The sequence below is a fragment of the Candidatus Thermoplasmatota archaeon genome, from assembly GCA_035540375.1.
Lineage (GTDB): Archaea > Thermoplasmatota > SW-10-69-26 > JACQPN01 > JAJPHT01 > DATLGO01.
Window position 1 is genome coordinate 1 of sequence record DATLGO010000075.1, and the last position, 56519, is coordinate 56519.

General features: G+C 70.1%; 58 protein-coding genes and 1 CRISPR repeat array (1 of these 59 running past the window's edge). Of the genes, 21 read left to right on the plus strand and 37 right to left on the minus strand.

The features are described from left to right. Position 1 precedes the first annotated feature (1 nt). Both VM889_08960 and VM889_08965 read right to left on the minus strand, forming a co-directional pair. Complete coding sequence (locus VM889_08960; protein HVL48672.1) at positions 2-514, minus strand: hypothetical protein; 513 nt, start codon at positions 512-514, stop codon at positions 2-4. Positions 515-651: 137 nt separating this feature from the next. After that, positions 652-2058: a V-type ATP synthase subunit B gene (locus tag VM889_08965; protein HVL48673.1), complete on the minus strand. Its 1407-nt coding sequence runs from the start codon at positions 2056-2058 to the stop codon at positions 652-654. Positions 2059-2159: 101 nt separating this feature from the next. Between VM889_08965 and VM889_08970 the strand changes: the two genes are divergently transcribed. Both VM889_08970 and VM889_08975 read left to right on the plus strand, forming a co-directional pair. Beyond that, positions 2160-2381: an antitoxin VapB family protein gene (locus VM889_08970; GenBank protein ID HVL48674.1), complete on the plus strand. Its 222-nt coding sequence runs from the start codon at positions 2160-2162 to the stop codon at positions 2379-2381. Continuing rightward, positions 2378-2767, plus strand: a complete 390-nt coding sequence (locus VM889_08975; GenBank protein ID HVL48675.1) for a PIN domain-containing protein — start codon at positions 2378-2380, stop codon at positions 2765-2767. The genes VM889_08970 and VM889_08975 overlap by 4 nt, the downstream gene beginning before the upstream one ends. Here VM889_08975 and VM889_08980 read toward each other — a convergent pair whose 3' ends face one another. Then, positions 2768-3118 (minus strand): type II toxin-antitoxin system PemK/MazF family toxin, encoded by a 351-nt coding sequence (locus VM889_08980; protein HVL48676.1) that lies wholly within the window; start codon positions 3116-3118, stop codon positions 2768-2770. Next, positions 3102-3362, minus strand: coding sequence for an AbrB/MazE/SpoVT family DNA-binding domain-containing protein (locus VM889_08985; protein HVL48677.1), 261 nt, complete (start codon positions 3360-3362; stop codon positions 3102-3104). The genes VM889_08980 and VM889_08985 overlap by 17 nt, the downstream gene beginning before the upstream one ends. A 113-nt stretch (positions 3363-3475) precedes the next feature. On the opposite strand from VM889_08985, the gene VM889_08990 reads away from it, so the two are divergent. Continuing rightward, on the plus strand, positions 3476-4489 hold the full coding sequence (locus VM889_08990) for an alpha/beta fold hydrolase (protein HVL48678.1): 1014 nt from the start codon (positions 3476-3478) through the stop codon (positions 4487-4489). 152 nt (positions 4490-4641) lie between these two features. Beyond that, a CRISPR array of direct repeats spans positions 4642-6744; the repeat unit is 29 nt; unit sequence CGGATCATCCCCGCGCAAGCGGGGAACGC. 27 nt (positions 6745-6771) lie between these two features. Here the strand turns inward: VM889_08990 and cas2e are convergent. From cas2e to VM889_09065, 15 genes are all read right to left on the minus strand, one after another. Beyond that, positions 6772-7122, minus strand: a complete 351-nt coding sequence (gene cas2e, locus VM889_08995; protein HVL48679.1) for a type I-E CRISPR-associated endoribonuclease Cas2e — start codon at positions 7120-7122, stop codon at positions 6772-6774. Beyond that, positions 7103-8017: a type I-E CRISPR-associated endonuclease Cas1e gene (gene cas1e, locus VM889_09000; protein ID HVL48680.1), complete on the minus strand. Its 915-nt coding sequence runs from the start codon at positions 8015-8017 to the stop codon at positions 7103-7105. The genes cas2e and cas1e overlap by 20 nt, the downstream gene beginning before the upstream one ends. After that, positions 8014-8679 carry a type I-E CRISPR-associated protein Cas6/Cse3/CasE gene (cas6e, locus tag VM889_09005; GenBank protein ID HVL48681.1) on the minus strand — a complete coding sequence of 222 codons (666 nt, stop codon included), beginning with the start codon at positions 8677-8679 and terminating at the stop codon, positions 8014-8016. Before cas6e ends, cas1e begins: the two co-directional genes overlap by 4 nt. Then, positions 8679-9416: a type I-E CRISPR-associated protein Cas5/CasD gene (cas5e, locus tag VM889_09010; GenBank protein ID HVL48682.1), complete on the minus strand. Its 738-nt coding sequence runs from the start codon at positions 9414-9416 to the stop codon at positions 8679-8681. Before cas5e ends, cas6e begins: the two co-directional genes overlap by 1 nt. A gap of 6 nt (positions 9417-9422) precedes the next feature. Continuing rightward, positions 9423-10457, minus strand: coding sequence for a type I-E CRISPR-associated protein Cas7/Cse4/CasC (cas7e, locus tag VM889_09015; GenBank protein HVL48683.1), 1035 nt, complete (start codon positions 10455-10457; stop codon positions 9423-9425). Between the two features lie 7 nt (positions 10458-10464). After that, positions 10465-11001: a type I-E CRISPR-associated protein Cse2/CasB gene (gene casB, locus VM889_09020; protein HVL48684.1), complete on the minus strand. Its 537-nt coding sequence runs from the start codon at positions 10999-11001 to the stop codon at positions 10465-10467. Continuing rightward, complete coding sequence (casA, locus tag VM889_09025) at positions 10998-12533, minus strand: type I-E CRISPR-associated protein Cse1/CasA (GenBank protein HVL48685.1); 1536 nt, start codon at positions 12531-12533, stop codon at positions 10998-11000. The genes casB and casA overlap by 4 nt, the downstream gene beginning before the upstream one ends. After that, positions 12530-15208, minus strand: a complete 2679-nt coding sequence (cas3, locus tag VM889_09030) for a CRISPR-associated helicase Cas3' (protein HVL48686.1) — start codon at positions 15206-15208, stop codon at positions 12530-12532. Before cas3 ends, casA begins: the two co-directional genes overlap by 4 nt. Positions 15209-15451: 243 nt before the next feature. Beyond that, positions 15452-17221 carry a V-type ATP synthase subunit A gene (locus tag VM889_09035; protein HVL48687.1) on the minus strand — a complete coding sequence of 590 codons (1770 nt, stop codon included), beginning with the start codon at positions 17219-17221 and terminating at the stop codon, positions 15452-15454. Positions 17222-17240: 19 nt separating this feature from the next. Further along, the gene (locus VM889_09040) at positions 17241-17552 is read right to left on the minus strand and encodes a V-type ATP synthase subunit F (protein HVL48688.1); all 312 of its coding nucleotides are present in this window, start codon (positions 17550-17552) and stop codon (positions 17241-17243) included. Beyond that, positions 17549-18610 (minus strand): ATP synthase A1 subunit C, encoded by a 1062-nt coding sequence (ahaC, locus tag VM889_09045; protein HVL48689.1) that lies wholly within the window; start codon positions 18608-18610, stop codon positions 17549-17551. The genes VM889_09040 and ahaC overlap by 4 nt, the downstream gene beginning before the upstream one ends. Positions 18611-18614: 4 nt before the next feature. After that, positions 18615-19163, minus strand: a complete 549-nt coding sequence (locus tag VM889_09050; protein HVL48690.1) for a V-type ATP synthase subunit E family protein — start codon at positions 19161-19163, stop codon at positions 18615-18617. A gap of 26 nt (positions 19164-19189) precedes the next feature. Then, on the minus strand, positions 19190-19399 hold the full coding sequence (locus VM889_09055; protein ID HVL48691.1) for an ATPase: 210 nt from the start codon (positions 19397-19399) through the stop codon (positions 19190-19192). Between the two features lie 143 nt (positions 19400-19542). After that, the gene (locus VM889_09060; protein ID HVL48692.1) at positions 19543-21639 is read right to left on the minus strand and encodes a V-type ATP synthase subunit I; all 2097 of its coding nucleotides are present in this window, start codon (positions 21637-21639) and stop codon (positions 19543-19545) included. A gap of 6 nt (positions 21640-21645) precedes the next feature. Further along, the gene (locus VM889_09065) at positions 21646-22002 is read right to left on the minus strand and encodes a hypothetical protein (protein HVL48693.1); all 357 of its coding nucleotides are present in this window, start codon (positions 22000-22002) and stop codon (positions 21646-21648) included. Between the two features lie 115 nt (positions 22003-22117). Between VM889_09065 and VM889_09070 the strand changes: the two genes are divergently transcribed. Beyond that, complete coding sequence (locus VM889_09070) at positions 22118-22549, plus strand: RNA-binding domain-containing protein (GenBank protein ID HVL48694.1); 432 nt, start codon at positions 22118-22120, stop codon at positions 22547-22549. Positions 22550-22668: 119 nt separating this feature from the next. Continuing rightward, positions 22669-26358 carry a hypothetical protein gene (locus VM889_09075; protein ID HVL48695.1) on the plus strand — a complete coding sequence of 1230 codons (3690 nt, stop codon included), beginning with the start codon at positions 22669-22671 and terminating at the stop codon, positions 26356-26358. Here the strand turns inward: VM889_09075 and VM889_09080 are convergent, their stop codons facing one another. After that, positions 26359-27249, minus strand: coding sequence for a PfkB family carbohydrate kinase (locus tag VM889_09080; GenBank protein HVL48696.1), 891 nt, complete (start codon positions 27247-27249; stop codon positions 26359-26361). It abuts the gene before it with no gap. Between the two features lie 120 nt (positions 27250-27369). Between VM889_09080 and VM889_09085 the strand changes: the two genes are divergently transcribed. Together VM889_09085 and VM889_09090 are read left to right on the plus strand one after the other, a co-directional pair. Further along, positions 27370-27750, plus strand: a complete 381-nt coding sequence (locus VM889_09085; protein ID HVL48697.1) for an Hsp20/alpha crystallin family protein — start codon at positions 27370-27372, stop codon at positions 27748-27750. Positions 27751-27792: 42 nt separating this feature from the next. Further along, the gene (locus tag VM889_09090; GenBank protein HVL48698.1) at positions 27793-29613 is read left to right on the plus strand and encodes a hypothetical protein; all 1821 of its coding nucleotides are present in this window, start codon (positions 27793-27795) and stop codon (positions 29611-29613) included. Here VM889_09090 and VM889_09095 read toward each other — a convergent pair. After that, positions 29595-30134 (minus strand): methanogen output domain 1-containing protein, encoded by a 540-nt coding sequence (locus VM889_09095; GenBank protein HVL48699.1) that lies wholly within the window; start codon positions 30132-30134, stop codon positions 29595-29597. The genes VM889_09090 and VM889_09095 overlap by 19 nt on opposite strands. Before the next feature lie 83 nt (positions 30135-30217). Then, complete coding sequence (locus VM889_09100) at positions 30218-30400, minus strand: hypothetical protein (GenBank protein HVL48700.1); 183 nt, start codon at positions 30398-30400, stop codon at positions 30218-30220. A 124-nt stretch (positions 30401-30524) separates the two neighbouring features. Here VM889_09100 and VM889_09105 point away from each other — a divergent pair, with 124 nt between their 5' ends. After that, positions 30525-31550, plus strand: a complete 1026-nt coding sequence (locus VM889_09105; protein ID HVL48701.1) for a GNAT family N-acetyltransferase — start codon at positions 30525-30527, stop codon at positions 31548-31550. Between the two features lie 69 nt (positions 31551-31619). Continuing rightward, the gene (locus tag VM889_09110; GenBank protein ID HVL48702.1) at positions 31620-32405 is read left to right on the plus strand and encodes a lysyl oxidase family protein; all 786 of its coding nucleotides are present in this window, start codon (positions 31620-31622) and stop codon (positions 32403-32405) included. Here the strand turns inward: VM889_09110 and VM889_09115 are convergent, their stop codons facing one another. From VM889_09115 to VM889_09165, 11 genes are read right to left on the minus strand one after another with little or no spacing between them, the layout of a single operon-like run. Next, positions 32406-33476 carry an archaeosine biosynthesis radical SAM protein RaSEA gene (locus VM889_09115; GenBank protein ID HVL48703.1) on the minus strand — a complete coding sequence of 357 codons (1071 nt, stop codon included), beginning with the start codon at positions 33474-33476 and terminating at the stop codon, positions 32406-32408. Next, positions 33473-35317: an archaeosine synthase subunit alpha gene (gene arcS, locus VM889_09120; protein ID HVL48704.1), complete on the minus strand. Its 1845-nt coding sequence runs from the start codon at positions 35315-35317 to the stop codon at positions 33473-33475. Before arcS ends, VM889_09115 begins: the two co-directional genes overlap by 4 nt. A 47-nt stretch (positions 35318-35364) precedes the next feature. Beyond that, positions 35365-36279, minus strand: a complete 915-nt coding sequence (locus VM889_09125; protein HVL48705.1) for a hypothetical protein — start codon at positions 36277-36279, stop codon at positions 35365-35367. Next, positions 36276-37223, minus strand: a complete 948-nt coding sequence (locus VM889_09130; protein HVL48706.1) for a vWA domain-containing protein — start codon at positions 37221-37223, stop codon at positions 36276-36278. The genes VM889_09125 and VM889_09130 overlap by 4 nt, the downstream gene beginning before the upstream one ends. Before the next feature lie 32 nt (positions 37224-37255). Next, positions 37256-37873: a HemK2/MTQ2 family protein methyltransferase gene (locus tag VM889_09135; GenBank protein ID HVL48707.1), complete on the minus strand. Its 618-nt coding sequence runs from the start codon at positions 37871-37873 to the stop codon at positions 37256-37258. Continuing rightward, a complete protein-coding gene (gene rsmA / locus VM889_09140) occupies positions 37870-38667 on the minus strand; it encodes a 16S rRNA (adenine(1518)-N(6)/adenine(1519)-N(6))-dimethyltransferase RsmA (protein HVL48708.1) in 798 nt (265 codons plus the stop codon). The genes VM889_09135 and rsmA overlap by 4 nt, the downstream gene beginning before the upstream one ends. Next, positions 38664-38855 carry a hypothetical protein gene (locus VM889_09145; protein ID HVL48709.1) on the minus strand — a complete coding sequence of 64 codons (192 nt, stop codon included), beginning with the start codon at positions 38853-38855 and terminating at the stop codon, positions 38664-38666. Before VM889_09145 ends, rsmA begins: the two co-directional genes overlap by 4 nt. A gap of 8 nt (positions 38856-38863) precedes the next feature. Then, positions 38864-39487 carry a DUF655 domain-containing protein gene (locus VM889_09150; GenBank protein ID HVL48710.1) on the minus strand — a complete coding sequence of 208 codons (624 nt, stop codon included), beginning with the start codon at positions 39485-39487 and terminating at the stop codon, positions 38864-38866. 19 nt (positions 39488-39506) lie between these two features. Next, the gene (locus VM889_09155) at positions 39507-39878 is read right to left on the minus strand and encodes an RNA polymerase Rpb4 family protein (protein HVL48711.1); all 372 of its coding nucleotides are present in this window, start codon (positions 39876-39878) and stop codon (positions 39507-39509) included. A 5-nt stretch (positions 39879-39883) separates the two neighbouring features. Further along, positions 39884-40201: a 50S ribosomal protein L21e gene (locus VM889_09160; GenBank protein ID HVL48712.1), complete on the minus strand. Its 318-nt coding sequence runs from the start codon at positions 40199-40201 to the stop codon at positions 39884-39886. A 17-nt stretch (positions 40202-40218) separates the two neighbouring features. After that, positions 40219-41490 carry a tRNA pseudouridine(54/55) synthase Pus10 gene (locus VM889_09165; protein ID HVL48713.1) on the minus strand — a complete coding sequence of 424 codons (1272 nt, stop codon included), beginning with the start codon at positions 41488-41490 and terminating at the stop codon, positions 40219-40221. A gap of 57 nt (positions 41491-41547) precedes the next feature. Between VM889_09165 and VM889_09170 the strand changes: the two genes are divergently transcribed. Next, positions 41548-42261 carry a sugar phosphate isomerase/epimerase gene (locus VM889_09170; protein HVL48714.1) on the plus strand — a complete coding sequence of 238 codons (714 nt, stop codon included), beginning with the start codon at positions 41548-41550 and terminating at the stop codon, positions 42259-42261. A 107-nt stretch (positions 42262-42368) separates the two neighbouring features. Next, on the plus strand, positions 42369-43244 hold the full coding sequence (locus tag VM889_09175; protein HVL48715.1) for a GNAT family N-acetyltransferase: 876 nt from the start codon (positions 42369-42371) through the stop codon (positions 43242-43244). Here VM889_09175 and VM889_09180 read toward each other — a convergent pair. Continuing rightward, positions 43241-44758: an amidohydrolase gene (locus VM889_09180; protein HVL48716.1), complete on the minus strand. Its 1518-nt coding sequence runs from the start codon at positions 44756-44758 to the stop codon at positions 43241-43243. The two genes, VM889_09175 and VM889_09180, sit on opposite strands and share 4 nt — an antisense overlap. A 38-nt stretch (positions 44759-44796) precedes the next feature. Further along, positions 44797-45012 (minus strand): hypothetical protein, encoded by a 216-nt coding sequence (locus tag VM889_09185; GenBank protein ID HVL48717.1) that lies wholly within the window; start codon positions 45010-45012, stop codon positions 44797-44799. Positions 45013-45104: 92 nt separating this feature from the next. Here VM889_09185 and VM889_09190 point away from each other — a divergent pair, with 92 nt between their 5' ends. The 7 genes from VM889_09190 to VM889_09220 all read left to right on the plus strand — a co-directional run bounded on the left by VM889_09190 (position 45105) and on the right by VM889_09220 (position 52169). Next, positions 45105-45971, plus strand: coding sequence for a hypothetical protein (locus VM889_09190; protein ID HVL48718.1), 867 nt, complete (start codon positions 45105-45107; stop codon positions 45969-45971). Positions 45972-46037: 66 nt separating this feature from the next. Next, on the plus strand, positions 46038-46967 hold the full coding sequence (locus VM889_09195) for a hypothetical protein (protein HVL48719.1): 930 nt from the start codon (positions 46038-46040) through the stop codon (positions 46965-46967). Positions 46968-47040: 73 nt separating this feature from the next. Then, positions 47041-47925, plus strand: a complete 885-nt coding sequence (locus tag VM889_09200) for a hypothetical protein (GenBank protein ID HVL48720.1) — start codon at positions 47041-47043, stop codon at positions 47923-47925. A 32-nt stretch (positions 47926-47957) separates the two neighbouring features. After that, positions 47958-48872 carry a hypothetical protein gene (locus tag VM889_09205; protein ID HVL48721.1) on the plus strand — a complete coding sequence of 305 codons (915 nt, stop codon included), beginning with the start codon at positions 47958-47960 and terminating at the stop codon, positions 48870-48872. Between the two features lie 45 nt (positions 48873-48917). Next, positions 48918-50267, plus strand: coding sequence for an MFS transporter (locus tag VM889_09210; protein HVL48722.1), 1350 nt, complete (start codon positions 48918-48920; stop codon positions 50265-50267). Between the two features lie 40 nt (positions 50268-50307). Next, positions 50308-51318 (plus strand): ATP-binding cassette domain-containing protein, encoded by a 1011-nt coding sequence (locus tag VM889_09215; protein HVL48723.1) that lies wholly within the window; start codon positions 50308-50310, stop codon positions 51316-51318. Then, a complete protein-coding gene (locus VM889_09220; GenBank protein HVL48724.1) occupies positions 51315-52169 on the plus strand; it encodes an ABC transporter permease in 855 nt (284 codons plus the stop codon). Before VM889_09215 ends, VM889_09220 begins: the two co-directional genes overlap by 4 nt. Here the strand turns inward: VM889_09220 and VM889_09225 are convergent. Then, complete coding sequence (locus tag VM889_09225; protein HVL48725.1) at positions 52153-53310, minus strand: SRPBCC family protein; 1158 nt, start codon at positions 53308-53310, stop codon at positions 52153-52155. The genes VM889_09220 and VM889_09225 overlap by 17 nt on opposite strands. 93 nt (positions 53311-53403) lie before the next feature. Between VM889_09225 and VM889_09230 the strand changes: the two genes are divergently transcribed. Continuing rightward, positions 53404-54183, plus strand: coding sequence for a hypothetical protein (locus VM889_09230; protein ID HVL48726.1), 780 nt, complete (start codon positions 53404-53406; stop codon positions 54181-54183). 60 nt (positions 54184-54243) lie between these two features. Next, the gene (locus VM889_09235) at positions 54244-54432 is read left to right on the plus strand and encodes a hypothetical protein (GenBank protein HVL48727.1); all 189 of its coding nucleotides are present in this window, start codon (positions 54244-54246) and stop codon (positions 54430-54432) included. 2 nt (positions 54433-54434) lie between these two features. On the opposite strand, the gene VM889_09240 is transcribed toward VM889_09235, so the two are convergent. Next, positions 54435-56024 (minus strand): plastocyanin/azurin family copper-binding protein, encoded by a 1590-nt coding sequence (locus VM889_09240; GenBank protein ID HVL48728.1) that lies wholly within the window; start codon positions 56022-56024, stop codon positions 54435-54437. Positions 56025-56138: 114 nt separating this feature from the next. Between VM889_09240 and VM889_09245 the strand changes: the two genes are divergently transcribed. Next, the coding region annotated (locus tag VM889_09245; GenBank protein HVL48729.1) for a hypothetical protein crosses the window boundary (this coding region is incomplete at its 3' end): on the plus strand, positions 56139-56519 show 381 of its 1499 nt. Its footprint extends 1118 nt past the window's final position.

The following is a 56519-nucleotide window of genomic DNA, read 5'->3' on the forward strand; positions in this document are numbered from 1 at the left end:
TCTACGGCCTCCATTTTCTGTGAGCGATGTGCGCGCCCGCCAGCTTGCCCTTCGCCGGGCTCTCGGCCAGCCGCTCGGCAAGCCACTGGAACCATTCACCGGCATTCGGGGACCCGCTCGTCTGCCGGACGTGTTCGGTCCAGGGACGCAGCCTCCTCCAGCACACGCGCACCGCGCCGCCGGCGAGCTCGTCGAAGCTCGACAGCGGCACGAGCCGCGCGTAGACCATGTATCCCATCGTCTCGTACGCGATCGAGACGGTGCTCGCTGCGCGCGCGACCTCGGGCTGCCCGTCGATCCGCTCGGGCGGGGCGTCGTCCGGCAGCGCCCACACGAGTTGGATCGCGTGCCACAGCTCCGTCGTCTGGAACGGCCGCACCAGCTCGATCGCTGCGCGCTCGCGCCGGTCCCGCCGGATGGTCGCGAGCTGCACCACGGCGAACGCGACGCCGCCGACGACGGCGGCGCCGCCGAGGATCTCGGCGAACGCCGCGAGCGTCTGCAGGTCGGCCACGATGGCGCAGGACGGATGGCCTTCAAGAACGCCGCGGTCCGTTCCCGGTTTCCTGGAACGGAGCAGCGCCACGCGTGGGGGAGCATGGACCGGGTGCGCCGGTGCGCCGACCGCCGGCGCCGGGGCGTCGCGCGGACCTAGGCCGGCGTCGTCGCGGCCGCGGCCTGCTTCGCGGCGTACTTGGGGTGGAACTTCTCGATGAACTTCCGGTCCAGGCGGGTGAGCGCCTCCTCCGGGAGCTGACCGACGAGATCCCACGCCACGCGCAGCGTGTCCTCGATGGAGCGGTCCTCGTCGCGGCGCTGCCGGACGAACCGGTCCTCGAAGACGTCCGCGAACTCCAGGAAGGCCTTGTCGCGCGCCGAGAGCGCCTCCTTGCCGACGATGGCCACGAGGCCGCGAAGGTCCTTGCCCTCCGCGTACCCGGCGTAGCACTGGTCGGAGACCGCCTTGTGGTCCTCGCGCGTCTTGCCCTTCCCGATGCCCTGGTTCATGAGGCGCGAGAGCGACGGCAGCACGTTGATCGGCGGGTACACACCCTTGCGGTGCAGCTCGCGCGAGATGACGATCTGCCCCTCGGTGATGTAGCCCGTCAGGTCGGGGATCGGGTGCGTGATGTCGTCGCCCGGCATCGTGAGGATCGGCACCTGCGTGATGCTGCCCTTGCGGTCCTTGATGCGCCCGGCGCGCTCGTACAGCATCGCCAGGTCCGTGTACATGTAGCCGGGGTAGCCGCGGCGGCCGGGAACCTCTTCGCGGGCCGCGCCGATCTGGCGGAGGGCCTCGCAGTAGTTCGTCATGTCCGTGAGGACGACGAGCACGTGGTAATCGTGCTCGTACGCGAGGTACTCGGCGGCCGTGAGCGCCAGACGGGGCGTGATGAGGCGCTCGATGGCCGGGTCGTCGGCGAGGTTCACGAACAGCACCGCGCGCTCGAGAGCGCCCGTGCGCTCGAAGTCGCGGCGGAAGAACTCGTACTCCTCGTTCGTGATGCCCATCGCGGCGAAGACGACGGCGAACTCCTCGCCGGAGCCGCGCACTTTCGCCTGGCGGGCGATCTGGAGAGCGATCTCGTTGTGCGGGAGACCCGAGGACGAGAAGATCGGGAGCTTCTGGCCGCGCACGAGCGTGTTCATGCCGTCGATCGTGGAGATGCCGGTCTGGATGAACTCCTTCGGCGACTCGCGCGAGTACGGGTTGATGGCCGCGCCGATGATGTCGACACGCTTCTCGGGGATGATCTCGGGGCCGCCGTCGCGGGGCTGGCCGCCGCCCGAGAGGATGCGCCCGAGCATGTCCTTCGACACGGGGAGCTTGATGGTCTCGCCGAGGAACTTGACCGACGCGTCGCGGTTGATGCCGGACGTGCCCTCGAAGACCTGCACGGCGACGAGCGTGTCCGACGTGTCGAGGACCTGGCCGCGCTTGAGCGAGCCGTCGGCGAGGCGCAGCGAAACGAGCTCGCCGTAGCCCACGGGCTCCGTCTTCTCGAGGAAGACGAGGGGGCCGGCGATCTCCGTGATCGTCTTGTATTCCTTCGTCATGGGAACCGCGCGGCGATGCGGGACGGCCCATATGAACGTACCGGCGGGCTCGACGAGTACCCACAGGCGGGGATAAGTGTGTTGAGTGTGTTGACGCTCCGATGCCCGTCCGGACCCTCACCGTGACCGATGCCGCCTACCAGCGCCTCGCGCGCCTCAAGCGCCCGGGCGAGAGCTTCACGGACGTCGTGCTGCGCCTCACGGGGGAGCGCTCGCTTGCCGACCTCCCCGCGCTCGTCACGCCCTCCGAGGCGCGCGCGCTCGCCGAGGCGATGCTCGCGGCGCGCGACGAGCGGCGCGACCCGCGGAGGCGCGGCCGATGATCCTCGACGCCTCCTTCCTCGTCGACCTCCTGCGCGGCGACCCCGGCGCCCGCGCCGCGCTCGCGGAGCTGGAGAAGGGGAGCGAGGCCGTGCGCATCCCCGCGCCCGCGCTCGCGAAGCTCGCGGAGGCGATGGCGCGGTCGAGGAACCCGCCACGCGAGGCCGCGCGGCTCGAGGCCCTCCTCCTCGCGGCGGGCGGCGTCGCGCTCACGGGCGCGCACGCGCTGCGCGCGGGCCGCCTCGTCGGCGAGGCCGCGCGCGACGGGCTCGCGATGGACCCGCTCGACGCGATGACGGCGGCCATCGCCCTCGAGGAGGGCGAAACGCTCGTCACCCGCGCGCGCGAGTACGAGCGTGTCGAGGGACTCAGGGTGCGGGGGTATTGATCAGGGAAACAGCGTCTCGAACTCCCGCATCACCTGACGGAACACCTCGGGGCGGACCTGCCCCACCTTCGCGAGGACGAGGTCTTTCTTGAGGAGCGCGAGCTTCCCGACCTTCACACGGCTCGGCGAGGGCAGGCGTCCCGTCTGCATCCCGTCCTGCGTGACGACGAGGCTCGAGGGCGCCTGCTGAAGCCGGGACGTCATCGCGCAGATGATGACGTCGGGCCCCGCGCCGTTGAACTCGGCCGACGACAGCACAAGGGCTGGGCGCCGCTTCGCGGTCGAGGGGTCCGTGAACGGGAAGGGGACCACGACGACGTCGCCGGGTTTCAGATCATCGTCCGTAGTCATTCCAGACCTCGTCATCGACCGGATTGTCCCACGTCTCCGCGAGGGCGGGGAGCGAGAGCGCTTCCCATCCCTCGAGGTCGTCGATCACGGCCTGCCCGATGTCCGTGGCCTTGCGAAGCACCACCCGTTCGCCGTCCTGGACGAGGAGGAGCTCCGACCCCTTTCGCAGATTGACGGCTCGAAGGACGTCCGCAGGAAGCGTGATCTGGCCCTTGTCGGTCACGCGCACGGTCCTTACGATCACATCCGAACGTAAGGAATGCCTTACACCTATAGCTTTCTCCTGGAAATCGCCTCGATGGAACCGAGCGCGGTTCCACGCAACGTTTTATCGCCCGCCCGCCCCGTCCGAGCCGCATGAAGGGAGGCTACACAGCGGTCGCCCTCGCGCTCGCGCTCCTCGCGCCCGCGCTTGCGACCGCCCACGGGAACCACGGCGCCGCGCCCATCGCGATCGAGGACTTCGAGGTCGTCACCGCGGACGGATCGACCGTGAAGGGCAAGCTCGCGTACCCGACCGACCGCGCGCCGACGCAGCTCGTCGTCTTCGCGCACGGCCGCGGACAGACCGTCGTCGGAGCGTGGATGGGCCACATCGCGGAGACCGCGCGCGAAGGCGTCGCGGTCGTCGCGGTGGACTTCCGCGACAACCTCGGCTTCCCCACGATGTGGGGCGCCGAGGACACGAACGCGGCCGCCCTCAAGGCCTTCGGCCTCTTCCCGTCCGTGACGCGCGTGCACCTCGTCGGCGTCAGCATGGGCGGCGCGATCTCGGGCGTCGCCGCGGCCGAGAAGCCCCTGCGCCCCGACGGGTCGCCGCTCTACGACACCTGGATCACGATCGAGGGCGTCTCGAACGTTTTCGAGACGTACTACGCCGCGCGCGCGATCGGCGACCCCGCCGCCGCCGGCATGGAGCGCGACGCGGGCGGCAAGGCCGAGGAGGTCCCGCTCGAATACGCGCGCCGCTCCCCCGCGATGCGCGCCCACGACCTCGCCTACCTCGAAGGCGTCTTCCTCGTGCACGCGCTCAACGACGGCACGGTCCCCTACGACCAGAGCGTCGAGCTCGCCGCGGCGCTGCGCGGCGTCGGCCTCCCCGTCGAATTCGCGACGGTGCTCCGCGAGAAGCCCGGCCAGGACGAAGGCACCACCGGCACGTGGCGGATCTCCAATGCTGCCGGGCAGGCCGACCCCAGCGAGACGTCCGGGCTGCACCTCGCCGGGCACGCGTGGGAAGGGGACCGCGGGTCCACCGTGATGACGGTCGGGCTCGAGCGGTTGTTTGCGCTGCTGGAGGGGGATGCGATCCGGACGGGGGCGAGCGTGCACGATGCGAGCGCATCGTTCGGGGCGCGGGCGAGGGTGTAATCGGCCCGGAAAGGCTCAAGCCGTTCGCCGCTGAATGACTTGCCGATGTGGCGGAAGCGATTCGCTCTCTTCGGGACGCTCACGAGGACGGCCTCGAAGATCTGAGGGATCACGAGGACCGGCTCTGAGGGGGCGGGCGAGGAGACCGATCGCAGATCATCCCCGCGCAAGCGGGGAACGCCCGGCAGTTGAGGTTGCCGGGACGCTCGCCTACGGATCATCCCCGCGCAAGCGGGGAACGCGCCTGGAGCGTGATCACGTTGCCCGGCACGATCGGATCATCCCCGCGCAAGCGGGGAACGCCTGAGACCCCAGCCGAGACTCCACCCGGGCGCCGGATCATCCCCGCGCAAGCGGGGAACGCGGCGCGGCCGTGTGGGATGCGCTGCGCGCGTGCGGATCATCCCCGCGCAAGCGGGGAACGCCGACGCAGCCGCGCGCTCTACGTAGCCGCGGCCGGATCATCCCCGCGCAAGCGGGGAACGCTGGTAGAGGTACAGCGCGCCCGTGTAGGGGCTCGGATCATCCCCGCGCAAGCGGGGAACGCGCGGGGGTGTTGCGGGTGCGCCTGGCGGGGGCCGGATCATCCCCGCGCAAGCGGGGAACGCTGGCCGAGGCTTGGGTGTGTGGCGCGTGCGGCCGGATCATCCCCGCGCAAGCGGGGAACGCCCGCGAGCGATCGAATACCAGCGAAGTGGATCCGGATCATCCCCGCGCAAGCGGGGAACGCCCGACCACGAGCGCCACGACGTGCCGCAGATCCGGATCATCCCCGCGCAAGCGGGGAACGCCAGAAGCCGCTGGGGGCTGACTTGGCGACGGCCGGATCATCCCCGCGCAAGCGGGGAACGCCTCGACTTCTTCTTCGCCACGTTGGACACCTTCGGATCATCCCCGCGCAAGCGGGGAACGCGCAAGCCGAGTCAAGCAGAGCACCATCAAGACCGGATCATCCCCGCGCAAGCGGGGAACGCACCATCACGTCCGGGGCGCCATCGACCTGGGTCGGATCATCCCCGCGCAAGCGGGGAACGCAGGATTTCGCGCTCGGCGCTGTCACCATCAACCGGATCATCCCCGCGCAAGCGGGGAACGCATCGCTGAAGAAGTACGCGCTGCGCGCGGTTTCGGATCATCCCCGCGCAAGCGGGGAACGCGGGGAGCCGTCCGCTGTGACGAGGAGGACGCGCGGATCATCCCCGCGCAAGCGGGGAACGCGCGGCCTTCTCGACCATGCTCGTGAGGCGCGTCGGATCATCCCCGCGCAAGCGGGGAACGCACCCCGAAGCCGTCCTCGACGCGGAACTCGCGCGGATCATCCCCGCGCAAGCGGGGAACGCTTCACGCCGGGCGCGTATCGCGCGGTGATCGGCGGATCATCCCCGCGCAAGCGGGGAACGCGAAAGTCGGCGACGTGACGCTCACGTCAGCGTCGGATCATCCCCGCGCAAGCGGGGAACGCGTCGTACGTGACCGTGACGGCGTTGTTCCCGGCGGATCATCCCCGCGCAAGCGGGGAACGCAGTCACCACGAGACGAGACCCCCTTACGCGACCGGATCATCCCCGCGCAAGCGGGGAACGCGTCGCGACTGGAATCCTCCTCGGCCTCGTCCACGGATCATCCCCGCGCAAGCGGGGAACGCTCGAACCCCGAGAAGGTCGCGTTATGGGCCGCCGGATCATCCCCGCGCAAGCGGGGAACGCTTTTCACCTCGTGCATCGCGGGCCTGTTCTCGCGGATCATCCCCGCGCAAGCGGGGAACGCGGCGACATATCCGCCCGCGACCGCCTCCCAGGCGGATCATCCCCGCGCAAGCGGGGAACGCAAGTGAACGTGCGACGGCGTCGCAGAACCCCGCGGATCATCCCCGCGCAAGCGGGGAACGCCGCGAGGACCGGAACCGGCCTCGCGCGTCGCGCGGATCATCCCCGCGCAAGCGGGGAACGCCCCCGTTCCGGGTCGGACCCAGGGGGGGGCGCCGGATCATCCCCGCGCAAGCGGGGAACGCACGGACAAGAGCGGCAACACCGCGACCGCGGACGGATCATCCCCGCGCAAGCGGGGAACGCATGGGGGGCGGTCCGGGTCCGGGGCTCGAAGCCGGATCATCCCCGCGCAAGCGGGGAACGCTCCTGGGTGGCACCGAGGGTGAGGAGGCGGCGCGGATCATCCCCGCGCAAGCGGGGAACGCTCGGAGAGCGCTCTCGGTGTCGCGTGCGTACTCGGATCATCCCCGCGCAAGCGGGGAACGCACTAAACAAGGCAACCTGCCATTGAATTTATTCGAGTTCGTCGTCAGTCTGGGGTTGAGCGTGCTGGCGCGCGATCTCCATTTGTTCGGAAAGCTCCGCAGCAAGCCCATGGAAGCTGACGAGCTTGAGCCCATCGAAGTCGACGACGCGGCGTCGGTTGTCGCCAGTGACTCGCAGATCGAATCCGGAGTCCGTGGCGGCTGACCATGCCATCACGGCGCTTCCTTCTTCAATGCCTTGGACGATATTGGCCCAGATCATCTCGCGTACGCGCTCGCCGTAGTCCCCCACGTAAACGCCGGCACGCGCCTCTACGAGCCAGAGCGACAAGCGGCCGCGGAGCCGAGGTGGAGCGTTTTCAGTCACGATCACGAGCATCGTTGACACCGTCGTCTTCAGGCAAATATGGGCCGATTGCGCCTTCAAAGGGTCCCAGGTCGGGCAACTTCGCGGCCGCAAGAAGGTCTTGGATGTCCGGGATGATCCGGTCGAGAATCTTCGTCTGCCGAAACGCATCGCGGCAGGCGTGACGTGTGGCCCGTTCAGGATCAGATGGCCGGGTCGAGGCCACCCGGAACGCGACAGGGACCACGGTTTCGAACTTGTAGATATCTGCGATGTCGTAGACGAAGGACAGTGGTTTACCTGTATGGATGAATCCGAGTGCGGGCGAAAACCCGGCTGCGAGAACGGCGGCTTCCGTCACGCCATAGAGGCAGGCCGTGGCGGCGCTGAGGCACCGGTTCGCGAGGTCGCCGCTGCCCCATGTTGAGGGATCGTATTTTCGACCCTGCCAGGGAACGCCGAATTGCTGGGCAAGACGTCCATAGAGGGCGCGGACACGAGCTCCTTCGACGCCGCGCAATTGATCGACGTTGAGATGGTCCGGAACGCGCTCGCCGAAGCGCTGATCGTACATTTTCCTCACGACGCGGAGGCGACCTTCAGGATGCAGGGCTGCCCTCGCTTGAAGCAGGAGATTATCGCTGCGAGCAGAAAGGGGTTGGCCGGCGGCATAGACGCGCACGGCAGCCTCGCCGACCCAAACGAGGAGGCACCCGACGCGCGCCGCCATCGCGATGGCCGCGTGCGAAACGCGGGTCCCGGGCTCGAGCATCACGCAGGTGATTCCCGCGATGGGCAGTTGGGTCCTGACGCCGGTGGCATCGATCACGACGAAGGCACCGTCGACGACATCGAGTTGGCCGCGTTCAACGAAGATGATCGAGGCCCGTTCCCGCATGGGGATCGGGCGCGGCTTGGGCAACTTCATGCTCGCTTGACCATCAGGAGCCCGAATCCGAACCCCTTGGCAGGGCCGATCCCTTTGCAAAGGGCCTCGGTGAAAGCCTCGGAATCTGTGACCTTCAAGCGGCCTTCGTAGTCGATCCCCGTCACGCTCATCTCGCGTCCGTCACGGGGACGGCGGAAACGATGGGGTCGGTAATCATCGACCCGCACGTTGCCTCGTTCAACGGAGAATCCATGGCGCTCTCCTTGGCGTTCAAGCCACCGGATGCCCTCGTCCTGCACGAGAGCCTGAAGGTCGAATGCCTCACCTTTGGCCTTCAACTGGTGCTTGGCGGCCATCACGACGTCGTGACGTTTGCCATCCGACCGTTCTCCAGGTGAAGCGACGCGTTTTGTAGGGTTTGCTCGAAGCGAGAAGCGAAGCACGGCCCCCATCTCCAGCCGGGGAGTGTAGGCGCGCGATTCGACCCTCCAGCCCGGGAGCGCATGGGTCGGTTCGCGGTCAGAAACGACATGGAACGTGGGTTGACGCTCCGCGTCGTAACGGTAGACGAAACCGCGTTCGCCATCCGGGTCGCCGGCGAAGAATGACCAGATCTGCTGATGGTGGCCGTAGGCTGTGGCGTTCGCGATGTTGCTGAGGGCGCTCTCTGGATCGACGAGCGTGATGCGTGTGAACTGCATCAGGATTCCTCCTTGGACGCTACGGTCGAGTGAACGACGCGTTCGATGAAGGTTCTCCGGACACGGCTCAGCGGCTGGTCGCGTTGCCGATGGGTCCGGACGTCCTCGAACCCGGGATTTGCATGAACGTCGAATTCCACGCGCAGATGCTCCTGACCCGCTTCGGAGTTCCGAAGCTTTCGGATGACTTCCCCGTCAATCTCTGGAAATCGGGCCGCTCGAAAAGCGTCTCTCAGCGTTGGCGCATCGACAATGTGCGGCGCGAATGGCAGGGCTGGCGGGCATGAGCGACGCCCGAGGTATGGGGGATAACGGGGTCGGTCGAGCGCCTTCGCGAGATCGTCGAGCCGATCGGTGCGGCCGTCTTTCTCCCAGACGGCGATGGTGAACGCGATGTCCTGCACGTAATCACGGCTCGTCAGAATCGTGTTCAGCTTCCGACCCTGGAGTTCCTCGCGGCGCGTCGGCCACACTGCGCGCCGTTCGCGTGAAGGAGATTGGATAGTGTGGTAATCCATGAGTAAGGCTCCCTCGGCTTCCGTGCGGATTCCGATGCCGATGCTTCTCGACAGGCCGTCATGACCTGACTCATCTGTCCGCTCGAGGCCCAGTGCGCCCCCGAGGATGCCCAGGATGGCACTGCGGGTCGGGAGGGCAAGCGAAGGCCGGTGCGTTCCCGGTGCGATGTCGCCCCAACTCGAGATGGGGCCGTAGACGCGAAAGAGTAGGTGGCGCATGGGCCATCAGCTTTGGATGAACTTCTTCAGTTCCTCGAACGAGCCCTCGCCGCTTTCGACGTTCAGCTTCTTTCGCTCGTCCGCGAGTGGGCCGTAGCTCTTGTCGAAGGCAGAAACGCGAGCTTCCAATTCCGCGATGGCCTTGGGCAGCACGTTTCCGTCACGGATCCCGCTCAGGAAGGCGACGCTCAGGCTTCGGGGTTGGCGGTTGCCCTTCTCGACAAGGATGTAGTTCGCATACGCTCGACTCGCGAAGCTGTTTTGCTTCCCGGAAGGGGCAACCGTGGCCATGGCTTCGAGGAGGGCCCCGAGTGCGTTGCTCGCGAGTTCCGCATCGCCATCGAGATTGTCGACGAGGGATTCGGTGTCGATGCAGACGTAGGAGTAGAAGACCCCCGACCCGAATTCGTGAACGCCGACGTGACCCGCTCCGGCGTCTTCTTCGCGCGGCTTGAGGTCATCGACGGCCGTGAAATAGTCATCCTCGACAGTCACCGCGTGGACGGTGATGGCGTGGGCCACCTGAACTGCGGCATCGACGTTGTGCTGGGTCGAATCGGCGAGCATGCGGCCGAACATCGCGATGTCCGCGGCGCGCGGCTTCTTGCGAAGGAGCAGCAGCTCCTCCTCATTGGGTCCGCGCTTGGCCTTGATCAAGACCTCCACGAGGCGGTCCACGGCCACCTGCTCCTCCGGAGCAATGTGGGCCAGTTGGCCCGTTCGGAGTCCGTCGTCACTGGGTTTTCCGAACACGCTCGTGATTGCCTTCACCCACTCTGTCGCGGTCTCCGGCTTGATGCCGGCCTTGACGAACTTCTCATACGAGGCTTCAGCCACGCGCTTCGTTCGCGTGCCGATGGCGCCGGCGAGAGCGTGCTGGAAGGTTTCACTCGTCCTCCAGGCTCGCTTCAGGCTTTGACTGCTGATGCGCAGCCGGGTCGTCCCGCCGACGATGGCGGTCTTCGGTCTTCCGCTGTCATCGCGATTGAGATTCGACGGCGGGTAGGTCGTTAGCATGTGGATTTGTCGGAACCGGGTCATGATCTGGTCACTCCTTGCTCTTCGTCAGGATTTCTCGTGGAAGCTTCGAGTAGTATGAGCGCGCCCAGCGTCGCTGAACGTCCTCCTGTGTGTCCCACCAATAGAGAGACGAGGCGAGGTCGAGGACGTTGATCCTGCCTTGGAGTTGGCGAACGAGTCTGGTACCGGCGGCGATCCGCTCGGTCGCCCCCTCGACCTGCAGGAAACGTCGGAATCTCAGAGGGCTCATAGCCGGCACCGATCCCGCTCCAGTCTGGGCGAGTTGCTCTGCAACGCGCGCACCGCCGTCGTGCTCACGAACGTGACTGACGACTGCGGCGGCCACTGCGAGGCTCTCGAGGTGGGCATTCGGCATCGCCCGGACGAGCGCTTCGAAGGCTGGAACCATCTGGACTTCGAGCGCGGTCGAGCAGCGCCTCAGTTCGGCGAGCGCTCCGGGATCGCCTGGCCTCTTTCTCTCAGAATCTCCGCGAAGTCCCGCCCACCACTGGTGGACGCGCGTCGCCTCGAAGCTCTTCGATTCGCTGGACGTGGTTTCGGTCAAGACATTCTCCCCTGAGTATGCTCGGCGCTCAAGTCGAGGACTTTGGGCAGTTCCTTGCTCAACTTGGCTTCGAGTCGGGCCTCTGCTTGGACAACCTGTTTGGGATCGATGTCCCCGAGGCGCGTGTACTGCACTCTCTCGCGGAAGGCGCGTCGAGTCTCTGCAACCACTCGGTGGAACCACGCCGCGCGTTCAATCATCGAAACGTGAGATTGTGAGGCAACTTTTCGGAGGCTCGAGTAAAATGCGCCCTCCGTTCTCGTCCAGAGCGCTTGGCTCAAGAACGAAAGGTCCCCTTTCACGTCGAGTTGACCGTACCACGCGCCCTTGTAGGCGTCCTTCAATGATCGCGCCGCGACGTCGGTCGCGGCGATGAGATGCTGCGCGTGGTGGTCGACGCGCGCGCGAGTCCCATCATCACCAGGGATCACGTCGCCAACGGTACCTTCGTACCACCCTTCGACTTTTGCGTTGTCCATGGCATAGCCGGCGGCGCGAAGGCGCGCGTGGGGCGCCGCGAATCTTCTGGCGGGGGAACTCCGGTAGTGGTGCACGGAGAGCGCCGGCCGCCGGGAGCCGTCGTCGGAATTGCCGACGAGGCCGATCCAATGTCGATAAGCGCCAAGGTCGGAACGCCCTTTTCTCGCTGAGATCGTCCCTTTCACTTCTTGTGTCGGGGAGAGCGGGTGGATCCACGATCCATGGTAATCGAAGCCATAGGGCCTCGAAATGAATTCCGTGAATCCCCAATTTAACTCGCCACACAGCACGCACTGCCTCGCACCTCGAGGGGACCCAAGCAGGATGCGCCGAGGCATTCCCCAGAAGACATGGCCCGGAGCGACTTCGGTGGACGTGAGTTTGGATCGCTTACCCTTCGATGGATCCGGCGTATTCATCCACGGAAAGAGGGCTGGCTCCGGTTTTCCCGGACCTACCGTCCACGCTTCCGCGGGGAGGACGTTGAGCCAAACGGTCTCCCAGAGGTCGTCGCCGAGAATCAACGTAGAAATCGGCCCTCCTCCCCGGATCGATGTCATGTTGCCGCGACCGCCTGCAGGAGAGAACGATTGGAGCGTGAAGAGTGCGAGGGCCGTGCAAGGTCCGCAAATGAAGGCCTCGGGCCGTCTCCGGATAAACAAATCCTTGTTGTCGTCGATGGTCGCATCGCCCGGGGTGTCGATGAGAAGGCCCGAAATGGGTTCGGCCGCGCCCTCAAGGCCCGTTTCTTGCAAGAACGGTTGTCGGCTGGACGTCAGCTCGAATGCGTTGCTGAACGGGGCGAATTTGGAGGCTAGTTCGGCCTCGGAAGGAGGCTTATCGAACATCCCTTCCCATGATATCTCGCTCTTGGGTGCGAGGACGGTCTGATAGAGCCCGATGATGATCTCGTAGAGCGCCGCGTCGAAATCCGGCCTGGGGCTGGCGGGGCCCTTCGCGGCGCTGCTGATGATTTCCGTGGGTCGAATCCTGCGGTAACCTCCTGGCGTGGCGACCGGGATCCATGGATCCGAGATCAGGTTCAGCTTCATTTTTCCTCCTTGACTTCGAAGCCTCGAGTCATCGAGTAGGACAATTTCCAGCGGCGGCCTTCTGTGCTCCTCGCCTGACTCCAGGATTGATTGCCGGTGCGCTCCAGGACGACGACGTTCGCAGGTGTCAACGGATCCGCGCTCGGCGCGTCCTCGATCAACCCTGCAGCCAAGGCCACTGAACGGGAGATGCGGAGTCGCGATCCATCCCAGCCTTCCTCGTCCAATGGCTTAATCCCGTCAGGGTCCCGAGTCGCGAGGTGGAGGTCGACGCTCTCGAGACCCGCGCGGGTCTTTGCCCGATCCGGGTCCTCCCACCGGCCGTCGCGAGTCGAGTAGCCCGCGTCGAGTTTGAGGGCCTTGAGGTGCGCGTGGCTTTGTTGCGCCATGGCTTCGGCTTCAGCACGCTGGGTGATCTCAAGAAGCTCCGGGGGCAGGCGAGAGTAGACCGTTGGCCCATAGACTGCTTCGATGAGGTTTCTCGCGTCCTCTGGAATCCGGATGCGGCTGAAGGACCTCAATGTGGCGCATGTGAGCCATAGCCGCCCGTGGTCGGGGTACACAGCGGCTGTTCCTTTTGACCACCCTTGGACCCAATTCGCCGGCGGCTGATCGTCCCACGCGGGTGCATGCACGAGGAGGACCGGGGCCCCGCCGATCGGGCGTTGGCGGCCGGGGTGACGTTGGAGGCGGCCGGCGCGTTGCAGAAGGAGTTCGATCGGTGCCAGATCTGTGATCACCAGATCGAAATCGAGGTCGAGCGATTGTTCGACGACCTGGGTCGCGATGAGGACGCGTCCCCGTCTGTCGTGAGCCTGCCCGTTCGGGCCCGCCCAGGCGAGGAGTTCGTTCTCGTGTCGGCGGCGATCCGCTTCTGTGAATCGGGCGTGGATCAGTGAGGGGCTGAGGTCAGATAGTTTGTCCCAGGCCTCGACGGCTTCTCGAACGGTGTTCCGGATCCAGCAGACCGATTGCCCATTTTGCTGCGCGGCCTGGATGGCCTGAAACACGTCGTCCTGCGCGTGGAGGAACTGCAGGTCGAAAGACCGGGCTGATCCCTCCCGCGGCGCGATGGCTGTTTCCTTGCAGCTGCCCGAACCGTCGATTTGGGTCAAGAGAGGATAGGCACGGTTCTGGGAATTCGCGTGATCCACTCCGCATTCCTCGGCGAACGCACGCGAAAATCGGTCGCGGAGATGCAAAGGGAGGGTGGCGGAGAGAAGGATGGTCGACCCTCCCGCCCTCGTGTGGAACCGGAGAAGGGCCTCAAGGAGGGCTGTGGCGTGAGGGTCATAAGCGTGGACTTCGTCAACGACGAGAACTCGGGAGGCGAGTCCGAAGAGGCGCAACGATTGATGTTTGACGGGCAGTACGGCCAAGAGGGCTTGATCGATCGTTCCGACACCGACGTGGGCAAGGAATGTCTTCTTTCGGGAGTCCGCAAGCCATCGCGTGCATTCGAGTCTCCCCGTGTCGCTGCCTGAAGCCCGATCTTGGAGCGATTCGAGGACGTCGTTTCTGAAGTTGCTCATCGCGAGCCGCCCCGAGTGCGATAGGACGAGCGCGGCCTCGCTTGGCTTCTGGAAAATCTGCGGTGCTGCAATCTTGAGGCGACTGTACATCGCGTTCGCGGTCGCCTGGGTAGGCAAGGCGAAATAGAACCCCGTAGCCTCTCCGGTCCGCATGATACGGTGCACCGCGAGGAGGCTCGCTTCGGTTTTGCCGGACCCCGTCGTGTCTTCCATGATCACGAGGTGGGGGCCGGTGCTTGGTTTCCATGCTTCCACGGCCATCTGGAGCGGGGTCGGAGGGAATCGGAACATCTCGCGCGTTGTCGCCGGCGTGGCAATCGGCGTTGAGAGAATGCCCAAACCACGGATGGCGAGTTCAGCGCGTTGCATCGCCGACGCAAAATAGACTTGGAGAGAGGATGCCTCGCTCGATCGCGGAAACCAGGCCTCGTTCGAGCCGACCCAGTCGCAGAGGACCGCGAAACCTGCGATGTGCCAGGATCCTGCCCTGATGGCGGCATGAAGATCTTCGGCCGAAACGCCGTCGCGCCAAAGGGTTTCCAGCGGTGCAAGCTTGCGGAGCGCCTCGACCCAACGGGTGCCGCTTTCGATTCCCTCCTCGTCCCAAATGCCAACCGACGTCTGGAGGGCCTCAGGCGGTTGCCCGTGGTGGCCGGTGAAGGCGCCTTCGAGCGCCCAAAGGACGTGACGCCATTCGCCCTCGCTCCACGGGTGAACTTCGGCGAGAGATTTCGCGAGCGATGGAATGATGTGGGATTTGAGGAGGACGCTCCCGAGGGTCGTATGGTGGGGTTGATAGAGCCGGGGGGTCTTGCCTGGCCAGACCCGCTCAAAGTGCTCGCGGTCGAGCGCTTGGAAGCGATCGCAGAATTTTCCGATATCGTGGACGGCCAGGCCCAAGGTTAAGAGCGTTTCGAGGCCGTCGGGCCTCAGGTGGAGGCTTTGAGCCCAGCCTTCCCGCAGGGCAGGACTTGCTCGGAGCAGGGTAACTCCGACGGCGCTGACATCGAGAAGGTGCCACGGCAGGGCATGGTACTTGCCATTGGATGCCGACTTGCCCCAATGCTTGAGGAGGTGGGATTCATCCCAACCTTGGGAACTCGTATCGGAGCCCCCGGCGTTTCCGCCCACCTCTGATTCCATGCCTCCCTCCGTTAGGACACGCGGTCGAGGGCACAGGTAATTTGCGCCGGATCGTTCGAGGCCGCCTCGTCCGTTCAATGAAAGGATGGGTGGATGGGCCTTAGAGTCTTCCTGCCCTTCCTAGCCAGGCGACTAGAATATCAAAGCGAAGATGCCGACAAGAACGTCATCGTATCCTGAGCCTTGCGGAGTGGTAGAAAGGCGGACGCGGCCCCGGGTCGCCCCGGGACCCGATCGAGCGGCCTACGCGCTCTTCAGCGCCGCAAACTCCCGCTGCAGCCGGTCGAGAACCGCCTTGTAGTTCGATTCCCACTCCGCCTCGAACTTCGCCTTCGCGAGGTCGCCGCGGATGTTGACCTTCAGCACGTCCGCAAGCGGCACGCCCGAGGCGAGCGCGCCGCGCGCGAGCTCCTCGTACTTCTTGAGGGCGACGAGCACGTCGTACTGCTTGCGCAGGGGCGCGTACGCGTCGATCGCGTGGAAGGCGTTCTGCTGGAGGAAGACCTCGCGGATGCCGCGGGCCACTTCGAGCGTGAGCTGCTGCTCCTCGGGGAGGGCGTCCGAGCCGACGAGCTGCACGATGTCCTGCAGCTCGGCTTCCGTGCCGAGGACCGTCGCGCCCCACGTGCGGAGCGCGCCCCAGTCCTTCGCGACGTGCGCCTCGTACCAGGGCACGAGGTCGCTCTCGTAGAGGGAGTAGGAGTCGAGCCAGTTGATGGCGGGGAAGTGGCGGCGCTGGGCGAGCTTCGCGTCGAGGGCCCAGAAGACCTTCACGATGCGGAGCGTGTTCTGCGTGACGGGCTCCGAGAAGTCGCCGCCGGGCGGCGACACGGCGCCGATGACGGTGACCGAGCCGGTCTTGCCCGAGAGCGTGTTGACGCGGCCGGCGCGCTCGTAGAACTCGGCGAGGCGCGCGGCGAGGTAGGCGGGGTAGCCTTCTTCGCCGGGCATCTCCTCGAGACGGGAGGAGATCTCACGCATGGCCTCGGCCCACCGGGAGGTGGAGTCGGCCATGAGGGACACGTCGTAGCCCATGTCGCGGTAGTATTCCGCGATCGTGATGCCCGTGTACACGGAGGCTTCGCGGGCGGCGACGGGCATGTTGCTCGTGTTCGCGATGAGCACCGTGCGGTTCATGAGCGGCTTCTTCGTGTTCGGGTCCTCGAGGTGCGGGAACTCCGTGAGAACCTCGGTCATCTCGTTGCCGCGCTCGCCGCAGCCGATGTAGACGACGATCTGAGCGTCCGAGAACTTGGCGAGGGACTGCTGCGTGACGGTCTTGCCCGACCCGAAGGGGCCGGGGATGGCCGCCGTGCCGCCCTTCGCGACGGGGAAGAGACCGTCGAGGATGCGCATGCCGGTGATGAGGGGGATGTCGGGGCGGAGCTTGTTCGTGACCGGGCGCGGGACGCGGACGGGCCACTTGTGCATGAGGCGCAGCTCCGTGCCGTCCGCGAGCTTGCCGACGACCTCGTCGATCGTGAACGAGCCCTTGTTGAGGGACTGGATCGTGGTCTCCTTGACGCCCGGGGGGACCATGATCGTGTGGACGATCGTCTCGGTCTCCTGGACCGTGCCGAGGATCGAGCCGCCCTTGACCTTGTCGCCCGCCTTCGCGGTGGGGACGAAGTCCCACTTCTTCTTGTGGTCGAGGCCGGGCGCGTTGACGCCGCGGAGGATGAAGTCGCCCATCTGGTCCTGGAGGACCTCGAGGGGGCGCTGGATGCCGTCGTAGATGGACGTGAGGAGGCCGGGGCCGAGCTCGACCGAGAGCGAGGCGCCGGTTTCGCGCACGGGCTCGCCGGGCTTGATGCCCGAGGTGTCCTCGTAGACCTGGATGACCGTCTTGTCGCCCGCGATCTCGATGACCTCGCCCATGAGGCCTTCGTTGCCGACGAAGACGACCTCGTACATGCGGGCGTTGATGCCCTGCGCGGTCACGACGGGGCCCGCGACGCGGAAGATCGAGCCCTTCGCGCCGGTCTTCTTCTGAGTTACCGCCTCTTGAGCCATGGGATGCACCTCTTGAATGTCATTCCTTGTAAAGGTCGATGCCGATTGCTCGCTTGACCTTCTCGCGCAGGTCGCCGCCCGCCTCGCCGCCCATCTGGATGACGACGGGGTCGATGGATTCGCTGAGGCGGCGTCGGACGTTGGGCGCGAGGCCGGGCACGTCCTTCGCGTTGACGATGAGGATGCCGACGTCCTTCGGGCCCGTGAGGACCTTGTCGACGGCGGCCGTGAACTCTTCCGGGGTTTCGGCCTTCTCGGCGCGGCGGATGCCGGCGAGCTGGAAGCCGAGCACGAAGTCCTCGTCCCCGATGACGGCGATGGCCTTGCTCATAGAACCACCCGGATGAGCTCCTTCAGGGTCTCCTCGCGGAGGCCCGTCTGCTTGCCCCGCGCGATGATGCGCAGGTTGTCCGTCTCGATGCGCTGCCGCACGACGAAGTCGATGATCGGCAGGATGGAGAGCGGGTAGCGGTTCGAGAACGTCGACGAGCTGTCGAGCACGAGCTTGTCGATCGCGGTGACCGCCGCGTTCAGGTTGGACGTCTCGAGCGTCCTCTTCACCGCGTCCGCGACGGGCGCGAAGCGGGTGGACTCGAGCTCGCGGGCCGCTTCCTCGGGCGTCGCGCGGAGCATGCGCCGCGCGACCTCGCCGGAGATCTCCTTGCCGCCCTTGAGCAGGTACTCGCCGACGTCCTCCAGGCCGGCGACCCGCGCGCGGATCACGGTCTTGAGGTTGATCGCGTCGACTTCCGCGCGCAGGAACGCGAGGAGGGCGCGGTTCGCGTGCGAGTTGGGCTCGACGCTCGCGAGGAGCAGCTCGTAGTAGCGCATGTCGAGCGCGTTCTCGGCCTTCGCGAGGCCGCCGTCGCCCGCGACGCCGTCGCCGAGCGCGGCGCCGTACGGCGTGCGCTGAAGGGCGGCGACGCTCTCCTCGAGGCTCTGGAAGCGCAGGAGCTCCTTGAGGTCGTCCGCGGAGAGCGCGCCCGCCGGGATGAGCGACGAGGCGATCTCCTCGTCCGACACGCCCGCGAAGCGGCCGCGGAGGATCGTCTTGACGTTGTACACGTCGTAGCGTTGGAGGTAGAGCAGGACCATCCGGCGGATGTCGCCGGTGGACCAGCGGATGACCTCCTGGTAGGTGCGCGCGAGGCGCAGGCGCCCGGCGCGCTCGATCAGGGCCGCGCCGCGGTACTTCGCGGCGAGCTCGTCGACCTCGCGCTTGTAGTTGCCTTCCTGGATGTAGCGCGAGATCTCGAAGACGTCCATGGCAAGGAGCTTCTGGTACTCCGTCGCCGGGATGAGCTTCGTCTCGCGCGCCCGGACGCGGGCCGTGACGTAGGCGTAGTTGCCGGTGGCCGACGATTGCAGCGCCGCGTCCGTGAGCTTCACGTTCTCACTCCTTGAAGAGCAGGCCCGCGACCTCGTGCAGGCTTGCGTTCCACACGTCGTCCAGGAGGGCTTCGTAGGTGAAGTCCTCGCGCGTCGCCCCGTCCGGGGAGACCACGACGACGCCCCCGAGGGCGTCGATCGTGCCCGCGACCTTGACACCGAGCTTCTCCGCGGCCGCCTTGTCCTGGGCCGCGACGTACACGAGGCCGTTCGGCATCGCGCGCTTGAGGAGCGTCTGGATGTGCTGGGCGCGGCGCTCCGCGGGGAGCTTCGCGAGGCGCTCGAGGACGGCCTTGCGGGCCTCCGCGAGGACGTCCTTCTGCGCGTTCAGGCGGACCTTCTTGCCTTCGAGCTCCGCGGACGCGAGGTCGCGCTTGCGGAGCGATTCGGCGGCGGTCTTCGCCTCGGCCTCGCGGCGGGCGCGGATGGCCGCGGCCTCGCGCTCCGCGCTCTGGACGATGGCGTCCGCTTCCGCGCGCGCCGCGTCGATCTCCTTCTTCGCGGCGGCGCGGCCCTGCGCCAGGACGTTCTCGACGACTTTCTCGAGCGCCATGTGGGTTCACTTCCGTGTTGGCCCGTCTACGCGATCTTGCCGAGGAGCAGGAAAGCGACGACGAACCCGAAGATGACGATCGTCTCGGGGATGGCCACGAGCAGGATACCGCGGCCGAGGAAGCCCGCGTCCTCCGCGGTCGCGCCGACGGCGGCCGCGCCGATGTCCTTCTGCGCGATACCCGTCGCGAGGCCGGCGAGGCCGATCGCGAGGCCCGCGCCGATCGCGAGGCCCATCGTGCTGTTGTCCTGGACGACACCGCCCGTCGCGTTCTCGGCGGCCGTGGCCGAGCCGATGACGCCGAGGGTGATCATGAAGAGGCCGGTGCTCATGAGGATGCGGCTGACGGTCTTGCGGACGTTCATTCCGAATATCTCCCTTATTCCGTTGTGAATTCCCTGACTCGCCCGAACGGCGAGAACTTCTTGCCGCCACCCTTGTAGAACTTCGTGAAGAACTCCACGTAGTTCAACCGGATGGCCTGGATGCCCGAGCTCAGGAGCCCGAGGCCGAAGACAAGGAGTTGGCAGATGGCGAAGAGGACGATGCCGACCACGGCGATCACGAGGCTGCCGCCGGTGAGCGTCATCGCGACGAGCGTGAGCCCGTTGAAGGCTGCGACCATCGCGCCCTTCGCGACGCCGACGCCCGCGAGACGCGTGTACGACAGCATGTTCGCGAGGAGCGACGGGACCTCGAGGAGGGCGATCGCGCCTTCCGTGACGACGAGGCCGAGGACGCCGAGGCCGATGAAGGCGCCCGCCATGAGCGGATCGAAGGCTGCGGCGGGCAGGAGCGCGGCGAGGAAGCCGCCGACGCGGGGCGCGAGCGAACCGGCCTGGCTCAGCACGAGGATCATGAAGCCCGAGAGGACGAGGATCCAGCTCGCCTTCGCGATCGCGTGCTTCTTCGAGTGGCCGGCCTCGTTGAGGACGCCGAAGAGGAAGCCGACGCCGAGGTGGAAGAACGCGGCGACGACGGAGAAGATGAGCAGATCGCCCACTTCCGCGAGCTTGTGCACGTAAGGGTGGCCTTCCTTGAACTGCCCCGTGAGGAGGCAGCGCCACGTCGTCTCGGCGTGCGAGGACTGGAAGGCGGCGCACGTGAGCGCCTCGCCGTGGGCCTTCATCTCCTCGACGGCGGTGTGCGGCGCGTCGAAGGGAATGCCGAAGGCGTCCTCGAAGACGAAGAAGCCGAAGGAGAAGGCGACGATACCGGAGACGAGGAACGCGAAGCCGAGTTCGCGGCCGCCGGTGCCGGCCTTCTTGACGAGCTTGAGCAGGAGGAGGCCGACGAGCGCCATGAGGACGCCGTAGCCCGCGTCGCCGATCATGAGCCCGTAGAAGAACGGGAACGTGAGGGCGAGGACGATGGTGGGATCGATCTCGTTCCACTTCGGGACCGAGAACATCTCCGTGAAGAACTGGAACTGGTTGGCGCCCGCCGCGTTCTTGAGCTTGGTCGGGGGCTCCTCGTGCGCGGCGGTCTCGCCGTGCGTCTCGACGAGGTGCTCCGGGCCGTGCCCGTGGGCGTGGTGGTCCGCCGCGCGCTCGCGCTCGACAATGTGCACGTTGCCCGACGTCGCCTGGTCGAGGGCAGCCTTGAGGGAGCCGACGTCCTCGGCGGGGACCCAGGCGTCGACCGCGAAGGCGTGCTCCGTCGAGGCGAACGTGAGCGGGGCTTCGGCCTTCTCGACCTCGATCGCGAGATGCTCCTCGGCCGCAAGGAGGAAGTCGCCGTGGCGCGCCGCGAGGTCCGCGAGGCGCGATTCCGACTGCTCGAGGCGGACCTTGAGGCCCGCGCGCTCCTGCTCGATCGCGGCGAGGCGCGCGGGGATGGAGCCCGCGCCCTCGGGCACGCTCGTTTCGCGGTAGCCGGCCTTGAAGAGCGCGTCCGCGACGGCGTCGCGCGAGGCGACGGGCGCGAAGACGGCGACGAGGTTGCCCTCGCCGCGGAAGACCTCCGCGTCCGGCGCGGCCGCGCGGATTGCGGCGTCAACGGGCTCGGCGGTCGCGCCGACGAAGACCGCGAGGCTCTCGTAGCCGCGGAAGTCCTCGAGATCGAACGGAAGGGAGGCGAGGGGGCGCAGGCGCGTCTCCTCCTCGGTGAGCGCGTCGATCGCGGCCTGAGCCTTCGCCTTGGACTCGGCGGCGCCGGCGACGTCCTGCTCGGCCGCGAAGACCGCGGTCTCGAGCTGTTCGTCGATCGCGCGGCCCGCGCTCGCGCGCGCGGGCTTCTTGCCCTCGAGGCCGAGGGCGCGGATCATGCCGCGGATGCGCACGAGGCGCTCCGAGGCCTTGGAGGATTCAGGAAGGGAGCGGCCGAGCCGGAAGTCGGCGAACGCGGCGTCGCGTCCCTCGACGTGATCCACGATGTGCGCGACGCGGAGCTTGTAGAGCGTCTCGATGATCGCGCGTTCGCGGTCCCGCGAGGAGATGACGAGGACCCGCTGCATCGGTTCCGGCTTGAGCGCCATGGATCCTCACTTGCCCGAGAGCCCGATCTTGCTCTCGAAATTCTTCACGAGGACGTCCACGGCCTTCGCGAACTCGGGGCCCTTCGTGCGGCCGCGGAGCTTGGTGGCCTCGGCGTCGCCGGCCTTGAGGATCTTGGCGCGGTCCTGCGCGACGGCGGCCTTCGCGCCCTCGAGCGCGGCCGTGTGGGCGAGATCGGCGTCCTTGCGGGCCTTCTCGACGACGTCCGCCGCGCGGCGCTCGGCTTCGCGGAGGAGGCGCGCCTTCTCGCGGGCCGCCTCTTCCTTGAGGCGACGGACCTCGGATTCGGCCTTCTTGACCTCGCGCAGAGCCTCGGCCGCCTGCATGGGGATCGAGGCGTGCAAGTCTATGGGACTATTTGTACGTTTGCCGGGTCGAAATTCCTCGGGAAATTACGATTCCCGGGACAAGGCGCCCGCTCGCGAACGCTTTATCGCCAGGGCGGCGGCTTCGCGCGCCGTGCGACGCATCCGCATCCGGGCGCCCATCCGCGCCACCGAGGACCCCGCGAAGGTCGAGGCCGCGGTCAGGAACGTCTTCCCCGACGCCCTCGTCGAGATCGCCCCCGATGGCCTCGTCGCGCAGGCCGAGAGCCTGGACCGGCTCGCGGAGCTCATCGCCAACCACCGCATCCCCGACAGCGCGCGCGGCGGGATGCTGCGGGGACACCCCCACGGCGCCGCATCGCTCGCGTTCCGGCTCGGCAAGCAGGCGGCCGCAGCCGGCCGACCGCACTTCTCGCCCCCCGCCTCCGCGCTCGGCGACATCGAGGTGGGCCTCGAAGCCGAGTCCGAGGAGGCGCTCCTGCGATGGGTCTATGCGACCGCGCCCGACACCACCGTGGACGCCGCCCTCGCGACGGTGCCTCCCCCGTACCGACCCGCTCCCTGACGCATGGCGCAGAACGTTTTCCCCAGGAAATCCGGTCGCGGAGGAGTTCGTATGACATCGCGCGCGTGCGCATGGGTATAATAGGGAGTATGCTCTGTCCGCATGCGGGGCAGTGACACATGAGCGGATCAGAGCGATCTCTACGAGCGGCGATCTCGCTCCTCGTGATCGTGGGGCTCGTCGCCACCGCGAAGCCGGTCGCCGCCGCCGAGACCGACCCCCCGTTCACGACCGCGACGCCTTCGGGCACGCTCGGGTCGAACGGTTGGTACCGGGCGAGCCCGGTGACCGTCGCGTTCGCCGCCATCGACAACGGGAGCGGGGTCGACACGACGTATCGCCGCATCGGCGCGAATCCCTTCGTCGCGGGCAACGCCATCTCCGTCACGACCGACGGCACGAACGTCGTCCAATACTACTCCACGGACCGCGACGGGAACGTCGAAACGACCCGCAGCCTGACGGTCCGGCTCGACACGCGCGACCCCCGCGCCATCATCACGAACCCGCCGGGAGCCGTCATCGACCCCGCGTCTCCGACCGTGCGCCGCTACAGCGCGGGCGTCAGCATCGCGGTGAGCTACCAGGACTTCCCCGGCGGATCGGGGATCTCCAACCGCTCGTACTTCCTCACGAAGGACGGCGTCGTCGGAGCCTGGACCGCGTACACCGACCCCGTCGCGGTCTCGGGCGAGGGCACGTACACCTTCACCGCGGTCGCCATCGACGTCGCCGGTCGCGAAGGGCGCGCGTCGCTCCAGTTCGCGATCGACACGACGCCCCCCGCGCTCTCGCTCGCGGCGATTCCCGCCGTCGCCGCGGGCGCGATGCCGCTGCGCCTCGCGGCCTCCGAGACGCTCGCCGCCTCGCCCGCGCCCTCCGCCGACCTCGACGGGCCCGGGTGCGCGCCGTGCACCGTGACCTTCGAACGCGCGACCAAGTTCACGTGGGTCGCCGTGTTCGAGGCCCCCGCCGCCGGGACCTACGCCGTCGACGTCGAGGCCAAGGACATCACGGGCAATGCGGGAACCCTCTCGACGACCCTCGTCGCCGCGCCGACGGGTCCCGCCGACACCGGTCTGACGCCCGCGCCCGGGAGCATCCTCGCCGCCCGTCCCGCGAGCGTGACCGCGACCTTCGCCACGCCCGTGGTCGCGCGCGCGGTCCTCCTCGACGGCGGCTTCGGCCTCCTCACGACCGCGCCCGCGGCCACGACCGCGACCGCCACGCTCGGCCACCAGGGCCCGGGCCCGCACGTCGCGGGTCTCTCCGTGGTCGACGGCGCCCACGCGCGCACCGTGGCGACGAACTACCTCGTCGCTCCGCAGGCGCCGATGCTCTCGGGCCTCGGCGTGCCCGACGCCGTCCCCGCGAACGCCCGCGTTCGGGCCTACGTGAACGCGAGCGCGGAGGGCGCGGGACTCGCGTCCGTCACCATCGCGGGAGCGCCCGCGCGGTGGCTCAGGGACACGCTCTGGGTCGCCGACGTCGGCCCCGTCGCGGAGGGCGCGACGATCGAGTTCGACGTCCAGGCCACGACCCTCGCGGGCGTCACGGCGATCCTCGACGGACCCGTCCGGACCGCGGGGGCGCCCGGCGCGGGCGTCGCGCCCGGCGTGGAACCCGGCGCGCTCGCGTGGGACGGGCGTCATCTCCGCGCCAACGGGGCCTCCGGGCCCACGGGCGCCGGCGCGCTCGACGGACGGGCGCTCGTCGCCCCCGAGGGAGGCGCCGCGGCCTGGGTCACCGGCGTCGCGACGGCGAACGGCGGCCGCACCGACGTTGTCTTCGATCTCGACGCCTTCGGACCGGGCCTGTTGCGCGTCCGCGCGCTCTGGATCAACGATACGGCCGCCGATCTCGCCGCGGGCTTCGCGCCCTTCACCGTCCTCCGCGCGGCGACGACCGCCCCGACGCTCGTCGATCTCACCCTTCCGGCCTCCGCGACGCAGGGCCTCGTGCGCGTCACCGCCAACGTCTCCGGGGCCGACCGCGCGCGGCTCGTCTGGAACCTGACGGATCCGCTCGCGGGCGCGCCCGCCGACGCCCGTTTCGCCGAGCCCTCGACCGTGTCGAGCGCGGGCGGGATCCTCTCCGTCACCTTCGACCTCCAGCTCACGCCGGGCCTGCTGTGGGCGCGTCTCGAGGCGCACGACGCCCGCAACGGCCGGCTTCTCACGCCCGCGAAGGCGCTCCACGTCACCGACTCGCAGGCGCCCGCGCTCTTCGCGCCGCAGCCGGCGAGCGGCCGCATCGTCGACGTGAAGCGCCCCGTCATCGGCCTCTCCTGGGCGGACCCCTCGGGCGTCGATGTCGCCTCGGTGGTCGTGCAGGTGAACGGCCAGACCGTTCCCGCCACCTCGCTCACGCTGACCGGCGGCGGCTTCACGCACGTCCCGGCCGCGGACCTCGACGGCTCGGTCACGGTTTCCGTCGACGTCAAGGACGCCTTCGGCCGGCTCGCCCACTTCGACTGGACCTTCACGGTCGGGAACGCCCCCGGCTCGACGACGAACCTCGGGCTCCCGGCCCCCTGCGCCGCGCAGGACCAGGTGGGGACGGGCTCCGAGGTGTCCTGCCCGGGCGCCGCGGGATCCGACGCGACGAACACGACCGGCGGGGCCTTCGAGACCGAGCCTCCCGCGATCCTCGCGCACGGTCCCGTCGGGGTCGTGCGCGACGCCGCCCCGTCGCTCACGCTCCGGTACCGCGACGCGGCGAGCGCGATTCCCGCCACCGGCGTGCTCGTGGACCTCGACGGACGCCGCATCGCCGTTTCCGCCACGAACGAATCCGCGACCGCGACCCTCGCGGGCCTCGCCCCCGGCCCCCACCGGCTCGAAGCGACGGTGGACGACGCGCGCGGCAACCGCGCGCGGCTCGCATGGACCTTCTGGTACGCCCCTCCCGGAGCCGCTTTCGACGCGGCGGGCGGCGCGCTCACGGTGCCCGGCGTCGGCGTCCTCGACCCGCGCGGCGCGGGCAACGCCACGGTCGTCGTCGAGACGCGCGACGGGGCGCTTCATCTTGCGGGCTTCGCCGACGGGGGCCTCGCGTCCGTGCGCGTCGTCTCCGCCGAGCCCTTCCTCCTCGGGCCTAAGCCGCTCGTCGCGGGCGCGGATCTCGCGCTTCCCGCCATCGTGCGCGGGAACGCCGCGGCCCCGACGCTCGCCTTCGAGACACCCTCGCCGATCGCGGGATCGCTTCGCGCGCGGGTCACCGGGCATGGTCTCGCGCCCCTCGAGGTGCGCGTCGCGCTCGTCGGGGCGCCGTCCAACTGGCCGACCGGGCCCGGGATCGCGGTCGTCGGGGTAGACGGGGGCGCGACAGTCTACGACGTGGACCTCAAGGGCCTCCCGGAGGGAGCGTGGATCGCGCTTGCGACCGTCCACGACGCGTGGGGACGCGCCGCCCGAGCGAACGCGACGTTCGCGTGGGACGAGACGCGCCCCGTCGCCTCGTTCTCGTACAAGCCGGGCGCGACCGCATTCGACGTCCTCGCGCGCGACGCGGGCGGCATCCGGTCCGTCCGGCTCCTTCTCAATGGCGTGGAGCGGGTGAACGCGACGTTCGACGCGCGGGAGAACGGATCGCGGGTCGTCACGGTCCCGCTCGAAGGCCCGCTTCCCCCGGGCAACCACTCGGTCGTCGTCGAGACGACGGACTTCGCGGGCAATCTCGCGAGGACCGAAGGCTGGATCGATCTTCCCGCGTCCGTCGACGTCCCGACCCAGCGCATCCCGGCGCCGTCCCTTCTCGCGATCGTCTCGCTTCTCGGCGTCGCCGCGCTCCTCGCCCGCCGCCGCTGATCAGAGCGGCCAGCGCCCGAAGGTCGCGGCATATCGCGCGGCGACGGCGCGCGCGTCCGGAAGCGACGTCTGCGGCCCGAGTGTTTCCACCGCGAAGGCCGCGGAGGCGCTCGCGACGCGCGCCGCGTCCTCGAAGCCGAGTCCGCCGGCAAGGGCTAAAAGATAGCCCGCGCGGTGCGCATCGCCCGCCCCCGTCGCGTCCACGAGCTGCGCGGGCACGGCGGGAATGACCGTCGAGCCCGCGGCCGTGTGGACGAGCGTCCCTTCGCCGCCGCGCGTTTCCACGACGGCATCGACGCCCGTTTTCAGCATGGCCCTGATCGCAAGCGCGGGCGAGGCTCGGGCGAGGCGATCGAGCTCGCGCTTGTTGCCGAACCACACGTCGACGTGCGGAAGACACGCTTCGATGTCGGCGATCGGCCGGTGGTACACTTCCTGGCCGGGGTCGAACGTCACGTACTCGGCCCGCTCCATGTGCGCGGGATAGGCGGGAATCTCGCCCGCGCTGAAATGCGCGAGGTCCGTCTCCCGGACGGGCATCGCGGCGAGCCGCGTCGAGGCGCCCGGGTGGAAGAAGAGCACCTGGTGCCCATCGGGCGCGTTGAAGATGAACGCGTGCGCCGTCGCTTCCTCCACGCGGACGAGCCGCGAGAGATCGACCCCCAGCTTCGCGAGCGCCCGCTCGTACGCGCTTCCCCCGAAATCGGGTCCGACCGTCGCCGCGAGCGCGGGGCGAGCGCCGAGGGCGCCGAGGCGGGCCGCGACGTTGCCCGCGGCTCCACCCGGGACCAACGCGAGGCTTGCGACCCGCGCGGTCGATTCGGGCTCCGGCAATCGATCGACGAGGCCGACCGTGTCGAAGGCCACCGAGCCGAAGACCGTGACGCGCACACGCGTCGAAGCGTGCGACCCGGCTTGAATCATCCTGCCCGATCCGTCGCGAATCATCGACTCTTGCGCCAGACGGCTTATCCTGAACAGAGGGCGACCGAAGCCTGGTGATCGGGACTGGTGCGCTCACCCTCCGATGAGATCGATCCGAAGGGCCTTCGCGCGGACTTCACCTGGCGGCCGCGCGCGCCCGACATCGAGATCATCGAGGAGACGGACGCGCTCATCGTCGCCTGCGAGATTCCGGGCGCCGAGCGCGAAGACATCCGCGTCGACGTGAGCCCCCAGCGCGTCGTGATTTCCGCCCTCGCCCGCGGCATCGACGCCGTGAAGGGGTACCTCCGCCGCGAACGGTTTCCGAGCTTCGAGCGCTCGATCGCCCTCCCGTCGGAGGTCCGGCCGGACGCCGCCGAAGCCCACTTCAACAACGGCGTGCTCGAGGTCGTTCTGCCCAAGCGCGTCGGGGGCGGCGTCGGCGTCTACCGCCTCCCGGCGGAATGAACCGGCCAAGGGTTTAACATCCGCGCCGCGTCTCGCGGCGCGATGTCCGTCCTCTCGGGCGCCCGCTCGGCGACCGCCGAGGCTTCATGGCGCGCCTTTGCGACCCCCGCCTTCGTGCGCGTCGCGCTCGCCCTCGTGCTCCTCGCAGCCCTCGCCGCGCGGCTCGCCCCCCTCGCCACGTTCGCGGTCTGGGGTTCCGATTCGGGCGAATACCTGTACCTCACCGAGAGGCTCGTCGCCGACGGGCGCCACGTCGCGGAGTACGAGGGATGGGGGATCGTGTATCCGTCCTTCCCCGGATTCTACGCGCTTGCCGGCGCCGTCGCGGCCGCGACGGGCCTCGACGTCGCGACGGCCGTCGCCCTGACCGGCCCGGTTGTCGGGGCGCTCGTCGTTTTCGGGGTCTTCATCGTGGCTCGGGCCGTGAGCGGCGACCCGCTCGTCGGCCTCGCCGCGTCCGCGATCGTCGCGCTCGCCGCGCCCCACGTCATCGTCACGAGCCACGCGATGCCCGGCACGGTCGGCCACCTGCTCGCGCTGCTCGCGATCGTATCGCTGCTTCTCGCCTACGACGACCGCCGCTTCGTCGTTCCGCTCGCCCTCGCGGGGATCGCGGTCCTCGCAACGCACCATCTCACGACGTACTTCCTTGTCGGCGCCGTCGTGGGCATCGCCTTCCTGCGGGAGCTCGGAGCGAAGACGACCTCGCGCCGGCGTCTCGCCGTCGAGGCGCCCTTCGCCCTCGCGCTCGCGCTCGCGGCCGCCTCGCTCTGGCTCGGCCTCCCCACCTTCCGCGAGCGCATCGTGGCCGACGCCTTCGATTCGAGCCCCTACCTCGCGGCGGGCGCCTTCCTCGCGATCCTCGCGGCGCTCCCCATGGCCGTCCTCGCGCGGCGCCATCTCGCCCCGCGCGTCGAGCACCGGCCGCGCCTCCCCGGGCCCCGTTTCTGGGCGGTCGCGAGCGCGGCATCGCTTCTCGTGCCGGTCGCCGCCACCATCGTGTTCATGGGCACGGCGGTTCCGGGAACGGCCATCGCCGCGACGCCCGCGACCGTCCTCTACGCCGCGCCGGTCTTCGCGGCCCTCGCCGTCGCGGGGCTCGGGGGCGCGTACCTCATGTTCCACCGCGACGGCCTCGCGGTGAGCGCCTGGGCCCTCGCCATCGCGGGTTCCCTCGCCTTCGCGGCCGCGACGGCAAACGAGGTCCTTCCCGCCTACCGGCACGTCGAATACATCCTCGAGCCCCTCGCGATCCTTGCCGGCGCGGGATGGATCGCCGCCTGGCGATGGGCCGCGACGGCCGCGCGCGACGAGGCCCGTCGACGATCGGTGCGCCGCGTCGCCTGGATGGGCGCGATCGTCCTCGTGGTCGCGCTCGCGTTCACGAGCCAGCCGCCGCGCGAGGCCGTCGGCGGCTTCGAGGAAGGCGTGACGCACGAGGAGATGGCCGCGATCCGGTGGGTCCGGGACCATCCGGACGTCGTTCCTCCGGGCTCGGTCGTCGCGGCCGACCACCGTCTTTCCTCCCTGCTCTTCGGCGTCGCGGGCATGCGCGGCACGTGGGACTACGCGATCGAGACCTTCCACGCGCCGACGTTCGACGCCGCCCGCCGCGAGATGTCGAGCGTGGACCTGCCTTCGGGCAACGCGCAGCGCGTCGAGTTCGTGATGCTCTCGCCCATCACGCGCGAGGGGGTCATCGTGGGGCAGTTCGAGACGGCGCGCCCGATGACGGACGCGGCGTGGGGCAAGTTCTTCATCGACGAGCGATACGTGGAAGTCTATCGCGAGCCCGGCATCGAGCGCGGCGAGACCGGCGTATACCTCTTCCGCGTCACGGGCCTTCAGTCGGGGCCGCGGTAGTGCTCGACCCAGGGGGACCGGGTCTTCGGCGCGGCTGCGCCGAGAAGAATGGTGACGCGGCACCCCTCGTCGCCGCGCGCGATCGCCTTCTCGATCTCGACGGTGGCCGCGCCGAAATGCCGCGCCGCGACCCCGCCGAACACGCTCGAGGTCATCTTGCAGAGCGCGGGCCGACCCTTGACCTCGTCGCCGAACGGGCACCGGCGGTTCGTGAGGACCAGGCGCGACGAACTCGCGGATTCGACCGAGAAATCGCCGCGGATGCGTCGTTTGACCTCGACGAGGATCTTGCCGACGTCGTCCGGGGAGAAGCGGCCTTCGGGATCCTTGACGACACCTTGGGCGACGGCCCGCTCGAGGTCCTCGGCCATCCCGAGGCCCACCAGGCTCACGACCTCGCGGGCTTGTTTATCGCCCATGACGGCGGTCAACTCGGCGGCAAGGTCGCCCACGAGACGCGTCGCGAACGTCGTCAGGTCCAGACCCTTGATCTCCGTGGCCTTGCCCGGGGGGCGCGCCATAGGTTGAGGCAAGCCGCCCGATAGTCATATACCCGCGGATGATCGGCCGTTTCATCTACCGTCGGGGGAGGTTGTCTGTGAGGTCACGGACGGGGTTCCGACGGTCGGAACGAGCGCAGGAAGGCGAAACGCCCGGACTTGCGCGCGACCCACGCGCGCCGCTCCTCCGCGCTCATCGATCGGTAGCAGTCGCGGCAGAGTCCTGCATCCTTCCGCGATTCGTGGATGTAGTGGGCGGGCTCGCCGCAGGCGCAGGCGTGGTCCATGCCCTGCGCTCGGTCGCTCGTGACTTTGTACCTTGTCCTCGTGCCCCTCGGGATCGCGCGGAAATGTCCACGTGCGACCGGCTCTTGAACCAGAGGCCTTTCCCCCTGTCACCCGGCCGGCCCCTTGGGACTGCGCATGATGGACGAGGCTCGAACGATCGGGATCCGCGAAGCGATGGCCGACCCCGCCTGGACGCGGGATTTTCCCTCCGCGTTCGCGCACCCGGGATACCTCGCCGCAGCGGCCCGCGGTGGCCCCGCTCCGGGGAGGCCCCTGCTCCTCGAGGCGGACGCCGGCGGTAAGGGTCCGACGCGCTGGGGGCTCGTCGAATACGCGAAATTCGGCTTCGTCGGCTCGGCGGCCTGGACCGAGCCCGTGCTTGCGGAAGGCGCCGACCGCGCGCGAGCCTGGAGGAGCCTCCTCGAAACGCTGCGCCGACGCGGCCACGCCATCCTGCGCATGAACTGCGTGTCGAGCCTGCGATGGAGCGACGACGACGTCCAGGCCGCGGCCGATGCCGCCCGCGCCCTCGGCGCGCGCGTCGCGACCTCGAACTACGGGACGTACGTCAACGACCTGAGCCTCTCCGAAGCCGACCGCTTCAAGGCCCTCGACGAATCGCACCGACGCAAGGTCAAGGCGGCGATCCGCGAGAAGCTCGGCTTCGAGACCCTCGACGTCGCCGCGTTCGAGGATTACGTCCGCATGAGCGACGCGACGTTCGCCCGTCAGGGCATCCCGGGTCCCTCCCGCGCCTACCTCGAAGGCCTCCGCGACACCCCGAGCCACTTCACGTTCCACGCCGCTCGCAACGCGGAAGGCGTCCCCCAGGCCGTCGCCCTCATCGCGCACGACCGCGGCACCGCCTACTACCTCCACGGCGGAAGCGGCTTGCGTCCGGCCAAGGGGGCCGGCAACTGGCTCCACTGGGCGCTCATGAACCACCTCGCGGCCCGCGGCATCGCGCGATACGACTTCGGAGGCGTCGACCTCAGGCCCGTCCACGGACAGAGCGACGGCATCCGCGCCTTCAAGAAAAGCTTCGGCGGCGAATTCCGCGAATACCGCGCCATCGACGTCGTCTTCTCGCCCGTCAAGCATCGCCTCATCGAGACCGGGCGCGCGCTCGCGGCGAAGGTCGGGCTCTGAACGGCCGAGGCGCGACCACCCGCATCGTTGCTCCACAAACCCTTTCCCGGTTTCGTCGAGCCCACGCGCATGAACGGGCGCGTGGTGGCCCTCGTGATCGGAGCCCTGGCGGCGGCGAGCGTCTCGGCAGCGGCGGTTCTCATGGCCGCGGGACAGTCCGAGGAACCGAAAGCCGATCAGGATCCCGGACCCGCGCGCTGCGCCGACGGCTGCCCCGACCTCGTCGTCGACGAGTTCACCCTCCGCCGCGACCTCAAGCAGGAGAACATGAGCTTCGGGGCCGCCTCGTGCGCGGTGCGCGAAGGCATGGCGCCCGAGGGCGACCACAACTACCTGCGCTTCTCCATCACGACCCTGAACATCGGCAACGCCGATCTCAAGCTCGGCAACCCGCAGACCCAGCCCGACTTCTTCGAGTTCCAGCCGTGCCACGACCACTACCATTTCCAGAACTACGCGGTCTTCCGCCTCTGGGACGTCTCGGCGTACCTCGAGTACCGCGACCTGCGCGACAAGAACCCGGAAGCGACGGCCGACGACATCCTGCTCACGAACCCGCACCTCAAGGACGGGTTCTTCGCGGGCACCAAGGTCGGCTTCTGCCTGCGGGACACGAGCGGGCCCCGCGGCGTCATGCCCGCGGGCACGCCGCGCTACAGCGACTGCATGGTCGACCAGGGCATCAGCGTCGGGTGGGGCGACCTCTACGACTACACGGTCCACGGGCAGTGGATCATGATCGACGGCGCGACGTCCGGCGCCTACTACCTCGAGGTCGAAGTCAACCCGCTCCGCATCCTCGAGGAGTCGGACTACACGAACAACGCGCTCGCGATCCGGATCAACCTGGCGTGATCACGCGTCGTCCGCAAGCTCCCCGATCGGCCCCTGGTGGAACCCTTCGAGGTCGAGGACGTCGCGCCACGTCTCCTGGCACGCGCACGCAAGCGACGAGAAGACGCGCACGTCCTGGCTCACATTGAAGGCCTGGATCGCGGCGAGGACGTGGTCGTCGCACGTTCCGCAATTGTGCGCGCCGCGGTGCTTGCCGCCCGCGACGGGGTCGCTCTTCACGGGCGTCGACGTCGCCTCCTTCGCGCGCTTCAGGACCTCGACCACGCTCCAGAGCCACGGGGGGCGGTACTGGCCGCGCGTCCAGAGCCGCTCGACGAGCGTGTTCTTCTGGATGTTCATCGGGTTGAACGAGACGGTGGAGGCGTGCGGGCCCGCAAGGCGCGCGGTCGCGACGGCGTCCTCGATGGCCTCCGCCTCCGTGAGGTACGGCGGCTTCACCATCGTGTAGGCCTTGAGCGTCGCGCCGTGGGCGGCGGCCGCCTTCGCGGCGGCCTCGAAGTCGGCGAGGAAGAACTCCTTGTTGACGCTGTAGCGCGCGACGGCGGGGTTCGCGCTCTCGAGGCCGACGCCGACCTCGAGCTTGAGGTCGACCCGCTTCGCCTTCGCGACGGCCGCGACGCGCGATTCGGTCACGTCGGGCGCCTGCGCCTCGACGTTGAGCTTCCGCACGCTCCCGGGCACGAGAGCGACGATGGCGCTCTGCGCCTCCTCGGCGACCTCGTACGGGTCGAAGAAGGAGCCGGAGGTGTAGATCTTCAGGATGGGCTCGCCCTTGTACGAGGCGAGCGCCTTCGTGAATTGCGTGATCAGCTCCTTCGCCTCGATCTTGCGGACGAACGAGTCGTTCACGTAGCCGCAGAACGTGCAGCCTCCGCCGAGCGCCCAGCGGCAGCCCCGCGTGCGGAGGATGACGACGAACGCCTGGACCTCCTTGCCCTCCCACCGGTCGGGCTGCGTGAACGTGGTCGAGGGCTCCGTGGGGTCGTCGTCGCGCACCGTCAGGCGGCGCGCCTCCCGCGAGGCCTTCGCGAGGGGCTGGTAGAACGCGACCTTGGTGAATTCGGGCGTCATTTCCTCGCCTCCTTCGCGGCAACGTGGTGGCGACCGACGACCGCGACGCCTCGTCGAACCTCCGTCATCTCGCTCCCCGCGAGCGCCGCCCGGCCGACGCCGCGGATGTCGCCCGCGTGGTGGAGGACCACCTCGTCCCCGGGACGGACCTCGCGGTCGGCGCCCTTGACGCCGACGCAGAAGACGCTGCCTTTCGGAACGAAGTCCTCGATCTCCACGCGGTACGCGCCGCGCTCGAGGAGGCGGCGGCCGCCGTCGAGCGTGAGCGACAAGAGCCCGCGGTCGGTGAGCATCGCGAGCTGCGTCTCGCCGTCGAAGAGGCGCACGAACGGGGTCTTCCCGCGCGCCGTCGCGCCTTCCGCGAGCGACCGTCCGGCTTCGCCGAACTGCCAGCTCGCGACGGCCGCGAGATCGTCCGCCATGCGGTCGCGCCACGTGACGCGCGGGCCGTCGGCCGTGGCGTCGTTGAGCGCGCGAACGAGCGCGCCGAGGCTCTCGTTCGAGAGCGGGTCGCCTTCGACCGTGTGCTCGAAGTCGGTCAGCACGGGCGCGACGATCTCCATCTCCGTTTCGTCGAGGTGGACGATGACGCGGTCGTACTTGTTGCGCTCGAGGAGCGCGTCGAGGGCGCCGCGGATCATCGCGCGCTCGTCCTCGTCCCAGTGGCCCGTGACGGGGAGATCGTACTGCGCGGCCGGGTAGACGCGCTCCAGCTCGCGCGGCACGACGCCCAGGGGCGAAGTGACGATGACCTCGTGCACGGCGGCGCGACCGGGAACGCGCTCGAGCCATTCCGCGATGCGGCGGTGCGTGCGCGACTCGCTGTAGGGCTTGCGCGCCGAGCAGGGGAGGAGGAGCAGGACCCGAGCGCTCTCGGGCTTGCGGTAGCGCGACTCGATGCGGCGGCGGAAACGCTCGACCTCGGGCCTCTGGAGGCTCTCCTTGCTCGTCGCCGCGAGGACGCCTTCGCGGATGAGCGGGGCGCGCTCCTCGAAGTGGTCGTGGTGCTCGAGGTCGAAGCGGCGTAGGTGCGCGGCCATCTCGGGCGTCGCGCGGATGCGCGTCTCCACGAGGTCGCGCAGGCGGCCCGCCTCGATCGCGGCCGCGACGCGGGCGCGTTCCGTCTCGACGGCCGCAAGCGCGTGGCTTGTAAGCCAATCGAAACCGGTCGCGCCCGAAACGCAGGCGTCGCAGCGGCACGGCCGCGCGCCCGCGCGCTCGACCGCGGCCGCGTCCATCGGGCCCTCGGGCGTGAGATACTGGCCCTGGCGCGCGGCGAGGAGCGCGGCCGAGGAATCGAAGACGTCGATGCCCGCGTAGGCGAGGAGGGCCATCTCGTGCGGGAGGCCGCAGCCCGGCGCGTAGAGGAGGCGACCCGCGCCGACCGAGCGGCGCAGCGTCGTGACGTGGGCCGCGAGCGCGTAGGGGTTCGCAACGAGCGCGCGCGCGGAGCCCATGACGACGAGGTCCGACGCGTCGGTCGGCATGGCGGCGCGCGGGTCGATGGCCACGAGGGCCTGGCCCTTCGCGAGCGCGCCCTCGTTCTCCGCGTGGCCCGCGGCGAGAAGGTCCGCGCCCGAGGCGGGCGCGTACGGCAGCTCGGGGGCGATGGAGACGGCGGCGCCCGGCGCGGGCGCGAGAGGCGAGAAGCGCGAGCCGAGGTCCTGCACCCAGGGGCGATCCCCGGCGGGGGCGCGGCGCGCGAGGAGCGCCTTCGCGTGCGCGGGGGCGGGGTGGCGATCGGTGTCGACGTAGAGGACGACGGGCGTCTCGACGTCGGTTGCCCCGAGCGTCCAGCGCGCCCGGCGGGCCCATCCGTCGCGGGCGAGGACCTCGATCATGGACGTCGCACGTACAGGCTTTGCCTATAAAACGCTTGGGTCCTGGGCTATTCCTTCGAGCGTCCGAAGCGGAAGCGCTTCTTCTCCGGCGGCGTCGCGTCCCCCGGGGGCGCGGCCTCCGCGCGTGCGCGCTTCGGCCAGGCGAAGCGGCGCTTGCCGCTCGCGCTTTCGATCGCGTCGTCGGCGGCCGCCGTCGTGTCCCCGTCCGGCTTGCGGCCGAGCTTCGGGAGCCCGAAGCGGCGCTTCGGCCCCTCGTCCGGCTGCGCCGCCTTCTCCTCGGAGGGCTTGTCGCGCCTGAGGCCCGGGATCGAGAACCTCGACTTCGGCTCCGGCGCGCTCGACGCCTTGACCTCGAGCCCGTCGACCACGGATCGAACGTCCTCGAGCTCTCGACCGCGGTGGCCCGTGACGCTCACGAGGGTCGTGCGCTCCTCGCCCTTGCTCGTGCGGTAGCGGGCCTCGGCGACGAAGCTCTGACCGGTGCGGTAGAGCACCTCCGCGTGGAGGAGATGGCCGTGGACGTTGTGGTCCACGACGGCGCGCTCCTCGTCGGTGAGCGGCTCGACCGGGTCGCGCGTCGCGCGCTCCGGGACGAGCTCGCGCGCGAGCGCCTCGGGGCCGGGCGGCGTCTCGACGGCGGCGGCGCGCGCGGGCGCCACGGGCTCGGGGGCCACGGATTCGACCGCCGGCGCCGGCTCGGAGGCGGGCGCCGCGCCTTCGGGCGCCGGGAGCGCGTCGACGGCGTTGCGGATCTCGTCGAGGGAATCGTGCCGCGCCGGAATCCAGCTCCGTTCGTGGAACTCGACTTCCGCCGCGTCGCCCGCGACGGCGCGCTCGCGGCGACGCTTCTCGTCGCGCGGCGTGCGATCGAGCGCAACGACGCTGATGGTTTCGCGGCTCTCCTCGCGCGTCTCGCGCTCGACCTCGTCCTGCCGCGATTCGGTGCCGTTCTTGCGCGTCATGGGGATTCGTCCTTCTTCTTGAAGCGCCGCGCGAGGGCCGGCGTCTCGGCCTCCTCGTCGGTCAGCGCGCGGATCACGATCTCGAAATCGACCTCTTCGCCTCCGGGGGACGCGAGGTCGTCGCGCCAAGCGGGGTCGAGGTCGGCGGCGCGCGCGAGGGCTTCGAACGCGGCGCGGAAACCGTCGCGCGCAAGCGTTCCGCCGGAGCGGTGGGCGAGCGCCGCGAGCCCGGCGGCCCCGTCCTTCGAGAGGTCGAGGACGTGCACGGCGACTCCGAGCCGCCGCGCCCGATCGCCGAGCGCGGCGCCATCCTTCGGGTCGTCGTCCGTCACGAGGAGGATCGCGTGGCGGTTCGCGGGGTCGGCCGCTTCGAGCAGCGCGGCGAGGGCCGCATCCATCGCTTCGGGCGCACGGGCGCGACCGCGCGGCGCGACCTCGGCGAGACCGCCGAGCGCCGCGCGCTCGAGCGGCGCGAAGGCTGGCTTCGCCGACCGGGGCGGGTGGACGCCCGCCGGCGCATGGAAAGCGACTTCGCCCGCGAACGTTGCGAGCGCGGCGGAGCGCACGAGGTCGCCGGCCTGGCGTTGGAAGGCCTCGAGGTGGCGCCGCGCCTGCGCGAGCCGGCGCGCGCCGGAGGCGTCGGGGCGTCCCATCGACCAGGAGGCGTCGACGAGCAGGACGACGTCGAAGACGTCGCGCTTCGCGAGGGGGGCTGGAAAGACCAGCTCGACCACCGTGTCGGTGGAGACTTTCGCCGGCGAGCGCGGCTCGACCGCGACGACCACGAGCTCGGCGCCCGCGGCCTCGAATCCGTCGCGCGCGGCGAGGATGCGCCCCGCGAGGCTCGCGGCCTCCACGTCCCGCGCGAGCGCGAGCGCCCCCGCCTCGGAGGCGGGCGCGGCGAGGGGACGGAGGACCACGCGGGTCGCCCTCGGGGCCTTCATGGCCGCGCCAAAGTCCAGCCCGATCATAATACTTATGAGGACGACAACCGCAGGACGCGGATCGCCTCGAAGAAGAATCGCTCCTCCGCGACGGTCCGGGCCGCAAACCCGAGCGCCTCCGCGCGAGCCTCGAAGCGCGCGAGGTTGCCTCGGGTCGAGAGCACGACGAAGGCGTCGCCCCCCGGGGCGAGGCGCGGCGCGAGGCCTTCGAGGAAGGCGAGCGCGACCTCCACCCCCTCGTCGCCGCCGTGGAAGGCGCGGTCGATGTCGCCCGCGAGCCGCTCCTCCTCGGTCGAGGGCAGGTAGGGCGCGTTGAAGGTGGCGCGCGCGAAAAGCGGCCGCTCGGGAAAGGCCGCCCAGAGGTCGGAAACGACCGCCTCGACGCGGTCCGCGACCCCGTTCGCGGCTGCGTTCGCGCGCGCGAGCCTCGCCGCCCGCGGGTTCACGTCCGCCGCGACGACGCGGCGTGCGCCGGCCCGGGCGAGCGCGATCGCGGCCGCGCCCGTGCCCGTGCCCATGTCGATCGCGTCCCCGCGCATCGGCCGGCGAGGGATGGACTCGACGAGGAGCCACGTGTCCTCGGCGGGCACGTAAACGTCGGGGTCGAGCGCAAGCCGGAAGCCGCGCTCCTCGAGGATGGCGTCGCTCACGACGCGCCCCCGGGAAGGCGCGCGTGGAGCCAGTCCGCGACCGCGCCGAACGTCTCGGGCGCGAGCGTTTCGGGGCGCGCTTCGCGGTGCGGGAGGTCGGCGAGGAGGGGCTTGAGGGCCGCTTCGTCGACCTCGAGGAGGTGGCTCGCGTGCCTGAGACCGCTCGCAAGCGTCTTGCGCCGTTGGGTGAACGCGGCCGCGACGAGCCTCAGGAAGAGCCCCTCGTCCGCGACCGGGAAGGCCGGCTCGGCGCGCGGCCGCACGCGCACGAGCGCGCTTTCGACCTTTGGAGGCGGGAAGAACACGCCGGGCGGGACGCGCTCGACGATCTCGCAGCGCGCGCGGTACGTCGCGTGCACGCTCAGCCGACCGTAGGCGTCCGTCGCGGGCTTCGCGACGAGCCGCTCCGCGAACTCGCGCTGGTACATGAGGACCGCGACGCTCCACCCGGGGTGATCGAGAAGCCGGAACGTGACCGGGCTCGAGATCTGGTAGGGCAGGTTCGCGACGATCTTGTCGACCTTCGGCAGATCGACCTCGAGGGCGTCGCCCTTCACGATCTCCACGTTCGGGATCGCTTCCCCGGCGAGGACGTCCGCGAGGTCGCGGTCCAGCTCGACGGCGACGACGCGGCGCGCCTTCGCGGCGAGGGCCCGCGTGAGGATGCCGCGGCCGGGCCCGATCTCGAGCACGACGTCGTCGGGTCCGACGTCGGCATGGCGCACCGCGCGCTCGGCGACGCGGGCGTCGGTGAGGAAGTGCTGGCCGAGGCTCTTTTTCGGCCGGTCGTTCATGGCTCGATCCAGAACTCGCGGCCGAACAGCGCGTAGAGCGCGACCGCGACGCCCACGACCATCGCGGCCGTGTTCACGGTTTCGACGCCCCTCTGGCTCGCGTCCACCGCGCCCGCGATGACGGCGAGGACGCCGAGACCGATGCCGGCGAGTCGCCACGCGGGCGGACGCGTCCTGCGCAGGAGCATGCGGGCCCTCAACGGGGAGGGCCGCGCGGGGGCCCGCGCGACGGGCCGCGGGGACCGAAGCTCGGCTCCTCGGGCGCCGGGGGCTGCACGAAGAGGTGGTACTTCTGGTTCGGGTCCGTGATCTCGGTCTCGATGCGGTGGGCGATGAGCTTCTCGGGCTGGTGGAGCGCCTTCACGCGGTCGTCCATCTCCTTGAAGCTCTTGAAGAGGCCGCGCTTGCGCTCCTCCACGATGGCCCACATGAGCTTCTTGCCGAGGCCCGGAAGGAGCTCCAGCATGTGCATGCGGGTCGTGATGGGGCCGGCCTCGTTGTAGAACTTGAGGAAGCGCTCCTCCTGGGCCTTCACCATCTGCTCGACGACGAAGCGGAGCTCGCTCACGGCCGCGTGCGTCATCTCCTCGTGGCGGACGCGTCCGCGCACGTGGTCGACGGGCGAGGATTCGCGAAGTGTCGGGTCGCGCCCGAGGTAGACGCGGTCCCCGACGAGCATGTTCGCGCCATGCCTGGGCACGAGCTCGAGGAGCACGAAGTTGCGCTCACCGACGGAGTAGGCGATCGGGTCGCTCCGCCGCGTGTCGTCCGGACGCCCGCGGGGGAGGAAGTCCAGCACGTAGGCCCAGTCCTCGACCATGGAGAATCACCCAGCCTCGTCACGGCATGTAAGCCCGGACGATCTCAAGTATCTTCTCGATCTCCGAGGGCTCCGGCGCGATGCGGTCCTTCGCGAAGATCGCGCGGACATCGTCCTCGTGCTTGGGCGCGAGGTCGGCGATCTTGTAGGCGTGGAACGGGGTGACCTTGCCGCCGATGTCCATGAGCTTCGCCATGAGCTCGGCGTTCTTGTCGGCTTCGGCGCGCGCGAAGATCGTCGCGTGCTCGAGCGAAAGCTTCTGCTCGTAGGCGAGACCTTCGACCTCGCCGCGGGCCTCGTTCTCGCGCTCGAGGAGCGCCTTGACCTCGGCGAGGGGGACGAAGCGGGCCTGCGGCTCCGCGGTCGCCTCGACGCTCGTCTTCTGAGCCATGGAAATCACTCCTTCTTCGCCGTGGCCGAGACGGGCACTTCCCAGAGGTGCTCGGGCCGGGCGATGATCGACTTCATCTTGCCGCCGACGCGGATGGCGACGACGTAGGCGTCACCGCGGCGCTCGATGACGCGGCCGGTGAAGCCCTGGAACCGGACGTGGGGCGTCCCCTTGTGGACGCTCGGGTTGATCTTGATCGTGACCGAGGTGCCCTCGTCGTACGTGCGCAGCGTGTGCGTGATCGGCGGCATGCCACGCTCGCGGTGGGGCTTCGTCATCTTGTGGCGGGACTTGGACCTCTGGCCCTTGGATCGGACAACCATGTTTTCGAACCTCCGTTTTACGCTACAGGGGGAGCGTCGCCCGGCGCGCCGGCATCGTCGTATTGCACGTCGATGATGTCCAGCTCCGTCACCCGGGCCGGGACGCCGACGAGTTCCGCGAGCGAGGGCGTCGTGCGTCCCTCGTCGCCGGACACGAGTTCCTTGATGTACAGGCCCGCGTCGCCGCGGACCCGGATCACGGCCCTCGCGCCCTCGGCGGCCTCCACGGCGGCGTCGACCACCGTGCGGTCGCGGACCTTGTCCGCGCGCCGGTGTTCGACCCTGGATGGCGTGCGCTGGGCGATTGCCGAACCCCGCAGAGCGGCTACGGCTTTATTAAGGTTCTCTTGCCCGACCTCGCGCTCGAACGCCACGACGGCGCGGTATTCCTTCGTGCCGCGGAAGTCCTTCACGGCCACGACCTCCGCCTTGCGGGCGGGCCTCAGGCCGAGGACCTCGACGCGCCCCGCCGCGTGCGCGTTGATGGCCTTCTCCAGGGCGGCGCAGTCGAGCGCGCGCTTCCTCGGATCCTTGAGCTCGAGGACGAACGGCCGACCCGGACCCAGGCACCGCGCGTCGATGTCCTCGCGGCCCGCGCCGTGGAACGCGCTCTCGGTCGCGCCCGCCTCCCGGCGCGGGATCTCCTCGACGAGCTCCTGCACGCTCGTCGCGTAGAGCTTCCCCGTCCCGTCGCACTGCACGCAGCCGCGTCCCCTGCAGCGCCGGCACGGCCACACCGTCTGCGGGATCCCGCGCTCGTGCTTGCGGTAGCGGCCGTAGAGGAAGAGCCCGCCGTGCTGCAGCTCCACGACGTCGAAGCGCGTGTCGATGATCGCCGCCACGTCCGGATCCTTGAAATCCACCGTGCCGCCCACGCGACCCTGGAGCCGCTTCCCGATCTCGCGGTTGAGCTCCGTGTTCACGTTCTCGGCCTTCTGGGCGTCCACCTGCGCCTTCGCGCGCAGGGCGCCCTCGCGCTCGGAGACGAGCGGGTCGAGGCGCGTCCCGACGAGGTACGTCGAGAACTCGATGCCCGCGAGCGCATCCGCCGCAAGCGATGCGAACTTCTCCAATTCGTCGAAGAGCCCCTCGCACACCTCGCACGCCGCGCTCGCGACGCCCGCCTCGAGCCCCGCGGCGCGCCGCACGATGGCCGCGCGCTCCGGGTTCGTAAGCCCCGTCTCGACGCGCCCGAAGAGGCGGCCGAGACAATGGTCGCAAAGGGACGCGTCCTCGACGGCGCGGCGCGCCTGTTCGAGGATGGGCGGGGATTCGAGGTCGCGCGTCACGCGGCGCCGATGGCCCGTCCCCCATAAGGCCTTTGGGCCCGAGCGTGTTCGCGCCGCGTGCGGATCGGCTGCTCCACGACGCCCGGCGCGCCCCTCGCCCCCGAGCTCGCGCGCCTCGCAGGGCTCGGCTTCGACTTTGCTGAGGTCGCGCTCACGTTCGACGACGCGCGCCTCGAGCGCCTCGAGACCGGGGGCCTCCCGATCGAGACCGCGCACCTGCCCGACGTCGACTTCGGCGACGCCGACCTCGCCCGCGCAAGCGCGCTCGCCGACCTCGCGATCGCCGCGGGCGCGCGGACGCTCGTCATCCACGGCGCCGTGCGCGGCGGCGAGGGCGCCCCGCTCGAACGCAAGGCCGCGTGGCTCGAGGACCTCGCCGCGGGGGTCGCGGCGAAGGGCGCGCGCCTCGCCTTCGAGCACACCGACGAGGACGCCGCCACGATCGGGCGCATCCTCGACCTTGCTCCGACGGCAGGCTTCTGCCTGGACACGGGGCACGCGAACCTGATGACGCCCGACAACCGCAGTCTCGATCTCATCGAGACGTTCGCCGACCGCCTGATCGAGGTGCACCTGAGCGACAACCGGGGCGGCCGCGAGGAGTCGGACGACCTCCACCTGCCGCTCGGCGAGGGGACGGTCCGCTTCGGGCCCATCGCGCGAGCGCTCAAGGCGCGGCGCTGGGACGGGCCCGTCGTGGTCGAGGTCTGGCACGGCGGGTACGAGGACCGGGGACGGGCGCTCGCGCTCGCGCGGCGGTTGTTGGCTTAAGCTCGACAGGCCACCTGCGCCTGGTATCGCCGCGACCTCGGGGGAGCCCACAAATCCCTTCCGTTCGAGCCGCAGCCTTGATGCCCCGCGCGCGGCCTCGCCCCCGCGTGGCCGTATTCGTCGAGCCCAACCCGGACCCCGCCGTCGCGGCGGCGTCCGAGCGCGCCGTCGGCTGGCCGCGCACGGACGCGGAGCTTGCGCGCCGCTTCGCGCTCCCCGGTTCGCTGCACCTCGTCGCGCGCGACTCGAAGGGTCCGGCGCTCGCGACGGCGTCGTGCGTCGTCCACGACGGCTGGCGCGACGTCGCGCCCGGCGGCCTCGCGTGGATCGGCGGCATGGCGGTCGATGCGAAGGCGCGCGGCCGCGGCCTCGGGGCGGCGCTCCTCGACGGGCTTCTCGCGCACGCGCGGGCGCGGGACGTCTCCGTGATCGGGCTCGACGCGACGCGCGAGGGACGACCGCTCTACGAGCGCGCGGGCTTTGGCGAGGTCGACGTTTCCGAACGGTGGTCGCTCCCGCCCTCCGCGACCGCGAAACCGCCCGCGACCCCGCCCGGCGACCACGCGGTGTACCCGATCTCCTCGTGCGAGATCATGGACCTCGTCGCCTTCGACGCGCCCCGCTTCGGCGCCTCGCGCGGCCCGCTCCTTGCGGCGCTTCTCGCCGCGTTCCCGGAGCGCTCGTTCGTGACGTTCTCGCGCTCGACGGGCGCCATCACCGGCCTCGTGTGCGGCCAGGAGCGTCACGTGGGCCCGTGGGTCGCGGACGACCCGGTCGCGGCCGCGTGGCTCCTGCACGCGTGCGTGGCGGCGGGCACGCCGCCCTTCGTGATGGCGCCTCGGTCGAACACGCGCGCCGCGGAGGCGCTCGCGTCGCTCGGCTACGCGCGGGACGGCATCGCGTGCGCGCGCATGACGATCGGCGGGCCGCTGCGGGCCCGGCGAGACGCCGTGTACGGCATCGCCGCGTGGGCGCTCGGCTAGAGCGCGCCGTGCACGACGCGGCCGCCGAGGATCGTGGCGGCGACCCGCGCGTCCTTCACGCGCGTCGCATCCTCGCGCGGGTCGCGGTCGAGGACGACGAGGTCCGCGAGCTTGCCCGCGGAGACGCTTCCCTTCTCCTGCTCGGCGTGCTCGGCGTAGGCCGCGCCGATCGTGTACGCGCGGAGCGCCTCGTCGACGGTGAGGCGTTGCGCGGGCGTGGGCGCGTTCGCGGCCGCGTGGATGCCCGCGAGGGGGCCGAACGGCATGTGGTCGGAGCCGAACGCGACGGCGACGTCCTGGTCGAGGAGGACCCGCAATCGGTTGTGCGCGCCGACCGCGGCCTCGCCGAGGCGGGCCTCGTACATCATGCCCGGGTGGCCCCATTCGCCGATGAAGTTCGGCTGCACGCTCGCGACGATGCCGAGCTTCGCCATCGCGCGGGCCTGGCCGTCGTCGAACAGTTCCAGGTGCTCGATGCGGTGCCGTCGGGCGCGCGGCTCGCCTTCGGGGAGCTTCGCGTAGACGTCGAGGCACTGGGCGATCGCGGCGTCGCCGATCGCGTGGATTGCGAGCTGGAGGCCCGCGGCCGAGACGCGGCGCGCGAGGTCCGCGAGGCGCTCGCGATCGAAAAGGAGCTGGCCCTGTCCGCCACCCGCGTACTGGCCGCGGAGCGCGGCCGTCCTCGACCCGATGCTCCCGTCGGCGAAGAGCTTGACGCCGCCGACGCGCAGGAACGCGTCGCCGAAGCCGGCTCGAAGGGCGAGCGCCTCGAGGGGTTCGACGGAGGGTTCGCGGAAGAGGCACCACACGCGCAGGCCGAGCCGCCCCGCGGCGCGCGCCTCCTGGAGGGCCGCGAAGTCCGCGGCGTCGACGATGCATTGCGCGCTCGTGACGCCGAGGGCCTGCGCCTGCCGGACGATGGCGTCGACGCCTTTCACGCGCGTCGCGGGCGCGGGCGCGACGGCGTCCCACACGCGGTAGAAGTCGTCCTCGCGCACGTGACCGTCGGGGAAGCGCGCGGGGTCAAGGCCCGCGCGCGCGAGCGCGGCCTGCGTCGCGACGCCCATGTGCATGTCGACGCGCGCGAGCACCGCGGCGCGGCCCTTCGCGGCCTGCTCGATTTCGGCGCGCGTCGGCATCGCGCGCGCGTCGCGCCACTTGCTCTCGTCCCATCCGTAGCCGACGACCCAGCCGTCCTCGGGCGTGAGCCCCGCGCGCGCCGCGACGGCTTCGAGGAGCTCGCTCTTCGCGGTCACGTTCGAGAGGTTGAGCCTGAGCGCGAGAACGCCGTACGTCACAAGGTGCGTATGCGCGTCGATGAAGCCCGGAACGACGGTCTTCCCGCGGAGGTCCGCGATGCGCGTGCCTGGACCGGCGAACGCGCGGCACGCCGCCTCGTCGCCGACGGCGAGGATGCGGTCGCCCGCGATCGCGACCGCGCTCGCGGTCGGCGCGTCCCTCTCCATCGTGAGGACGTTCGCGTTCACGAGGAGGAGGTCCGCTTCGCGCGCCACGCGCGGCGATGGTCGGCGGGCGGCAAGAACGCTTGCTTTCAGGCCGGCTTCTCCACGTGCTTCCCGTCGGCCCAGGCCTGCCGCGCGCCCTTCGCGTCGACGACCTCGTCGACGATGGCCTTGCACGCCATGCACCGGAAGCCGTAGCGGCGCTCCCCCTCGGCGCCCGGCGTGCAGGGTTCCGCCTTGAACTCGATGAACTTCGCGTCCGCGCGGCACGAGGGGCAGCGGGCCGCAAAGACCATGGCTGGCATCGACGGGCGATGGCGGCTTCTCGGCTAAAGCCTTGGCGCGGTCAAGGCGCATCTAGACAACGCTTATGGCGGCGCGCGTCGGGTTTCGTCCCGTGCAGCGCCTCCTCGCGTGCCTCCTCGCGCTCCTTGCGCTCCTCCCCGCCGCCACGGCGCAATCCAATCCCCACGAGATGCGGATCACGCTCGACACCTTCCGCGGCCAGGTGACGCCGGGCGAGCGCGCCGTGACGAACGCGACGATCGAGATCACCTGCTCGGCCGCCGCGATGGTCTCGTCCGGGCAGGCGCGGCTTCAGGTCGCGTTCTTCGCGGGGCCCCCCTGGGCGACGCCCGCCGCGCCGACGAGCGTCCGCGTCGATCCGAACGCGTGCGACGGAAAATTCGTCCGCGTGCGCGCGCCCCTCGGGCTCGACGTCGCCCGGGAGGCCCCCGCGTTCGTCGCCGAGACGGTCAAGGCGCGCGCGACGCTCACGACGCCCACCGCGAGCGCGAAGGCCGAGGCCGAAACGGTGGCGGCGCCCCATTGGCGAGGCGACTTCGACGCCGTCGTCGACGGTCCGATCGAGGTCGCGCCGGGCGGTCAGTCCATCCTCGTCGTGCGCGTGACGAACCGCGCGAACGCCGTCACGGAATACACGCTCGAGCCTGAGCACGTGCCCGAGGGGTGGTCCGTCGTGCCGCCCGCGCCGCGCGACATCCCGGCCGCCGCGCTCGGGGGCTCGGGCATCACCGACGAGCTCCGCGTGACGATCGGAAGCCCCGGGTCGGGCGGCGCGCTGAAGGGCGACCTCCGTTTCGTGATCCGGGCGGTCCCGTCCGTCGATCCCACGGCGGGCGAGGTCTCGAAACCGCTTGTCGTCGAGGTGAAGACGACGTCGAAGGCCGTGCCGACCATGGCGCTCGCCGGACCCGCCGCGGCGGCGCTTGCGGCCGCGCTCGCGGCGCGCAGACGGGCGTGACGCGGGCGCCGCCCCGGGAGAAGCATGCAGAGAAACTTGAAGCGGTCCGATCGCGATCGGCCCGTCATGCGACGGGCGCTACCGGTCGTGATCGTCCTGCTCATCGTCGCGCCCGCGGTCGAGGCGCAGGCCGACGACCTTCTGCCGTTCGAGCTCGCGGTCGCGCCGTTCGACGGCCCGATCCCGCCGCTTGCGCCCATGACGCGCACCGCCGTTCTCGTCACCGTTTCGTGCGCGCGGCTTGTGGGGCATTCCGTCGCGTATCCGATGGACCTGACCTTCAGCATCGAGAGCGCCCCCGCCTGGGCGCTCGCTTCCGTGAATCCGACGCGCGTGCCCGTTGGCCTCGACGCCTGCGACGCCGCGACGCGCACGGCGCGTTTCACCGCCTCGATGGGCGTCGTCACGCTTCCGGAGGCGCCCGCGTTCGAGGCCGGCGACATCACCCTCCGCGCCACGCTCCGGGGCGTCGCGGAGACCACGACCCGCGAGGCGATCGTGTCGTTGTCGGCCGACTGGGCGCCGCTCCTCTCCGTCGTCGTGGACGCCCCCGCCCGGGCCGTGGTGGGCGGCGAGACGGCGGAGTTCGTCTTCACCGCGACCAACCGCGGCAACGCGCCCGTCGTGGTCGCCTCGAGCGTCGAGAACGCGACCCGTAGCTGGAACGCGACCGGCCTCGGAACGGCCGCGATCGAGCCGGGCGCAAGCGCGCGCTTCCACCTGCGCGTCGACACGCCGTCGGACGTGCCCACGGACGCGGCCTCCTACACGGTCGCGTTCGCGTGGCATCTCGAAGCCGATCCCCGGCGCGCGAACGAGCCCGTCCTGGCGACCGTCCTGGTTTCGGTCCGGTCCGGATCCGTCGCCGGCCTCGGCGAGGCGCTCGAGGACACCGGGACGCTTCCTCTCGTCGCCCTCCTTCTTCCGGCCCCGGCGCCGCTCGCGCTCGCCCTTGCCCTCGCCTCGGCGGCCGCGGCCTTCCGACGGCGTCCATGACGACCTCGGCGGCATTGTCGCCGCCGTCGACGGGCGCAGACATCGTTAAAGGGTCCACGTCCGCTGGCGCCGTATGCGCTTCGCCCTCCTCGCGCTCGCGCTCCTTGCGCCCGCCGCAGGCGCCGCGGCCGGCCCCCTCGCGGTGGACGTCGTCGTCGCGCCGTTCGAGGGTCCCGTCCCGGTCATCACCGCGATCGCGCAGACGGACGTCAGCGCCACGGTCTCGTGCGCCCTCCTCGCGAACGCGGCCCCCGGAGGACCCGCGACGCTTGAGTTCGCCGTGCGCGAAAGCCCGGCTTGGACGTCGACGTCGATCTCGCCCGCGCGCGTCCAGCTCCCCGCGCCGGGCGCGTGCGACGCGAACACGCAGTCCGCCGTCGCGCGGACGAAGCTCTTCGTCGGGGTCGACGGGAGGGCTCCCGCCTTCGCCCCCGCGCTGATCGTGGTCGGAGCCGTGCTGCAGGGTCCGGCCGGAAAGCAGGAGGGCGAAGGCAACACGACGGTCGAAGCGGATTGGTTGAGCATCCTCGATGTCGACCTCGGGCCGGGGATCGCGAAAGTCGCCCCCGGGAAGACGGCCTCGTTCAAGATCCTCGCGACGAACCGCGGCAACGCGCCCGTCGACGTCCTCGTCGGCATCGACGCGGTCGACCGCGGCTGGAACGTCACGGTCGACTCCCCCCGCGGCGTCGCCCCGGGCGAGTCTCGCGAGGTCCTCGTCGAGGCCACCCCGCCCGCCACGGCCTCCGGAACGACGATCCTCCAGCTGCAGGCCGTCGCGCGCCTTGCCTCGGACCCGACCCGGTTCGGCGACTCGACCCGCCTCGCGCTCATCGTGGATGTCGCGGGCGAAAGCGCGGTCGACCAGGTCGCCCGAGGCATCCCGGCTTTCCCGGGGGCCTTCGCCGCCCTCGCCCTCGTCGCCGGGGCCGTCCTCGCGCGCCGCGTCGTCAAGTGAAAGCTCATCCGTGGGGAGGGCGCTCGCCCCGCGTGCGCGCCCTCGTCGTCGCCCTCGCCCTCCTCGCCCTCGCGGCCCCGGCCGCGGCGCAGAACGACCCCCTCGCGATCACGCTCACCATGACCCCGTTCGAGGGCCCCGTCGCCCCCGGGTTCGGGTTCGGATTCGCGTCGCTCAACGCGACGATGCCGTGCGCGCTCGCGCTCAACGCCGCGCCGCAGCAGGCCGCGACGCTCCGCTTCGTGGTCGAGGCGAGCCCGAACTGGAGCGAGCCCGTCGTCTTCCCGGCGCAGGTCAATCTCACGACCGAGATGTGCAAGGGAACCTCCATCCATGCGCTCGCGCAGGTGTTCGTGGGCGTCACGGACGACGCGCCCGCGGGCGCCGCGGAGCCCTTCCGCGTGAACGCGAGCATCACGGGCCCCCTCGGGACGAAATACGGCACCGCGTCGCAGGACCTCGTGGCCGGCTACCGCGGCGCGATCGACGTCGCCGCGAACGCGACGAGCGCGAAGATCCTCCCCGGCCAGACGGCGACGTTCCGCGTCACCGTCGAGAACAAGGGGAACGACAAGGTCCGCGTCGCGCCCGCCTGGGCCGCGGACCCCCCGGCCGGCTGGAGGCTCGCGGCGATCGACCCCGCGCTCGTGGGCTCGGCGCAGAAGGGCGACAACGCCACCTCCACCACGTTCCTCGTCGCCATCACCGCGCCCGCGGTGGAGGGCGCCGTGAAGGACACGAAGACCTTCAGCCTCCGCGTCTCCGCGACGCGCGACGGCGACGCTTCCGACCCGCCGACGACGCGCACCCTCGGCTTCACCGTCACCTCCGAACGCGTCGTGGAGACGCCGACCCCGAAGCCGTTCGGGGTGCCCGGCCCCGCGGGCGCGCTCGTCGCCCTCGCGCTCGCCGGCGCCGCCGTCCTCGTCCGCGCCCGCCGCGGTTGACGGTTGCGGAAGCTATTTCCGGGGTCCCCTGGCTCCGGGAAGCGCATGGGTCGGGACCTCCGGGCCTACATCCCTCAGGTCAAGCTCCCGCAGATCGCGAAGCTCGAGCCCCTCGCGAAGATTCCCACCATCACGAAGGGCCGCTATTGGCGGCTCCTCTCGGCGATCTACATCGCGATCTTCCTCGTGCGGCTCGCCTTCAGCATCGTCACCATCACGTTCCGGCACTACGTTGACGTGTCGGACACGGTCTACGCGATCCTGGTGGCGGGAAGCCCGCTCGCCGAGTTCGCGACCGTGCTCTTCCTCGGCCCGTTCATCGACCGGCACGGGCGCAAGCCCGCGCTCATCGGCGGCCTCGCCATGGGCGCCGTCTCGCTCTTTGCGCTCGCGCTCACGAAGGACATCTGGCTCCTCTTCCTCGCGAACATGCTCCACGGCGTCGCGGCCGCGGCGATCCTCGTGACGAGCCTCGCGACCATCGCGAGCTATGCGCCGCCCGAGTCGCGCGGCCGCGAATACGGCGTGTATGACTTCGTGAACCTGCTCGGCTACCTCGGCGGCTTCACGCTCGGCTTCATCCTGCTCGACGCGTTCCCCGGCCGCGTCGAGAACAGCTTCATCATCGCGGGCATGCTCGCCGTGCTCGGCCTCGCCTATGCGCATTGGAACGTGCGCGAGGACAGCTTCGGGGCGAAGAGCGATCCCAAGCAGCCGGTGACGCCGCGCAAGCTCTGGACGGTCGTCTCGAATCCCTACGTCTCCGTCCTCGCCGCGCTCTGGTTCGTGGTCTTCATGGTGATGGGGTCGCTCGTCACCTTCTTTCCGAAGGTCTACAACACGGTCTCCGACTCGGGTGGCGCCATCTCGGTCTCGATCCTCGGCGCGGCCGTCGCGTTCTTCGTGAGCCAGTTCTTCTTCGGCAAGCTCTCCGACAAGCACGGGCGAGAGCCCATCATGCTCCTCGGCGTGGGCGCCTACGGCGCGATCGCCCTCATCGTCGGCGCGGCGTTCCTCGCCGATCCCGCGGCCACGCCGCTTGCGCTCTACGGCACTCTCATCGTGTATTGGCCCGTCCTCGCGCTCCTCGGCCTCGTGGCCCTTGCCTTCGCGCCCGCGGCCCTCGCGGCGCTCGCGGACGCCGCGGAAGAAGGCGCGAAGGGCACGACGATGAGCATCTACCCGCTCGTCATCTCGCTCGGGTACATCGTCGGCCCGCCCCTTTTCGGCCTCGCCTCCGACGCGGGCGGGACGGGCGGCATCGTGGCGTTCATCCTCGTCATCGCCGGCCTTCTCGGCGCGCTCACCATCGTCCGGATGCGGCTCGTCGCGGCGGGCCTCGCGCGCATCGCCCGCGCCCCCGCGCAGGCGCCGGTCCTGGAACAGAAGCCGTGATTCAGGCGGGCTTAAACGCGCGGAGCGCCTCGCCCCGGTCGTGCCGGACGACGTCGTGATCGAGACGCGGGGCCTCACGCGCCGGTTCCGCGTCAAGGGGAGCGAGAAGGACCTGACCGCGGTGGACGCGATCGACCTCTCGATCCGTCGAGGCGAGATCTTCGGCCTTCTCGGTCCGAACGGCGCCGGGAAGACGACGACGATCAACATGCTCGTCACCATCCTCAAGCCGACGGAGGGCGTCGGGCTCGTCGCGGGCCGCGACGTCGCGCGCGAACCCACGCTCGTGCGCAAGACCGTCGGCATCGTCTTCCAGGAGCCGTCCATCGACACGATCCTCACCGCGCGCGAGAACCTCGAGCTCCACGCCCGCCTGTACGGCGTGCCGAAGGCCGAGCGCGCCAAGCGCATCCGGGAGATGCTCGCGCTCGTCGGGCTCACGGAGCGCGCCGATACGCTCGTGAAGCAGTTCTCGGGCGGCATGAAGCGCCGCCTCGAGATCGCGCGCGGACTCCTCCACCGGCCGGCCGTGCTCTTCCTCGACGAGCCCACCCTCGGCCTCGATCCGCAGACGCGCGAGCACATCTGGGCCTACGTCCGGAGGCTGCGCGACGAGTACGGCACCACGATCGTGCTCACGACCCATTACATGGGCGAAGCCGACGCGCTCTGCGATCGCATCGGCATCATCGACCACGGCCGGATCATCGCGCTCGGGACACCGCGCGAGCTCAAGGCGACCCTGCGGGGCGACCTCGTGCGTTTGCGTTTCGCGGCGCCCCCGGACGCGGGGCGCTTCAAGGGCCTCGCCGCCGTCGAGAAGGTCGAGGTGAGGGGGAACGAGGCCGCGCTCACGGTGCGCGACGCCGCCGCGAACCTGCCCCGCGTCCTCGCCGCCGCGGGCGAGGTCGAAAGCGTCGAGGTGCATCGCCCGACCCTCGAGGACGTGTTCATCGCGCTCACGGGGCGCGAGATCCGCGACGACACGACGGAAGGCGAGGCGTTCTCGGACGCCATCATGCGCTCCGCGACGGGAGGGAGCAACCGATGAGCGGGCCCGTCGCCCGCGAGCGGGACGCGTCGCGGTCGGGCCCCGCGCTCGGGTGGTCGCACGAGATGCGCGCGATCGGCGCCATCTGGCTCAGGGAGTTCAAGGTCTTCACGCGCGAGCGCAGCCGCGTCATCTCCTCGATGTTCCAGCCGATCCTCTGGATCGCGTTCGTCGGCACGGGTCTCCAGGCCGCCGTGGACGCGGATCGTCTCGGCGGAACGGACTACCAGTCGTTCATCTTCCCGGGGGTCCTCGTGATGAGCACACTCTTCGGGACCATCTTCTACGGCCTCTACATCATCTGGGACCGCAAGCTCGACGTCCTCAAGGAGGTCCTCGTCGCGCCCGTGAGCCGGGCGAGCATCTTCTTCGGCAAGGTCGTGGGCGGAAGCACGGAAGCCGTCATCCAGGCGGTGTTCGTGCTCGTGGCCGGCTACGCGCTCGCGACCCTTGCGCCCTTCGCGTTCGCGGAGGGCATGGCCTCGACGCCCGTCTGGATCCTCCTTCCGGCGCTCGCGGTCGTGCTGCTCCTCGCGATCGGGTTCGTGAGCGTCGGTCTCTTCATCGGGAGCTTCTTCGAGAGCCTCGAAGGCTTCCAGGTGATCGCGAGCTTCCTCACGTTCCCGCTCTTCTTCCTCTCGGGCGCCCTCTACCCGCTCGACTCGCCCGGGTTCCCGACGTGGCTCGGCGTCGTCGCGCGACTCAACCCCGTGACCTACGCCGTGGACGCCCTGCGCGGGCTCCTCATCGGCCAGCACGCCTTCCCGTACTGGCTCGACTTCGCGGTCCTCGTCGGCTTCGCCGCCGTCATGATCGCGGCCGGGACGTGGGCGTTCAACCGGATGCGGTGAAGACGCTCTCGAACACGCGCCGATGGAACCAGTGAGGGCCCCGCTCCGTCTCGGGAGCGAACCGACCCCGCGGCGCGAAGCCGGAAGCGGCGCCGCGCGCGGTCTGCGAAAGCGCGTCCACGTCCTCGTCGTCCACCTCGGTCATCATCCACGTCCGCTCGCGCTCGGCGTATTTCGACGCGTCGAGAACGCGGTGGTACCACAGGAAGTACGTGCGATGCGGCTTCCCCGGCACCGGCATGTAGGCGTTGATCGAGAGGCCCCACGGGTAGACATTGAGCGTCAGGTTCGGCCACACGAACCACCAGAGCGCGAAAACGCGCTTCGTCGGGTGGCGGAAGCGCTCGGCGACCTGATCGGGCGCGAGACCGTGCGCGGGGTCCTTCGCCCACGCCCACTGGAGGACCGCGTCGCCGTGGATCTCGGTCGCGTAGCTTGCGAGGTCGAGCGCGTCCGCGAGGCCTCCGGGCTTGCGGTGGATGAACGGGATGTGGAGCGCGTCCAGGTAGTTCCACGCGTGCTGCTTCCAGTTGCCCGCAAGCTCCCGAGCCTCGACGTCCATGCGGCGCGGCGCGAGCGCGGCGAGGTCGAGCGCGCCGAGCGAGGCCGCGACCGGCGCAAGCGTCGCTTCGAGGGTTTGCGCGGGCGCGCCGATCGACGCGAAAAGGAGGCCGCCCCATTCTCCGGCCGGAAGGGCGCGGAGGTCGTCGTCCGGGGAGGGGAACGCCTCGACCTTCTCGAAGCCGGGCTGGTGGACGAACTTCCCCGCGCAGTCGAATTGCCGCCCGTGCTGCGGGCAGGTGATCGCCTTCTCGCGGCCCGGGCCCGCGACGAGCGTGTGCCACGCATGGGTGCAGACGTTCGGGAACATCCGGAGCGCGCCGTCCCAATCGCGCTGGAGGAAGAACGGCTTGTCGAGGAGGCTCGTCGGCGCGCGGGCGCCTCGGCGGCGAACGAGGTCCGCGAGCGAGCGCGGGTCGTCGCGGGCCTCGTGGGGGCTGCGCTCGGGCACGAGGAGCCAGGCGCGCGGGAAGAGACGCTCGATCTCGAGCGCGAGGAACGCGGGGTCCGTGAACGCCTCCGCGGGAAGCGTCCTCGCCCGCGCGATGTCCGCCGCCACTTCGAATCGCTCGCGCTGCACGTCGCGCGAACGCCCCGCAGCGGGATGAAGGCTCCGCGACGCTCGACCGAAAGCTAGATGGAGCCCCATACGGGTGGGCAGCCGGGTTGACCCATGGCCGAAACCCGTCGCGATCTCGTGAAGACCGTTTGGCCGGACAAGCTCCTGTTCGGCGCCATCATGCTCCTTGTCACGTCGGCCATCGGCCTGCTCCACGGGCTCGTGGGCATGGCGGTCGACATCCGCTACGGAAAGAAGGTTCCCGAGTTCCTGGTCGCGATGCCGCCCGAAGGCACCGTCGTCCTGTCGGCCGCGGCGGCCGTGCTCGCCGTCCTCGCGCTGCGCCGCGTGCAGACCTCGTTCGGCATCGCGGGCGCGGTGAGCGGCGTCCTCGCGCTCGGCCTCCTCGGCCTGGGATCGCTCTTCTCGCTCATCGCGCTCGGTTTCCTCGTCGTCGCCCGACAGGAGGGCGAGGACACGACGCCCGAGACGGCGCGGCTCGCCCCGGAGGACTGGCCCGACAAGTCGCTCGCGGCGAGCCTCCTCCTCTTCATGGCGGGCGGCGTGAACGTCGTCTGGGGCCTCGCGCTCATCCTCGACGTTGTGGGCTTCGGGACCATGGGCGCGGTCGTCGGCCCGCTCGCGGCGGCGGCCGGCCTCTTCGGCCTGGTCGCGAGCTGGTCGCTCTACCATCAGCGCGGCGCGAAGCGGGGCACCGTCGCGGCTCTCCTGAACGTCTTCGCGCTCGGGGCCTACGTCCTCGGCCCCCTGCTCGCCGTCGCCGCGCTCGTGCTCATCGGAAAGGCGCGCGCCGAGGGCGAGTTCGCGGTTCGCGCCAGGCCTGCCTCCGCCGCGGCCCCGGTCGCGAACCCCCCCGCCCCGAAAGGTCCCTGAGTCCCTGGGCACCCGGCCCGTTTCAGGAGGGGCCTTGGCCGCGCGCGTCGATGGCCTCGCATGACCGAGCCGCGACCGGGCGAACGCGCCCTTCCCATGCGCTCGCTCGAGGACGCGGTCCGCTCGCTGAACGCGATGGCGGCCAGGCTCTCCGAGGTCGAGCCCGACCCCTCCCCGAAGACCGAGGCCGGGGACGACGGCGTGCTCTTCGTGCACACCGTCGACGGCCGGACGCTTCCGCGTCGGTGAGCCTACACGACGACGATCGCGCCGACCATGCCGAAGCGGTAGTGCAGCTCGCAGAAGTACGGATACGTTCCGGGCGTCGCGAACGTGCGGCTCACGCGCGCCCCTTGGGCAAGACCCTCGTGGAACGTGTCCGCGTCGCCGTCCGCGTTGGCGGGGTCGTTCGCGACGCCGTCGAGAGCGTCCTCCATCGTGTCGCTCGTCGTCACGGTGTGCGGAAGGAGCCGGCCCTCCCACGTGACCGTAGTCCCCGCGGGAACCGCGAGGACGGGCGAGACGAACGAGAAGCCGGCGGCTTCGACCAGGACCTCGGCTTCCTCCGGCGCCTCCACGACGGGCGCGACGCGCAGCACGCCGGCCCCGTCCGCGACGTACATCGCCCCGTCCGGCCCGAAGAGCACGTCCGTCGGGAGGCCGAGGCCCGTGACGAAGTCGCTCACCCCGACGGCTTCGCCGTCCGGGCCCAGCTCGACGCGCACCACCTTGTGGCCGACGTCGTGCGTCGAGAAGCCCTTGCGGTGCGGCTCGGGGAAGAACGGCCCGCACTCCCCGACGTAGACGGAGCGGCCGTAGGCGCCCGCGAACGCGGCGGGCCCCGGGGTCGGAAGGTCGAGGCCCGTCGCGCACACGTGCCATCCGAGGAGGGCCGTCGCTCGGGGCGCCGTCGAGCAGTCGTGGCCCGCGAAGAGCGGGTTCGTCTCCTTCGAGATGCCCGCGCCGACGGCGCCGGGCTCGCCGACGTCGAAGCAGAACGGGAACGCGAAGTTCGTGCCCGCCCCGGTGACGCGGTAAAGCGCGTCCTGCGAGCTGGGCGAGTCCGCGCCGTTGTTCGCGGTGTAGAGCGAACCGTCCGGGCCGAACGCGACGCCGAAATGGTTTCGGAAGCCCCAGGCGTACGCCTCGACGAGCGCGGCGAACGGGGCGTTGACCGGGTGCGAGGCGATCTCGCTCGCGGGGATCCTCGCGCCCGCGCCGTCGGTCCACCGCAGAATCGCGGGCGTCGCGGCGACCGCGGCCGGGTCGAAGCGCAGCACCGCGCCCGAGTACGGGAACACGTCGGCCGCGCCGCCCTGGATTCCGTTGTCGTTGGGGTTCCCGTTCGCGACGTAGAGCAACCCGTCCGGGCCGAGACGGAGGTGATTCGTGTTGTGGCGGCCGTTCGGGAGGCCGTCCACAACGACCTTCCGCTCGTTGCCGTCGAGGCGCCAGATGCGCCCGTCGGTGCGGCCCGTCGCCGGGTTCGCATGGCTGTCCGCGACGAAGAGCGCGCCGTCGACCCACGCGAGGCCGAGCGGCTGGCTGAAGCCGCTCGCGTGCCGCGCGACGCCGAGGGCGACGGGGCCCGCCTCCGTCCAGAGGACCGTCACGCGCTCCACGTCTCCCGCGAGGGTCGTCGCGTAGAGATCCGGACCCGGCATGCCGGGGCCCCACGCGAGGGCCGTCGGGACCCCGATCGGCGCGAAGGGCGCGATCGCGAAGCCCGCGACGACGTCGGGGACGGGATTCGGCGGATCGAGGGCCGCGGCCGGGGCGGGGACGGCGGCGAGGGCGATCGAAGCGAGGGCCACGAAGACGATGAGCGGGCGGGCGCGCATGGGAAGCCTCCGGCTCGCAAGCCCCCCGGCGGGTCATACCCCTATGCTGGAGACCCCTTTATCGGGCCCCGGGGCGCAGGAAGCCTTTTTGGGATCCATCCGCGTGGACGATCCATGGCGCGCGCTGTCGCCCTCGCGGCCCTCCTCCTCGTCGCCCTCCCCATCGCCTCAGCCCAGGGGCACGACCATGGCGCCGCGGCCGGGAGCGGGGCCGTCGTGACGCGCGACCTCCACCCCTCGGGCCTCGCCATCGTGGGGAGCCTCAGCCACTTCGGCTTCGTGCTCGCGGACGCGGACGGGCAGCCCATCCGGCACAAGGATGGCCTCATCCGCGTCATGCAGGACGGCGTGATCCTGTTCGAGACGATGGCGCACGAGTACGATGGCGTCTATTCGCTCGATTACGTGTTCGTGAAGCCGGGCCCCTTCACCGTGACGCTCGTCGCGAAGATCGGAGACCAGGAGGTCGTCGACGTCTTCGAGGGCGTCGCGGTG

Bases quoted from the DNA above. Each gene is read 5' to 3' on its own strand.
- VM889_09050 (HVL48690.1), bottom strand. From the start codon at position 19,163: ATGGCGCTCGAGAAAGTCGTCGAGAACGTCCTGGCGCAGGGCCGCGCC.
- VM889_08990 (HVL48678.1), top strand. From the start codon at position 3,476: ATGAAGGGAGGCTACACAGCGGTCGCCCTCGCGCTCGCGCTCCTCGCG.
- VM889_08970 (HVL48674.1), top strand. From the start codon at position 2,160: ATGCCCGTCCGGACCCTCACCGTGACCGATGCCGCCTACCAGCGCCTC.
- VM889_09095 (HVL48699.1), bottom strand. From the start codon at position 30,134: ATGGCGCGCCCCCCGGGCAAGGCCACGGAGATCAAGGGTCTGGACCTG.
- VM889_09055 (HVL48691.1), bottom strand. From the start codon at position 19,399: ATGGGCCTCGCGATCGGCGCGGGCCTCGCGATCGGCCTCGCCGGCCTC.
- rsmA (HVL48708.1), bottom strand. From the start codon at position 38,667: ATGAACGACCGGCCGAAAAAGAGCCTCGGCCAGCACTTCCTCACCGAC.
- VM889_09185 (HVL48717.1), bottom strand. From the start codon at position 45,012: ATGCCAGCCATGGTCTTTGCGGCCCGCTGCCCCTCGTGCCGCGCGGAC.
- VM889_09150 (HVL48710.1), bottom strand. From the start codon at position 39,487: ATGGTCGAGGACTGGGCCTACGTGCTGGACTTCCTCCCCCGCGGGCGT.
- cas7e (HVL48683.1), bottom strand. From the start codon at position 10,457: ATGACCCGGTTCCGACAAATCCACATGCTAACGACCTACCCGCCGTCG.
- VM889_08975 (HVL48675.1), top strand. From the start codon at position 2,378: ATGATCCTCGACGCCTCCTTCCTCGTCGACCTCCTGCGCGGCGACCCC.
- VM889_09075 (HVL48695.1), top strand. From the start codon at position 22,669: ATGAGCGGATCAGAGCGATCTCTACGAGCGGCGATCTCGCTCCTCGTG.
- arcS (HVL48704.1), bottom strand. From the start codon at position 35,317: ATGATCGAGGTCCTCGCCCGCGACGGATGGGCCCGCCGGGCGCGCTGG.
- VM889_09200 (HVL48720.1), top strand. From the start codon at position 47,041: ATGCGCTTCGCCCTCCTCGCGCTCGCGCTCCTTGCGCCCGCCGCAGGC.
- cas5e (HVL48682.1), bottom strand. From the start codon at position 9,416: ATGCGCCACCTACTCTTTCGCGTCTACGGCCCCATCTCGAGTTGGGGC.
- VM889_09230 (HVL48726.1), top strand. From the start codon at position 53,404: ATGGCCGAAACCCGTCGCGATCTCGTGAAGACCGTTTGGCCGGACAAG.
- VM889_09145 (HVL48709.1), bottom strand. From the start codon at position 38,855: ATGCTCCTGCGCAGGACGCGTCCGCCCGCGTGGCGACTCGCCGGCATC.
- VM889_09125 (HVL48705.1), bottom strand. From the start codon at position 36,279: ATGACGCGCAAGAACGGCACCGAATCGCGGCAGGACGAGGTCGAGCGC.
- cas3 (HVL48686.1), bottom strand. From the start codon at position 15,208: ATGGAATCAGAGGTGGGCGGAAACGCCGGGGGCTCCGATACGAGTTCC.
- VM889_08965 (HVL48673.1), bottom strand. From the start codon at position 2,058: ATGACGAAGGAATACAAGACGATCACGGAGATCGCCGGCCCCCTCGTC.
- VM889_09155 (HVL48711.1), bottom strand. From the start codon at position 39,878: ATGGCTCAGAAGACGAGCGTCGAGGCGACCGCGGAGCCGCAGGCCCGC.
- VM889_09115 (HVL48703.1), bottom strand. From the start codon at position 33,476: ATGACGCCCGAATTCACCAAGGTCGCGTTCTACCAGCCCCTCGCGAAG.
- VM889_09100 (HVL48700.1), bottom strand. From the start codon at position 30,400: ATGGACCACGCCTGCGCCTGCGGCGAGCCCGCCCACTACATCCACGAA.
- cas2e (HVL48679.1), bottom strand. From the start codon at position 7,122: ATGCTCGTGATCGTGACTGAAAACGCTCCACCTCGGCTCCGCGGCCGC.
- VM889_09210 (HVL48722.1), top strand. From the start codon at position 48,918: ATGGGTCGGGACCTCCGGGCCTACATCCCTCAGGTCAAGCTCCCGCAG.
- VM889_09160 (HVL48712.1), bottom strand. From the start codon at position 40,201: ATGGTTGTCCGATCCAAGGGCCAGAGGTCCAAGTCCCGCCACAAGATG.
- VM889_09235 (HVL48727.1), top strand. From the start codon at position 54,244: ATGACCGAGCCGCGACCGGGCGAACGCGCCCTTCCCATGCGCTCGCTC.
- VM889_09220 (HVL48724.1), top strand. From the start codon at position 51,315: ATGAGCGGGCCCGTCGCCCGCGAGCGGGACGCGTCGCGGTCGGGCCCC.
- casA (HVL48685.1), bottom strand. From the start codon at position 12,533: ATGAAGCTGAACCTGATCTCGGATCCATGGATCCCGGTCGCCACGCCA.
- VM889_09195 (HVL48719.1), top strand. From the start codon at position 46,038: ATGCGACGGGCGCTACCGGTCGTGATCGTCCTGCTCATCGTCGCGCCC.
- VM889_09035 (HVL48687.1), bottom strand. From the start codon at position 17,221: ATGGCTCAAGAGGCGGTAACTCAGAAGAAGACCGGCGCGAAGGGCTCG.
- cas6e (HVL48681.1), bottom strand. From the start codon at position 8,679: ATGCAGTTCACACGCATCACGCTCGTCGATCCAGAGAGCGCCCTCAGC.
- VM889_09130 (HVL48706.1), bottom strand. From the start codon at position 37,223: ATGAAGGCCCCGAGGGCGACCCGCGTGGTCCTCCGTCCCCTCGCCGCG.
- cas1e (HVL48680.1), bottom strand. From the start codon at position 8,017: ATGAAGTTGCCCAAGCCGCGCCCGATCCCCATGCGGGAACGGGCCTCG.
- VM889_09240 (HVL48728.1), bottom strand. From the start codon at position 56,024: ATGCGCGCCCGCCCGCTCATCGTCTTCGTGGCCCTCGCTTCGATCGCC.
- VM889_09090 (HVL48698.1), top strand. From the start codon at position 27,793: ATGTCCGTCCTCTCGGGCGCCCGCTCGGCGACCGCCGAGGCTTCATGG.
- VM889_08980 (HVL48676.1), bottom strand. From the start codon at position 3,118: ATGACTACGGACGATGATCTGAAACCCGGCGACGTCGTCGTGGTCCCC.
- VM889_09040 (HVL48688.1), bottom strand. From the start codon at position 17,552: ATGAGCAAGGCCATCGCCGTCATCGGGGACGAGGACTTCGTGCTCGGC.
- VM889_09060 (HVL48692.1), bottom strand. From the start codon at position 21,639: ATGGCGCTCAAGCCGGAACCGATGCAGCGGGTCCTCGTCATCTCCTCG.
- VM889_09110 (HVL48702.1), top strand. From the start codon at position 31,620: ATGAACGGGCGCGTGGTGGCCCTCGTGATCGGAGCCCTGGCGGCGGCG.